This window comes from Aeromonas sp. 603757, from assembly GCF_049171255.1.
In the GTDB taxonomy this organism is placed as follows: domain Bacteria; phylum Pseudomonadota; class Gammaproteobacteria; order Enterobacterales; family Aeromonadaceae; genus Aeromonas; species Aeromonas veronii_A.
In genome coordinates this window covers 111,690-164,290 of sequence record NZ_JAAKOE010000009.1, presented here as the reverse complement: position 1 = coordinate 164,290, position 52,601 = coordinate 111,690, and the positions used below count along the sequence as shown (strand labels likewise).

Here is a 52,601-nt window from a genome sequence, read left to right as displayed (position 1 = left end):
TCAGAAGTGAAACGCGGTAGCGCCGATGGTAGTGTGGCATTCGCCATGCGAGAGTAGGACACTGCCAGGCACCCAATACAAGAAACCCTGCTCAATGAGCGGGGTTTTTTATTGCCTGAAAATCAGCAAATCGTCTGATTATTGACCTTTTATTACCTCTTCTTTTGCTGTTTAGTCTGTTTTCACTCCTCAATTTTCTCCGCAACTGCCATCGCCGCTGGCGGTGGTTGTCGCTATAATGGCCGCCCTCAAGCAAGGTGGTGGTATGAAAGCAGAATATTTACAGCGATTCGGGGGCATTGCCCGTCTTTATGGTCAGAACGCCCTGCGTTCCTTTAGCCAGGCCAAGGTCTGTGTGGTGGGGATCGGCGGTGTGGGCTCTTGGGCGGCCGAGGCGCTGGCCCGTGCCGGTATCAACCAGATCACCCTGATCGACATGGACGATATCTGCATCACCAACATCAATCGCCAGATCCACGCTATGCAGGGTACGGTCGGTCGCCTCAAGACCGAGGTGATGGCCGAGCGTATTCGCGCCATCAACCCGGATTGCGAGGTGATCGAGGTGGATGATTTCGTCACCGCCGATAACCTGGCCGAGCATATCAAGCGGGAGTTTGACTATGTGGTGGACGCCATCGACTCGGTCAAGGCCAAGGTGGCGCTGATTGCCTTCTGCAAGCGCAACAAGATCCCGGTGATCGTCGCGGGTGGTGCCGGCGGGCAGATGGATCCGACCCAAATCACCGTGGCCGATCTGGCCAAGACCATTCAGGATCCGCTCGCTGCGAAGGTTCGCTCCGACCTGCGCCGGTTGCACAACTTCAGCAAGAATCCGGCGCGCAAATTCGGGGTGGAGTGTGTCTTCTCAACCGAGCAGCTGAGTTATCCGGATGGCAATGGCGGTACCTGTCAGGCCAAAGCGGCCAGCGATGGCACCATGAAGATGGATTGCGCCTCCGGTTTTGGCGCCGTGACGCCGGTGACGGCAACCTTCGGGATGGTTGCCGCGTCCCGGGTATTGAAGAAGATTGCCGAGCGGGGCGCCCGCGCCGAGAAAGATAGCGGGAATGAAGAAGCTTGATCGATTGGCGAAGCCTAATCGACCGCTGAACAGAGCGGGTTAGACAGCCTGTTCCCGGATCGCCAGCACGATCGCTCTGAGCCCGTTACCCCGTGACGGGCTCAAGTGCTTCTCCAGCCCCAGTTCGGTGAAATACCCTTCCATATCAAAAACCTGGATCGCCGCAGATGATTGGTGGTTGAGCGCTGCCAGTACGATGACGATAAGGCCCCGCACGATGCGGGCATCGGAATCACAGGCAAAGTGCCAGCAGCCATCCTCGCTTTGTTCTCCCTTCAGCCAGGCCTGGCTTTCACAACCCTTGAGGCGGAATTCTTCCTGCTGCCATTTGCTGGGTAGAACCGGCAACTGCTTGCCGAGCTGGATGATGAGCCGATACTGGTTCTCCCAGCCGTGAGCGGCGGCAAACAGCTGGCGGATGGTGTCGGCGTTGGGCTCAAGGCCAATCTGGGTATAGCTTGTGAGGTCACTCATTCGGTTGTCTGCCTTAGAAGAAGTCACTGAGTTTGTGCAGGGCGGCCAGCAGGGCGTCGACATCATCCCGATTGTTGTAGCAGGCCAATGAGGCGCGCATGGTGCCGCCGATCCCGAGCGATTCCATCAGTGGCATGGCGCAGTGATGGCCGACTCGCAGGGCGATCCCCTGCATATCGAGCAGGGTGGCGGCATCTTGCGGGTGGATGTCGTCGAGCAAGAAAGAGACCGCACCGGCGCGTTGGCTGGGTTCGCCGACCAGACGCAACCCCGGCACCTGTTGCAGGCCCGCGACCAGATAGTCGGTCAGTGCCTGCTCATGTTGGGCGAGCCATTGCCGATCTTGCCCCATCACAAAGTCGATGGCGGCGGCGAGGCCGATAGCGCCAGCGATATGGGGGGTGCCCGCCTCGAATTTGAAGGGCAGGACATTGAAGGTGGTACCGCTGAAACTGACCCGATCGATCATCTCGCCACCTGCTTGCCAAGGCGGCATCCGCTCCAATAGCTCGGTGCGACCCCACAACACACCGATGCCGGTCGGGCCATAGAGCTTGTGACCGGAGAAGGCGTAGAAGTCGCAACCGATGGCCTGCACATCCACCTCGAGATGAGCCACCGCCTGGGCGCCGTCGATCAGTGTCACGGCGCCAACCGCTTTGGCGGCCGCCACCATCCGGGCGACCGGATTGATGGTGCCGAGGGCATTGGAGACGTGGGCCACGCTTACCAGTCGGGTGCGTGGCCCCAGCATGGCGTGATAGGCGGCCATATCGAGATCGCCCCGCTCATCAAGCGGGATAACCCGGATGACTGCGCCGGTGCGCTGGGCGACCAGCTGCCACGGGACGATATTGGCGTGATGCTCCAGCGTGCTGAGGATGATTTCGTCCCCCGCCTTGAGCTCGCTCATCCCCCAGCTATGGGCTACCAGATTGATCGCTTCTGTGGTACCACGGGTCCAGATAACTTCGTGGCTGCGGGGCGCATTGATAAAGCGGGCGACCGTCTTGCGGGCATCTTCGAAGGCGCGGGTTGCGCGACCACTCAGGGCGTGGGCGGCGCGGTGCACGTTGGCGTTGTCGACCCCATAGTAGTGAGCGATGGCATCCAGTACCGCTTGCGGTTTCTGGGTGGTGGCGGCGTTGTCCAGATAGACCAGAGGGTGGCCGTTTACCTCCTGCGCCAAGGCCGGAAACTGGCTGCGCAGTTGGTTGTGCTGTTGCTGATTCATGCTCCTCTCACTATCTGGAAAAAGTCATCATTTCGAAGGTCGGCCATGATCCTGAAAATAGCGCCCGAACACAAGGCGCGATAAGCCGGAATGGCGGTTGCCTGCCGTGCAGCAGGTACGGCTCATCGGGTGATTTCTGGTACAATGCCGCCCCTCATCATAAGCCAAGAGATCCGGCCCATGAAGCTCAACCCCAATCAGAACGAAGCGGTCAAGTATGTTTCCGGCCCTTGCCTGGTGCTGGCGGGTGCCGGATCGGGCAAGACCCGCGTCATCACCAACAAGATTGCCTATCTGGTGCAGCAGTGCGGCTACAGCTCCCGCAACATCGCTGCGGTCACCTTTACCAACAAGGCGGCGCGGGAGATGAAGGAGCGGGTCGGCCAGACCCTGGGTCGCAAGGAGGCGCGGGGGCTGATGGTCTCCACCTTCCATACCCTGGGTCTCGATATCATTCGTCGTGAGCACAAGAGCCTGAATCTCAAGGCGAACTTCTCCCTGTTCGATGACACCGACCAGCTGGCGCTGCTGAAAGAATTGACTGAAGACGAGCTCGACAACGACAAGGACAAGCTCTCGGCCCTTATCAGCCAAATCTCCAACTGGAAGAACGATCTTATCCTGCCCGCCCGCGCCATGCGCATCGCCCGCGGGCCGGAAGAGGTGCTGATGGCCCAGCTCTATGAGCGCTATCACCGCCAGATGGTGGCCTATAACGCGCTGGATTTTGACGACCTTATCGTGATGCCCACCCTGCTGCTCAAGAGCAATCAGGAGGTGCGTGAGCGCTGGCAGAACAAGATCCGCTATCTGCTGGTCGATGAGTACCAAGACACCAACACCAGCCAATACGAGCTGGTGAAGCAGATCGTCGGCGAGCGGGCCCGTTTTACCGTGGTGGGGGACGATGACCAGTCCATCTACTCCTGGCGCGGTGCCAAGCCGCAGAACCTGGTGCTGCTGAGCGAAGATTTCCCCAGCCTCAAGCTGATCAAGCTGGAGCAGAACTACCGCTCCAAGCGGCGGATCCTCAAGTGCGCCAACATCCTGATCGCCAACAACCCGCACGTCTATGACAAGGCGCTCTTCTCCGAGTTGGATGAAGGGGTGAAGCTCAAGGTACTGTTCGCCAAGAACGAGGAGCACGAAGCGGAGCGGATCGCCGCCGAGATGATGGGTCACAAGTTTATGAACCGCACCCGGTTCAAGGATTACGCCATCCTCTATCGGGGCAACCATCAGTCGCGCATCTTCGAGAAGGCGCTGATGACCAACCGGATTCCTTACCGTATCTCCGGCGGCACCTCGTTTTTCTCCCGCACCGAGATCAAGGACATCATGGCCTACCTCAAGCTGCTGGTGAATCCGGATGAGGACACCGCCTTCCTGCGGGTGGTCAACCTGCCGCGCCGCGAGATTGGCCCCACCACCCTCGAAAAACTGGGTCAGTATGCCAATCAGCGTGGCAAGAGCCTGTTTGCCGCCAGCTTCGAGCTGGGGCTGGAGCAACACCTCTCCGGTCGTGGCCTTGCGGCCCTGCAGGCATTTACCAACTGGCTGGTTCGCCTTGGCGATCAGGCGCTGCGTGGCAATCCGGTGGAGGCGGTGCGGGATATGATCAAGGAGATCCACTACGAAGAGTGGCTCTACGAGACCTCCCCCAGCCCGAAAGCGGCCGAGATGCGGATGCAGAACGTTTCTACTCTCTATCGCTGGATCACCGAGATGCTGGAAGGGGATGAGCTTGAGGAGTCGATGACGCTGGCACAGGTGGTCACTCGCCTCACCCTGCGCGATATGATGGAGCGCAACGAGGGGGAGGATGATGCCGATCAGGTGCAGTTGATGACCCTGCACGCCTCCAAGGGGTTGGAGTTCCCCTATGTCTACATGGTGGGGATGGAGGAGGGCTTGCTCCCCCACCAGACCAGCATCGATGAGGACAATGTGGAGGAGGAGCGGCGTCTCGCCTACGTGGGCATCACCCGGGCCCAGACCGAGCTGACCTTTACCCTCTGCAAGGAGCGGCGCCAGTTTGGCGAGTCGGTACGGCCAGAGCCGAGCCGCTTCCTGCTGGAGCTGCCGCAGGATGACCTTGAATGGGAAAACCAGAAGAAGGTGACTGCCGAGGAGCGCCAGCAGAAGGGGCAGATGGCGGTGGCCAATCTGCGCGCCATGTTCAAGAAAGATTAGGAGGTTGCGTTGCCGGGGGATAGCAGTGGAATGATGTCTGCTCCCGGCATGGGGGGAGATATATAGCGTCCTTGCCCCATCCGGCAGCCGATATCTATCAGCTTCTGTAACTGCTGCTGGTTCTCAATGCCTTCAACCACAAGGGTGTAATCGAGATCCTGACAGATATCCCGCATGGCGCGGATCAGCGCCAGATCTTTGGGGGACTGCAGCATCCGCTGGGTAAAGCTGTCATCCACCTTGATGTAATCTACCGGGAAATGGAACAGGGCGTTGAGGGAGGAGAAGCCGGTACCAAAGTCGTCCAGGCTGATCTGAATGCCCTTGGCACGCAGTTCATGCAGGGAGGCCAGCGCATCGGAATCCTGCCGCGACAGCTCCCGCTCGTTGAATTCAAAGATCAGATAGCCTGGTGCTATCCCCTCCTCATCGATAATGTCCACCAACCGCATGATGTGATCATGGTTGACCAGATGTTTGCCGGAGAGGTTGATGGCGACCTTGAACTTGCTCTGGCCCGAGATCGGAAGCCACACTTTCAGTTGCTGGCAGGTGTGGCGCAGGATCTGATAATCCAGCTCCAGAATCAGGCCACATTGCTCCGCCAGCGGAATAAAGTCGAATGCATCCTTCAGAATTCCCTCTTCGGTCAGCCAGCGCGCCATCACCTCCAGACCGGTCAGGCGGCTATCCTGTAGCCGGATCACCGGTTGGTAGTAGGGGACGATACGCCCTTCCCGCAGGGCCCGAGCCAGCATCTCTTCCGGCGAATTCCAGTTCTGGTTGATGCAATCATCCGAGTAGCTGACGATGCGGCTGCGGCCATTGCGTTTGGCCTGGTACATGGCCAGATCGGCCTGGTGGAGTAACTGGCTGATATCCGATGTCTGTTCGGACACACTCGATACCCCCAGGCTGACGGTAATACTCAGCTCATTGCCAAGCAGCCGGAACGGATAGGAGAGGCGGCTGATGATACGGTTGAGCACCGGGCTGATGTCATCTTCATGTTTGCTGCTATCGAGATAGATGACGAACTCGTCGCCCCCCAATCTGGCCACCATATCGTTTTGCCGGATGCAGGTCTGGAGGCGGCGGCTTACCTCCTTGAGCAGCTGATCACCAGCACTGTGGCCCAGGGTGTCATTGATCTGCTTGAAGTGATCCACATCGATGAAGATCACCGCAAACCCCGGTGACTTGTAGCGGTTGTAGTGGGTCATGGCTTGATTGAGGTGGTTCATCAACAGTGCCCGGTTCGGTAGCTGGGTCAGCGGGTCGTGAAGCGCATCGAATTGCAGCCGCCGTTCCAGCTCCTGATGCTGCTTGAGCTGCTTTTGCAGCCTGAGGTTGGTCTGACGCAGCTGTTGCAGCCGCTGGTTGATGGAGTCTTCACTATTGATGTCGTTAAGCTGCTGGCGGATCCGCTTCAGCTCCAACAGCAGGGTGAGCTGACCACGCAGGAAGTCGAGAAACAGCTTGTCGTCTGTCTCCAGCGGTTGCGCGGTGCTGATGATGAAGTGGGCGAAGTACTGTTGTTGCAGCCGTAGCGGCATGCTGTGCCAGTAGGTTGCCTCCCTGTTGACCTCGATATTGCTGGTGCTGTGGCACAAACCGCTGATGAATTCGTCGCTTTGACGAGGATGTGCGGGATAAATCTTCTCAAGCGTATGGCTGTGGAGCCTGACCAGCAGCATATCCTCAATGGCGAGCATCTGGCGCAGCACCGCCTCCAGCTGGGAGAAGAGCGCCTGACCGGGCAGGGTGTTGGCCAGTCGCATGATGCGGCTGATGCTCTCGATTTTCTTTTTCCAGTTCGGGTCTTTGCGGATCAGCGGAGAAGGCAGCTCGGTGAGATGGGAGCCCGCTTGGGTTTCGGTCAGCCGTTTGGATAGACACTCCAGCAGCAGGCGTAATGTGGGCAGGTCGGATGGTTCGCCGCGAGCCAGCAGCCACTGCACCTGACCATGTTCGATAGGAAAGACGCACCACCCTTCGGCCTCATCGAGCTGGGTGAGCTGATCGGTGATGCGGGACTGCTCCCGCCCCAGTTGTTGCTTGAAGGTATCGCTGATTTTGTAGGCGTAGAGCCAGTTCAGACCACTGTCGGAGAGGCCCAGCATGCCGAAATGCTGCAACGGGCAGAGCTGGTTTATCTGCTTTATCAGATCATCATAATCGCTGCTCTGCGCTGTAGGGGGAGCCGGAAAATCCATAATGGCAGAGACCAACGCCAGCAGAGGAGTTGAGTAGTGGGATTCGGTGGAATGGGGCGACATGAGCAACTCCCGACTATGCCTACCCTACAAGAGTAGTCGGAAGCCGATAGATTGAAAGGGCCGCAATTGCGGCCCTTTCAAATACTTAGAGGTTGTCAGTCATGTAGTGAATGGCGTTTTCAATCTCTTCGTCGCTGCAGCTCGCACAAGTGCCGCGTGGAGGCATCATGCCGGACTTGCCGGTGAAGCCTTCGATGGCATGTTTCTTGAGAGTATCAATGCCCTGAGCGATGCGAGGATCCCAGGCGGCCTTGTCACCCCGTTTGGGGGCACCGGCGGCGCCGGTGTCGTGACAGGCAAAGCAGGCGCCCTTGTATACCGTTTCGCCATCGCGGGGACCGGAAGAGGCGGCCGCCGTCGGTGCAGCACTCGCGCCGGCAATACCTTCCAGATCCTTGGCGGTATAGACCTGACCGATTGGTTTGATCCGCTCGGCAATGGCCTCCGGTGACATCTCATCGGCAGCAAGCACTGCCCCAGACAAGCTGGCGGCCGTCATCCCGACAGCCAGCAAATAGCTCAGTTTTTTCAACACGCTCATATACTCCCAGCAGTCTTTTATTATCCATGTAAACGACGGGATTATAACCGAATAGTTACAGCCATTTAAACGCTTGTGTGTGAAGTGTTAAACACTCTGCGTACAAAGTTTTGGCCGATATCACGGCAATTCGGGCGGTGGAGATAAAAAGAAACCCGGCATTCGCCGGGTTTCGGTTAACCAAGGGGTGAAACGGCCTATTTATCCCAGCTCAGGATCACCTTGCCGGAGTGGCCGGAGCGCATCGCATCGAACCCCTGCTGGAATTCGTCGATGTGGAATCTGTGGGTGATGATGGGGGAGAGATCCAGCCCGGACTGGATCAGGCTGGCCATTTTGTACCAGGTCTCGAACATCTCGCGGCCATAGATCCCTTTGATAAACAGCCCCTTGAAGATCACCTTGTTCCAGTCGATGGCCATGGTGGAGGGGGGAATGCCGAGCATGGCGATCTTGCCGCCATGGTTCATCTTGTCGAGCATCTCCTGGAAGGCGCTCGGGACGCCGGACATCTCCAGCCCCACATCGAACCCTTCGGTCATGCCCAGCTCGCTCATCACGTCGGCCAGCTTCTCCTTGGCCACGTTGACCGCGCGGGTGGCGCCCATCTTGCGGGCCAGCTCCAGCCGGTATTCGTTGACGTCGGTGATCACCACGTGGCGCGCACCCACATGGCGGCAGACGGCGGCGGCCATGATGCCGATGGGGCCCGCCCCGGTGATGAGCACATCCTCACCCACCAGATCGAAGGAGAGGGCGGTGTGCACCGCATTGCCAAACGGGTCGAAGATGGCGGCCAGCTCGTCCGGGATGTTGTCCGGCAGCTTGAAGGCGTTGAATGCGGGGATCACCAGATATTCGGCGAAGGCCCCCGGCCGGTTGACGCCCACACCTGTGGTGTTGCGACAGAGGTGGGTGCGGCCAGCGCGGCAGTTGCGGCAGTGGCCACAGGTGATGTGGCCTTCACCGGAGACGCGATCGCCGATGGCGAAGCCGCGCACCTCCTGACCGATGGCGACCACTTCGCCGACATATTCGTGGCCGACCACCATGGGTACCGGAATGGTCTTCTGGGACCACTCGTCCCAGTTGTAGATATGGATATCGGTGCCGCAGATGGCGGTTTTGCGGATCTTGATCAGCAGGTCGTTGTGGCCGAGCTCGGGGGCCGGCACATCCGTCATCCAGATGCCGACCTCTTTGTGCAGTTTGGAGAGTGCTTTCATGGCTGTTCCTTCAATATGAATGCAGAAAAAAGGGGCTGCAGCCCCTTGATTCAAATCAGATAACGCCGAGTTCACGGCCGATGCGGATAAAGGCGTCGATCGCCTTGTCCAGTTGTTCGCGGGTATGGGCGGCAGACATCTGGGTGCGAATGCGTGCCTGACCCTTAGGTACGACCGGGAAGGAGAAACCCACCACATAGATGCCAGCTGCCAGCATGCGGCTTGCCATTTCGGAGGCCAGTTTGGCATCCCCCAGCATCACCGGAATGATGGCGTGGTCGGCGCCTGCCAGAGTGAAGCCAGCGGCGCTCATCCGCTCGCGGAAGTAACGGCTGTTCTCTTTCAGACGTGCGCGCAGGTCGTGACCTTCCGCCAGCATGTCGATCACCTTGATAGTTGCGGCAACGATGGAGGGGGCCAGCGAGTTGGAGAAGAGGTAAGGGCGGGAGCGCTGACGCAGCCAGTCGATCACCTCTTTCTTACCGGAGGTATAGCCGCCGGATGCGCCGCCGAGCGCCTTGCCCAGGGTGCCGGTGATGATGTCGACCCGATCCATCACGCCGCAATATTCGTGGGTGCCACGACCATTCTCGCCGATAAAGCCAACGGCGTGGGAGTCATCCACCATCACCAGCGCATCGTATTTGTCCGCCAGATCGCAGATGGATTTGAGGTCGGCGATGACCCCATCCATGGAGAAGACGCCGTCGGTGGCGATCAGCTTGAAGCGGGCGCCATCGGCGTCAGCCTGCTTGAGCTGGGCTTCCAGCTCGGCCATGTCGTTGTTGGCGTAGCGATAACGCTTGGCCTTGCACAGCCGCACGCCGTCGATGATGGAGGCGTGGTTGAGGGCATCGGAGATGATGGCATCTTCGGCGCCGAACAGGGTCTCGAACAGACCGCCATTGGCATCGAAACAGGAGGAGTAGAGGATGGTGTCTTCGGTGCAGAGGAAGGCAGACATCTTCTGCTCCAGCGCTTTATGCTGGTCCTGGGTGCCACAGATGAAGCGCACCGAGGCCATGCCGAAGCCGTGGCTGTCGAGTCCCTGATGGGCGGCAGCGATCAGATCCGGGTGGTTGGCCAGCCCCAGATAGTTGTTGGCACAGAAGTTCAGTACCTGCTCACCGCCGACGGCGATGCTGGCCTGCTGGGCGGAGGTGATGATGCGCTCCTGCTTGTACAACCCTTCAGCTTGCACCTGGTTCAGTTGCTCGGTCAGGTGACGATAGAATCCGTTAGACATCCTCGATCCTTAGTGGCTATTTCAGCTGCGTATCAACAGAGGGCGACATTTTACTGCAATCTGTTGCGGTAAATTCAAATGATTGTGCTGATATTCAACAAATGTGAAACAGATCTCACCCAGCTGGTTGGGCCAGCAGGCGGTAGTGCTGCTCCAGCTGCTGGATCTGTCCGGCCACCTGGGGTTGCACATAGGGGCGCAGCAGGAACAGCACCTTCAACACGCCCTGATAGAGCAACGGTTTGGTGATGCGGGTGTTGGGGGCCTGGGCAATCTGGAACGGGATCCAGCAGGTCACCACCATCTTGATGGTCTGGCCCAGATCCGGCAGGTCTTCATCGCTGACATCGATAATGCCGCCTTCGCGCAGGCTTCTGAGCAGCGCGACCACGGAAGAACGCATCTGCTCCTGGGCCTTGAGGTACTTCTGTTGCAGCGGTTCGTCACGGCTCAGGATGTCCGGCAGGTTGGCGTAGAAGAAGCGGAACTGCCACATCAGATAGAAGATGGCATCGAGATAGCCCATCAGATCCTGCAGGATGATTTCACGGTTGCGGGTCGGCACGAAGCTCTCGCTCAGGTGACGAGCATACTGGTCGAAGATGGAGTGGATGATGTCTTCTTTATTGCGGAAGTGGTAGTAGAGGTTGCCCGGGCTGATACCCATGTGCGCCGCAATATGGTTGGTGGTGATGTTGCGTTCACCCTGATCGTTGAACAGCTCGGTCGCGCTGTGAATGATCCTGTCTCTGGTTTTCATCACTCATTCCTCCAACAGGTTCCGCTCGGGGCAGTTTTGAACAAGGTCGAATCCCCGGACGGCCCGTGATAAACTTTTCGGCAATTTCAAATTGGCTCACTATACACAGCTTTAACAAGCAGTCACATGTAGCCATCAACGTACGAGAGGCAAACTCCATGATCGTAGTAACTGGCGGTGCTGGCTTTATCGGCAGCAATCTGGTCAAGCAGCTGAACGCTCAAGGACGGACCGATATCGTGGTCATTGATGACCTGACCGACGGCACCAAGTTCGTCAACCTGGTCGATCTGACCATCGCTGACTACATGGACAAGGACGAGTTTCAGGCGCGCATCGTCTCCGGCGACGAGTTTGAAGAGTGGGACAACGGTATCGAGGTGATCTTCCACGAAGGCGCCTGCTCTGCCACCACCGAGTGGAACGGCAAGTTCATCATGGAGGTCAACTACGAGTACTCCAAGGATCTGTTCCACTACTGCATCGAGCGTGAAATCCCGTTCATTTACGCCTCTTCTGCCGCGACCTACGGTGGCCGCAACGACAACTTCATCGAAGATCCCAAGTTCGAACAGCCGCTCAACGTCTACGGCTACTCCAAGCAGCTGTTTGACCAGTACGTGCGCCGCTGGATGCCGGAGATCAACTCTCAGGTTGTTGGCCTCAAGTACTTCAACGTCTACGGCCCGCGCGAGCAGCACAAAGGCTCCATGGCTTCCGTTGCCTTCCACCTCAATACCCAGGTGAAGAAGGGCGAGAATCCCAAGCTGTTCGAAGGTTGCGATGGCTTCCCGAACGGTGGTCAGATGCGTGACTTCATCTATATCGACGACGTCTGCAAGGTAAACCTCTGGTTCTGGCAGCACCCGCAGCACTCCGGCATCTTCAACTGCGGTACCGGCCGTGCCGAGCCATTCCAGAACGTGGCCGAAGCGGTGATCAAGCATCATCAGAAGGGTTCTATCGAATACATCCCCTTCCCGGATCACCTCAAGGGTCGCTACCAGAGCTTCACCCAGGCTGACATGACCAAGCTGCGCAGCGTGGGTTATGACGCCGAGTTCAAAACCGTTGCCGAAGGGGTAGCGGATTACATGGCCTGGCTCAACCGCTAACGGGTGAGCACAACGCGGCAGTTTGAGCGCAAAACCGGAAGTGGGCACTCGCCTGCTTCCGGTTTCTGGTCTCTGTGGCTGCTTGCCGTTCCTCTCTTCTCTACCGGGTAACCGCGCGATGAATATATTGATGGCACTCTCCCAGCTCGAGGTAACGGGAGCTGAGGTCTATGCCACTACGGTCGGTAACGAACTGACCCGGCGTGGTCACAACGTCTTTTATGTGTCGGATACGCTGACCAAGCCAACCCTTGGTCCCGTCTTCAAGCTTCGATTCAACAAGCGCAGTATCCTGCGCCGTTTCTGGCACGTCTTTTACCTCATCTATCTCATCAAGAAGCATCATATTCAGTTGGTGCATGCTCACTCCCGCGCCTCCGGCTGGAGCAGCTATGTGGCTTGCAAGCTGACTGGCACCCCGATGATCACCACGGTTCATGGTCGCCAGCCGGTGCACGCATCCCGCAAAGCCTTCCATGCCCTTGGGCTTAGGGCGGTTGCCGTTTGTGAGGATATTGCCCATCAGATTGTCGACAATCTGGGGGTCGATCCTGCGATCGTACAGGTGCTGCGCAACGGTATCGAAACCGACAAATTCCAGCCTGTGCCTGCGCCGGACAACCCAAAGCCGGTGATTGCCATCATTGGCCGTTTGAGCGGCCCCAAAGGTGAGCTTTGTTACCGTCTGCTCGATGAAGTGCTCGATCTGGATGCCTGCAAGGTGCGGATTGTCAGCGGTACCAAGGTACCGGAGCGTTTTGCCCGTTTCGAAGGACGCGCCGAGTTTGTTGGCTATGTCGATGATGTACCCGCTCTGCTGGCGAGTTGCGATCTGGTGATCGGCGCCGGTCGGGTAGCGATGGAAGCACTGCTCTGTGGTCGGCCCGCCTTTGCCATTGGTGAAGCCAGGGCCATTGGTCTGGTGACCGAACAGAATCTGGATGATGCTCTGGCGAGTAATTTTGGTGATATCGGCCCCAAGGATCTGGCTATCGATTTTGCTGCCCTGAAGGGAGAAATCGAGACCGCCTTGGCCAGCAAGACGGTGCCGGAAGCCATTCGCCAACGCATTCAGGATGAGTATGGCTTGCAGGGGGTAGTATCTGGCCTCGAAACCATCTATCAGGATGCCGTAGTCGAAACCCTGCGCCGCGAGATGCCCGTCATCATGTACCACCGCTTTATCGAACAGGATAGCGAGAAAGGGGTGCACGGTACCTGGATGCCGATCACCATGTTCGAGAAGCATCTGCGCCTGATGAAGTGGCTCGGCTACGAAACCCTGACGTTCCGCGATCTGGCGGACAAAGGCTTTATCCACCGTCTGCAATACGGCAAGAAGTACCTGATGATCACTGCCGATGACGGCTATCAGGACAATCTGACCCGCATGCTGCCACTGCTGGAAAAATATGGTTACAAAGCCGTGGTGTACGTGGTCACCGGTGAAGGCTATAACCGTTGGGATGTGGAGCATCCGACCAATCCGGACACCAAGGTCTCATTGATGAGTGGTGAGCAGGTCAAGGCGCTGGCCGCCAGCGGTCATGTGGAAATTGGTGGTCATACCCTGACTCACCCCCGCTTGAGCAAGCTCACACCCGAACAACAAGCCCATGAAATTCAGGAGAATAAACGCCAACTGGAGGCCCTGCTTGGCCATCCGCTGCTCTCGTTTGCCTACCCTTACGGAGACATGAACGAGAGTGCCAAGGAGCAGGCTATCGCCGCCGGGTATCGTTTTGCCGTCGCTACCAATAGCGGCCCCAAAGCAATGCACCAGGACCCTTTCCAGATCCGCCGGATTGCCATCTTCCCCCGTACCGATGTATTCGGGCTGTGGCGAAAAATTCGTGGGAATTATGTGTTCAGGAAATAACTTGTGAATTTAGATAAAAATTGCCTACGACTAAATATTATTGTGCAATTTGCAGCTTTTTTATTTGGCGCAATAGTTTTAACGGTCCCCAGTGGCTATGGATATGGGCCCAGCATTTTAGTTTTGGCAAGTGTTTTTGTCTTTTGGCGTAAAAAATATTATTTGGTAATGAGTTCAGAGGTGAAAATATTATCATATATATTCATCTCTTTTTTTGTCATCCAAGCAGTGTCAATCTGGATTGATGGTGGCGCACTCAAAGAGTTAGATCGACCAAGTCGTTTGTTAATGGCTGCAATGACCTTACCTTTATTAAGTGTGTTCCCCATTAACATAAACGTTCTTATTGCTGGCCTCTCTATAGGAGCAGTGAGCTCAGGTCTAATCGCAATATATGAAAAGTTTTATCTTGGAATGCCTCGAGCTTTTGATGAAAGCATGCCAATTCAGTCAGGAAACATCAGCATGACATTGGCATTGTTATGTCTGTGTGCTTTTTTCTGGTTCCGCCATTTAGGGAAGAAAAACATTGCTGCCTTTATGCTTCTTTCATTTTTAATGGGGGGGATAGGCAGTTTTCTCTCCGGGACCAGAGGTGGCTGGGTTTTACTTCCAATCGTCTTGTTTACAATAGTTTTTTATTTTAGAAAACAGCTATCCCTCAAAGATGGTCTCTATGCAAGCACTGTATGTGCCTTGTTGCTTTTCTTGGCTATGCTTCCGCAAAGTGGCGTAATGGATAGGATATATAATGCAAAAGCGGATGTTGTTCATTATTTTGATGGTGTGAATCCGGATACATCTCTAGGCATTCGATTGCAGTTGTGGGAAAGTGCATATAACTCTTTTTTGGAAAAACCAATTTTTGGTTGGGGAAATAACGGAATTCGCTTATCACAATTAAACCAATATAATAATGGTTCTATATCCGAGTTCATTTATAATTTTAACTCACATGCACATAATCAATTTTTAGATGAATTGGCTAAACGCGGCATTATAGGCTTCTTGATGTTAGCTCTGCTGTACTTTTATCCACTTTGGGTTGCGAGTAAAAATAGAGATAACTTATTGGTCAGTAGTATGTTGGCGGTTTCATCATTAACTCTTGTTGATTATAGCTTGAGTCAAGCATTTATAAGTCATAACTCCGGGATGATATTCTTCATGTTTTTATTTTCGGCTTTAATTACCACAATAAAGGTATCGCCTTTGGAGGGAAGAAAATGATTAAGAAATTGCAATCATGGCGCGATATCATTCGTCGTAAAATAGGGATTGTGCTTTTTGACCGATCTTTGAAATCAGCTTCAAGTAAAGATGGTGCTATAGTCTTTGTTCGTTGGGATGCCAAATTGGGGGATGCCATAGTATCATCTTGGGTCGCTCGTGAAATAAAAAAGAAGTTTCCAGGCAAAAAAGTAGTTGCAATTACAACCCCTGAGATGAGGTCTTTATTTAAAAACCAATTTCTTTTTGATGAAGTTTATTCTATTCCGAAAAGACCAAGTTATGCAGCACTCGCCTCATTGGCTAGAGATATAGGAGATATTGAATATCTTGTTCATCTTACTAATGAAATGAAGATGAAAGATATTTTCTTTATCTCAAAATTATCTGTAAAAAATGTTATTGGTATAGATGACAAAATAAAATGTGTGAATATTAAAATTGGTCATTTAACCAAGAATATTCACTTCTCACAGAAGTTTGCCTTGGCCGTTAATAAAATGGGGGTTGATAACCCCGATACAGATTATATTGTTCCAGAATATCTTGAAGATGAGTCAAGCGTTAAATCTAGCTGGCCTGATAATCCCACAATCTGTTTTAATCCTTACGGTAGTGGCAGCTCACGAACATTTAATGATGAAAAAGTTATCGAGATCCTGAAGGTTATGTTGAGCAAGCCTGGATATAATGTATGTTTGCTCTATCCACCGATAAAGAAAATTGAAACAGAACACAATATCAAGAGAATGCCTGATATCTTAAGGGAAAGAGTTATCACACATGACTCATCCCATTCTTTAGGTGTTCTATTCGCTCAAATAAGAAATAGTATCGGTATCGTGTCTGTAGATACGGCGACAGTACACATTGCCGCAGGGCTGAAAAAACCTATATTTGGAATATATAATGATAATTTTGGTAAAGGTGAAAACCGGGAGTGGTTACCAAATTTTGAGAAAGCCATGGTAATGTATGTTGATGCCAAAAAAGAACAAAATGTAAACTACATTAATATGGAGGAGTTTGAGAATCAATTTAATGATTGGTATGTTCAGTACATAGCACAATAATTTAGATTTCTGCACCATAGCCTGGTGCAGAATAAAAATTAAAGCATCGCCTTTATGTATTTATTTACCCATATATCTAGTCTGTATTGATTTTTTATCTCGTCAGATATGTGATGATAAGGGATCGTTAAAAAGTCAGGTGAGACTTTTAGATCTGTATCTGTTATGCAAAATATATTGTTGGGATGAAAGAACGGAAATGTCTCTGCGGTATTGTTATTTGATATTATTTTTTGTTCATAGGCAAGAGACTCAAAGAATCTAAAAGACAAGCCTTTTTGTGACTGGTATCCTATATCAAGAATACAGTGATAAGCCGATGAGATTGCCAATAGTTCATCACCAGTAATTGGCTTGGTAATTATTTCGATTCTCTTGTCTCTTATTTTTTTGATCTTTCGGTGGTGATCAACATAAATCATGATTTTAATTTTTAAGTCTGGGTTGGCATCCAGAAATGCAGTCATAAAGGCGTAGCGTTCACGATCAAAGCTAAAAATACCAAACACATCACCATCATAGTTTCTGTTTGGTTGGAGTGGGGTTAAATTCTTTTTATAGTAGTTAGTTACTGGTGTAAAGCCATATTTTTTAACATCTTGCGGATCAAAGCTCAAAACTTTATCAAAAAGTGAAATGTTTTTGATATTATTTGGCATTCTGAGAGTACTGTCCCACAGGTGGCAAATCATCCTGTTGGTGCATTTTTTGAGCTGTGTCAGATGTTCTGCCGTGTAAATATCAGGATTAGTGAGGATGGTGATATCAAAGTGGCGGTTTTTTGTAAAACCATTCAAAAACTGGGTGGTCGACAGCCAGCTTCTTTCTTGTTTTAAATTTCTTTTAAACAGAGCCTTTGAAATTAAGTTTGATATTCTCTCTACTGGGTGCAGGTAATCATATCTAGATATTTCTCCATTCTCAATAAATGTAACCACGTGTCCTTGTTGTCGCATCTCTTCAACTATCGGGGTAATGAGCCCTGCGTTATCGATACCTATTAATAGGATATTCATTGGATTAGCTCTCAAAATGACATTTCAATGTTATTTCATTAAATTTAATAAACTAAAGTGACATAAATGATTTTATGGTCTCTGTACTAGAGAATGGGCTGTAAAAATGATCTGGTATATGCATTTTATCAATATCCATACGAGATATTTTTTGCGCTATTTTGGGAATGTCAAAAAGGGAGCAAAGGTTATCTTGCAGTGGCCCAGTAAGAATTTCTGCCGGCCCAGACGGGCAATCCACGCTGATCACCGGGGTATGGCAGATGAGTGCTTCAATAAGCACTGTTGGCAGCCCTTCAGCATCGGATGTCAGGATGAGCGCCTGAGCGGCTTTGATATAGGGGTAGGGGTTCTTCTGAAAGTCGATGATCTTCACCTTGCTGGCAAGGTTCATCTCCTCGATCATGGCTTCAATGTGAGGGCGTCGCTCCCCTTTGCCCATCAGAACGAGTGGCGTAGCAACGCCGCTTAGCTGATATGCCTGCAAGAGACGATCGTGGCGTTTTCGTTCTTCGAAAGTGCCGACATGGATGAAATACTTTTCAAATGGCTTGTTGAAAGGCTCATCGGCCAACGCCTGAATTTTCTCGATATCAAACGGATTGTAGATAACCTGACACGATTTTGGTGTGGCTCTTACATTGTGCAAAATGTCGTCCGCGATGCCACGAGATACGCAGATCAGTTTCTTGCCATTATAGAAGCGCTTGAATTTTTCATATCCTTTGGCATTGTCTTTGGCAAAGCCGGTGACATTTCCGTGGATCCAGTAATAAATATTCAGTGTATCAGGCAGGTGTCTGGTAATTTTGTCACATGAGCATGAGATAATTACGTCAGGCGAGATCTCTTTGACTTTTTTCAAGATCAGAGATGCTTGTATATTTTCAACCGCAACATTGGATATGGCTTTAGTCAGCTTTGTGACAATGCCAAGATTAATCGGGTGAATGTTGTCAGGTAGCGTATGGTCTATTTTTTCCCGCAAGGTAAACAAGGTAACATCGACACCTGCATCTTTTAGCAAGGATGCGGTATTGAGCAGAACCTTTTCCGCACCACCACCATACAAGTCTTCAACAATGAATAAAAACTTTTTAACTGGTGGGGTCATAACTGCTCCGCGGGTCTCATAACTGACTGGTAAATCTACTAAAAATGTGAATCGTAAACGAGCAAAATCAGGTGGCAACTGTTAAAGTCGTTAGCAATTTTTTCAATAGGTGTGGATCAATGATTGGTCTTAGTGGGCGCTACCATAACGCATTATTCGCGGCCTGTATATTTGCCGGGCTGCTGCTCTCCTGGTTGTTTTCTGTTAATCAGCTCCTCACCGGCGACCAGACCCAGATGCTCTACAAGGGTTACCTTGGAGCCTATGAGGGGGTCTGGCTCAGCTATGGCAATGCGGCGAGTGCGGTGGGCAATGTGCCGGGGAGCTTGTCGGCCTGGCTGATTGGTGGGCCGCTGCTACTGTGGGATTCTCCCTATGCCCCCATGGTGTTGCTGCTGGTGATGCGGTTGGTCGGTTTTCTGCTATTTGATGCGGTTATCCGCCAGGTGTTTGTTGACCCCGTATCGAAGGGCAATGCGCGGTTGCTGTTTCTGGTTCTCTGCTGGCTCAACCCCTGGTTCCAATACGAGAGTCTGCTCTACAACCCCTCTTATCTGTTCCTCTTCTCGGCCATGCACTGCTGGTCTGCCTGGCATATGCGCGAGCGTGCCTCCTTCTGGCACACGATAGTGCACCTGCTGGCGATCGGTATGGCCATGCAACTGCACTACTCCTGGCCGCTGCTGGCTGTGATCTCCACCTACCTCTTCTGGCGCCGCATCCTCAAGGTGAGCTGGAGCGGGGTGGTGGTCGCTGCCCTGCTGATCGGTGCATCTCTGATCCCCTACGCCATGGAAGTGATGAGCAACAGCCATATCACCCAGAACGTCGATCCCGAAGCGCGTCAGCGCTATATCGGATGGGGGCTGGTGCATGTCTATCCGGTGCTGAAATCGGTGATCTACTGGCTGCGTTACGGCTCCTGGCTGTTTGCCAGCAAGCTGGTCAACGACACCCAGTTCATCTGGCTGGCGGGTCATGAATATTTGCAGATGACAGCAGTCTGGCTGTGGCGGGTGGTGATCTACGGGGTGGGCTCTGCCACCGTGTTGCTGGCGGCCAAGGCCAACTGGCAACTGTGGCGGGATCTCAAGCCGCGTCTGCTGCGCAGCGACCGTGCATCAGTGGACGGCACGAGCTGGCTCGGCCTCTATGCGCTGGCGGCCGTATTGGCTGTGCTGGTGAGTGCGGCGCTCTCGCCCATCATCTTTAACTATTGGCACCTGATGCTGATATTCCCCTATGCCCTGTTCCCGATCCTGCTGTTGCTGGTTAGCTGGAGCCGCAACCATCCTCAGTGGGTTGGCAAGGGGCTGCTGGCAGCCACCCTGTTCTGCACCGCTGTGAACCTGATTGCGGCGAGCGACAGCACCAAGTTCTCCTATCAGGCGGACTACAAGCAGCAGGTGCAGGAGTATTTGCAGGAGATGAAGCTGCAACCCAAGTAACTGGGTTGTGTGATCAGTCGAAGGGAGGCGTAATGCCTCCCTTTGCTTTTTCCGTAGCTCAATAAGCGGGTTGTGGTTGCCGGTTATCGCTGGTGGCGTAGCCGACCTGCTTTGGTGGCCATTGCACCAGCTGCAAGGACATAGCCGGAATGCAATAATCTACAAGCTTTCAGCTTGTTTGCGGTGTATCTATAACCCATGAATACCACCGATTCCCTCATCCGCTACTGGCAATCCCCGCACCTGCCGGGGGTCGAGCTGTCACACTCCCACCACAGGGCGTTCAGCTACGGCCGCCATGTCCATCTCGACTACCATATCGGGCTGGTGCAGCGGGGTGGCCAGAAGTTTATCCACAAGGGAAATAGCCACCATCTGGTGCGCGGGGTGCTCTCTACCGTTAACCCGGACGAGGTGCACGACGGCCTCAGCCTGTTGCCGGAAGGGTATGAGGTGCGGGTCTTTGCCATCGATCCGCAGCAGCTGGCGCTCTGGCTGCCGGAGCAGCCGGAACCCTTCTTCGACAAGGGATTGCAGAGCCGCCCCGACCTCTATCAGGGCTTTGCCCAGCTGCACGGCTATCTCGACAACCCCAAGGCCGATGGCCTGCTGATCGAGAGCCAGCTGCTCGCCCTGCTGGGGGAGCTGCTGCATCTGGCTCCCGAGGTGCACCAGCTGGCCGATCCCCAGTTGCGATTTCTGCGCGACTACCTGATGGCCGCCCTCGACGAGCCCCACTCGCTGGAAGAGCTGGCGGGGCTGCTCGGGCTCGATCGCTTCGCCTTCCTGCGCCAGTTCAAGAAGCGCAGCGGCATGACCCCCTACGCCTGGCTGAAACGGCTGCGGCTGGAGCAGGGCAAGCGGCTGCTGGCGAGCGGCATGGCGGTGAGCGAGGTGGCGCTGGCGGTCGGCTTCTTCGATCAGAGTCACTTCCACCACGGCTTTCGCCAGGCATTCGGTCTGACACCCGCCGAATTTCGTGCCCAGATGCAATCTTTTACAAGCCGCGCCCCCCGCTGATCCGCCATGCTGGCTCTCCGTCGTTAAAGCGAGAGTTGTTATGCTGACCAGTCTGTTCGTTACCCTCGGCCTGATGCACCTGATTGCACTGGCCAGCCCCGGCCCCGATTTCGCCCTGATCCTGCGTACCAGCCTGCACCGGCCGACCGCCCTTGGCGCGGCGCTGGGCATCTCGCTGGCGATCATGGTACACGCCACCCTTAGCCTGACCGGGATCAGCATGCTGATCGCCAGCCACCCGCTGCTTTTTATGGTGATTAAGTGCTGCGGTGCCCTCTATCTGGGCTGGTTGGGGTGGGGCGCCCTGATGGCGGCTCGGCAGCAGAGCAGCACCGTGATGCAGAGCGCCGCCAACGAGCTGCGCGGCTGGGGCAGGGGCGTGCGCACTGGCCTTGCCACCAACCTGCTTAACCCCAAGGCGCTGGTCTTCTTTATCGGTCTGCTGGCCGCCATGGTGACGCCAGAGGTGGATGGAATGACCCGTAGCCTGCTGGTGGGCGAGCTCTTCATTATTTCCCTCTGCTGGTTCGGGCTGCTGGCGTGGAGCCTCTCCACCGATCGTGCCCAGCGCCTGCTGCTGCGGGTGCAGCGGCCACTCAATCTGGTGACCGGCGTGCTGTTTGCGGTGGTCAGCCTCTCCATTCTGGCGAGCATGGGCGCCGAGCTGATGGTCTGACGAGTCGGCGCATGGGCCTATACTCCAACAAGGTTTACCTGTCAGGAGTACCCGGCCATGCGTCTACTGCCTCTTTGCTGGTTGTTGGGGATGACCCCGGCGCTGGCGGCCCCGGTTCAGCTCAAATTGCTGGAGTGGGGCTATCTGCCAGCGGGTTATGAACAACAGTTTGCCGACTACGCCAAAACCCATGGGGTGGAGGCGACGGTCAGCCGGCTCGAGCCGCTGCTGACTGATTTCGACAGCGTCTACCGCGCCCTGCGCACCCGCAGCGCCGATGTGGTGCTGCCGACCAGCTACTTTTACAAGGCCCATCACCAGCCGCTGTTCAAGCTGCTGCTCCCCATCGATTTCAGCCGCCTGCAGCACTACCCCGAGGTGAAGCCCGCCCTCAAGAACACCGAGTATGACAAGCAGGGGGAGCGCAACTACTCGGTGCCCTTCTCCTACGCCATGTTCAGCCTCGCCTACGACAGCAAGCAGGTGCCGCAAGCGCCCACCAGTTGGCAGGTGCTCGCCAACAGCTCGCCGCCGGGTCAGTTTGCCGAGTTCTGCGACCAGTTCGAGCCGCTGCTCTTTTCGGTGCTGCTCTCGCTGGGCAAGTCGCCCGCCCTGTTTGCCAGCGGCGAGATGCTGGCCGACAAGACCTTGCAGCAAGAGGTGGAGCAGCAGCTCTCGCAGCGGCTGCAAGCCAGTCGCGGCTTCTGGTTCAATCAGGCCAACCGCTGCGAGGATCTGCGCCAGCAGACCTTTGCCACCACCTGGGGGCTGGAGCTGGTGGAGTGCAACAAGCAGAACGAGCAGCAGTGGCGGATCGCCATGGTGCAGGAGGGGGCCATCTATGCCCTCGATGCGATCTCTATCGCCCGTCATGTTGGCGATGATCCCGCACGGCTCAAGGCCGCCTACCTGCTGGTGGATTTTCTGCTGAGTGCGCCGCTGCAACGCCAGATGCTGGTGGGCACGCCCACCATTTCGGCCAGCAATATGGCCTCCCGGCCGCCCCTCAGCCCGCAGGAGCAGGCGGTGCTGCCGGATCGCCCGCTGCCGGAGTTTGACGAGCGGCTGCTGGTGCCCGCGCTGCCCGCCCATATCAAGAATCGCTACAAACGGATGGTGCAGCAGGCGATCGTCGCCAGCGGCAAAGAGGGGCTGGTCAAGCAGTGCCCCTGGGATCTCGATAACTGATGAATGAGCCTGCCGCTTCTCCGGCGGCAGGCAAGTTTGCGCAAGATGGCTGATGATCGGTCATCGCCAGTTCCAGGGTATTCCCCCGTTCAACTCACGCCGCTCGCGGGCTCACATCGTTTGAAAAAACTGAGCGCTTACCGCAGCCCCATTTAGCCGGATTAAACAACCGAACCCTCGCCAGATTGCCGTTCATACCCTGGCTGACCCTGTACAAAAGTGCCTCAATTGTGACAACTTGGATGTGAGCTGAACAATCCTGATCTGTCCCTTGTGGGAAGGTGATGAATAGGTTATTTCTCTGTGACATTGGCGGCATCCGGCACGGGTTCTCCAGCCATGTGGTGCGAAATCCACAGCAAAAACAAACAGTAAAATGCAGGAGCAAATATGAAAAAGGTCGTGATGGTTGCCGTGGCTGCAGCCCTTCTGGGTGGCTGCGCCGTCAAGAATCAGGTATCCCACAGCTTGCAGGCGATCCCGCTGACAGCCTTCCAGCAGAGCGAGAGCAACCCCAATCAGCGCGTTTACAAGGAGCCGGGCGTTGACCTGCGCCAATACAATGAAGTGCTGCTCGATCCGCTGCAGTTTATCCGGCAGGAGAATGGTCAGTGGTATCTGCTGACCGCCAACGAACAGAACCAGATTGGCCGCTACTACCACGACAAGTTCCAGAGCGAGCTGATCAAGCAGGGCGTCAAGATCGCCACCGCCCCCGGCCCGAAAGTGATGCGGATCCAGGCCGCCGTCACCAACTTCGACCTGACCCGCCCCGACCCCAAGCTGCGTGACCTGCTGCCAGCCAAGATCGCCATCAACGTCACCCGCGAAGTGATCGGCAAGGAGCCTTACCTGCTCAAGGTGGGCAGCATGGCCCAGCTGCTCGACTCCCGGAGCGGCAAGCTGCTGGTGCGGGTGATGGATGCCCGCGAGAGTACGGACAGCACCCACAAGGATGAGCCCATCACCGCCGAGGAGATGGAGAAGATGATCGACCAGTGGGCGGCCAGCCGCGCCAAACAGCTGGCGGACAATCTGGGGCGCTGATCGATTGGTGCGTCCAGGCGGGGCGCAGCGGGAGCCTTTTGGGCTGCAATAACGGCAAGATGTTGATAAGGTGGTCATTTTGCAGGCAGGAGAAAATGATATGAAACGCGTGTTGTTACCCATCCTTGTTGCTGGCCTGTTGAGTGCCTGCAGCACCTCGTCACCCACGCCTGAGTGTGCGCCGATGGCGGGTGGCTGGCAGAGTCAGGCGTTGCCCAATGCGGAAGGGGAGGCTGCGCTGGCCAGCGTGCTGGCTCGCATGAACACGGCCGCCAAACTGCAGAGCATCCGCGAGGTGCGCAGCCAGGTGGTCTCCGGGGTTAACTACGACATCGAGTTCCAGCTCGACAACGGAGAGGTGTGGAACACCCGTGTCTATCGGGATCTTGCCGGCAACTACCAGATGACCCGCACGGCTGCACAGGGCGAGCTTCCTCCCTTGCCTTGCGTCAAGGCCAAGTAATTCCTGCTTGTTGAGCCCCTCGTCAGAGGGGCTCATCTGACCAGAAAATTTCTGCTTTTCTCCCCGCATTCTGACAGTCAGGATGACCCTTCCCGTGACTGCATCCTCATGGAAAAGGAACCGCTATGAATCGCCACCCCTGCATCAAACACTGGCGCGAGCTGCAAGAGCAGACGCCGCGCTACTACTCCGGCAGTCAGGAGCCCCTTTCCCGCGGCTGTGCCCTCGGCAAACACTTCGGCTTTAGCCGCATCGGCATTCACCACGAGATTGTCGAGCCCGGCCATCGCACCAGCTGGCCCCATGCCGAAAAGACCGAGGACGAGTTCGTTCATGTGCTGGAAGGGACGCCGGATGTCTGGCTCGATGGCGTGCTCTATCGCCTGCAACCGGGTGACTCGGTGGGCTTCAAGGCCGGTGACGGGCTGGCCCACGCCTTTATCAACAACACCGAAGAGACTGTCCGCCTGCTCTGCATTGGCGATACGGATCGGGAGGACAACCGCATCCACTACGCCGTGCATCCCGAGCGCAATATCACCCTCGGCAAGCTGCACTGGGATGACGTACCCGAGCGTGAGTTGGGTGATCACGACGGCCTGCCCGACAAGCTGCGCGAGCGCAACGGCCCCTTCTAGGGCGGAGCCTTTCTGCGCACCAGCCCAGCACCACCCGATATGAAAAAGCCTGCCGTGTGGCAGGCTTTTGCTATTTCTTGGCCACCTGTGGCGAGCAGCGCTTATTGCAGGTTGAGCCCGCCCAGATAGTCGCGCTTGCCGAGATCGACCCCGGCGCGGCGCAGCAGGGCGTAGGCCATGGTGAGGTGGAAGTAGAAGTTGGGAATGCCGTACTCATGGACGCAGGTATGGCCATCCATCCCCTTGCCACCCGCCCAGTGGGGCACGTAGCGACCGCTGGCATACTGGCTGTAGTCCGCGTCCAGCTTGCCTTGCAGATAGCTGATGGTCTTGCCGATATGGGTGCGCAGATCCGCCATGGTTTTGGGGTCATCGCCCATGGCTGGCAGCTCGCTGTGGCTGGCGGTGGCGACCACGGCGCGGGCCGAATCGCAGCAGATTAGCACCTGCTTGGACAGCGGCAGCATATCGACGATCAAGCGCTCGCCGAAGAAGTTCTCCACGTTGAACTGCTTCGCCGCGGCGTGGGCCTCGGCCTTGGCCAGACAGTGGTCGAGGTTGGTCAGCATCTTGATGAACTGGGCGGTGATATCGCGATTCATGAGCACTCTCCATCTTGTTGAAACAGCGGCCCGCTTGCGCGGCCACAGTGAATGAGATTGGCTAATCGGCCACCAATATACCCCAACCGCTGCCGGGTTCGAGCCCGCCGCGATGAAAAGGGCAGGACAGCGCCACTGCGCGCGACAGCCGTTGGCCAAGGGGGCATGCTCGCTTTTTGAGCCTGCGAGTCCCTTATCGCCCCTTTTTTGATCTGTGACATAAATCACCTTTTTTCAGGGGCGTAGGCTGAATGCCGTTGTCCTGGACAGACGCCTGCGCATCCGCCAGGACACAAGAAAAGGAGAATGAGATGAAGATCTATGACCGTAACCGCAATGTGCTGAACCTGGGGCAGCGCGTGATGATTGCCGCCACTGGCGCAGTCGATTTTCTGAAAGAGGCCCACACCGACAATATGACCCCCTATCAGGCGGAGCATGAGAAGTGCGTGCTGCTGGCAAACTCCGGTGAGCGCTACGCCCCCATCGAGTTGATTAGACTAGGCTGATCCCTTTCCCTGTCACCCTACTCTTTACAATTCACCCGACCGCCGCGCCCCATCTGGCGGCCGGGTTTCTGAGTTCCCCCCTTCATCCCACCAAATGCTGAAAAATTGAACCGGGTCACACCCCGACCGATTTGAGCGATTGTCAGCCAGTGAAGGCTCATGCGAACCTTGATTTCCCGTTAACTCACTAAAAAATAACGACTATGTTCAGGCAAATAATGATGAGTGCCGCCTTGCTATCGGCGGCGCTGCTTTCCGGTTGTGCTTCCGTACCCATGGCCGATGCCACCGCAGATGTGCAGGCCAAGCAGTTTGTGGCGCCCAAGGATGCGGCCAACCTCTATATCTATCGCAACGAGACCTTCGGTGCGGCGGTGAAAATGCCGCTGCTGGTGGATGGTATGGCGGTCGGCGATACCGTGGCCCACACCTACATCCTCAAGCAGGTGACACCGGGCAGCCACACCATCACCTCCAAGTCGGAGAACGATGCCACCCTGACCCTCAGCACCGAGGCGGGTAAAAACTACTACGTCTGGCAAGAGGTCAAGATGGGCCTGCTGATGGCCCGCTCCAAGCTGAGCCAGGTCAGTGAGGAGGAAGGCAAGCAAGGGGTGATGGAGAGCAAGTTGGTTAAGTGACCAGAGGTTTCCACCAAAAACAAGGCGTAGCTCCACCAGTTACGCCTTTGCCCGAAAGTGGGTGTTCCAGATTTCCTGTCCATGTAGGTTCGATTAGCGAAACGTAATCGGACGATCGCGTCAGGAATATCCGCGCCATCACAGCCCGCAAGCAGATCGACGTGAGGCAAGACTATGCTTGGCTTTTCGGTCTCGATGAGGGGAAAGGGATGGCCAACTGGCGGCGGGCATGGTGGCCCGGAGGAACCTGGTTCTTTACCGTCAACCTGCTGGAGCGGCGCAACAACCGGTTGCTGGTGGAGCAGATCGACCTGCTGCGTCAAAGCGTTGCCAAGGTGCAACAGGCTCACCCCTTCGCCATTCACGCATGGGTGGTGTTGCCAGACCATCTCCACTGCATTCTCTCATTGCCGGAAGGGGACACCGATTTCCCCCTGCGGTGGCGGCTGATCAAAAGCCACTTTTCCCGTGCCTTGCCGCTGAACGAGCGGCGCAGCCAGACCCGGTTACGCCACGGGGAGCGGGGCATCTGGCAACGCCATTATTGGGAACACCTGATCCGGGATGAGCAGGATTACCGCCACCATATGGATTACGTCCATATCAACCCGCTCAAGCATGGTCATGTCACGCGGGTGGCCGATTGGCCGTATTCCACCTTCCATCGTTACGTGGCGAGCGGCGTCTATCCGCAGGATTGGTGCGGGTCGGGGGCTGGGGTGTTGGGGGGATTGGAGTAAACCCCTAAAGGGTTGTTCCGTTGTAAGCGTTCGATTACGCGAACGTCTGATTACTCGATCGTCCGATTACGCTTCGCTAATCGAACCTACGGTCCTGCGTCATTTAACAATATGAATATATTGTGGTTTTGTGCTTCTCTGAACGTTGGTGTATCACAAATAGTGATATTTTTTCATTGACGGCTAGGTCACGATTGTCCATGATTCCGGTTACACATTTGACTCACAAATTGTAAGTTAAGGGTGTAAAAAAGGGCCCGAAGGCCCCTGGTTAGATCTGGTAGTACTGCACTTTGATTGCCTCTGGACTGGTACTCCAAGAGTAATCGTTGTAATCGTGCGGGACTGCACTAAGCAGAAGTAAAAACACAAATCCTACAAGCTTTTGCCTTAAAGCGTCTAGGAACCCTGATATGAGCCACCTGATCCACTTTGGAAGGGTGGCTTTATCATTTGTAGCCTTTGGTGTTGAACGACGTGAACGTCGTGGTCTTTTTGGCATGGATAACCTCCATCATTTGCCATGGGATGGACATAGTTTTGCCCGGGAAGGGTTTTGATACTTCGTTTATCACCATGAGTTGCTCCTCATTTGATGTAAAACCACTATATGTGGTGCTCCTGCCGCTTCGTAACACAAGATAATGGTGCAGAGACATAGTTGCAATGTGTGGATAACTGGCGTGCTGTGGATAAATTGTGAGTCCCACTCTGTCTGTGAGTATCCACTCACACTGAGCGGGTTTTCATCCGTCCGCTCCGCTAAATACAAGTCTCCCGATCAAGGATGGAAAATTTAAATAACTTTTTTTGCTTGCGAAAAGGGTGCTTTTTTAATAGCAAACTTAAGTTGAATATACCTTGTCCAATATGGGACAAATATTGTTCTTCCACAGCTTAAACACAGCTGTAGGTTCGAATAGCGAAGCGTATTCGGACGATCGCGTATTTAAAGTTGTCGCGATGGGTCATATAAAAATCAACCCGGCCTAAGCCGGGTTGGTTATTTCAAAAGGCAGGAAAAATCAGAGCGCTTCCAATCTGGCATACGCCGTCACCAGCCACTTGGCGCCGACGTCGTCGAACTGGATCTGCACCCGGCTCTGCTGGCCGACCCCTTCGAAGTTGAGTACCACCCCTTCGCCGAATTTCGGATGGAGCACCCGCTGGCCGAGCTTGATGCCGCTGGCGTCGAAGCTCTGCTGCACCTCGTTCTGGCTAAAGCGGCCGTACTGGGTGGGGCGGCTGACCTGAGTGCGCAGCCGGATCTCTTCCAGACACTCGGCGGGCATCTCGCGGATAAAGCGGCTCGGCTTGTGGAACATCTCGCGGCCGTAGATGCGGCGGCTCTCGGCATAACAGATGTAGAGCTTCTCCATGGCGCGGGTCATGCCGACGTAACAGAGGCGGCGCTCCTCTTCTAGCCGGCCCGACTCTTCGGTGGATTGCTGGCTGGGGAACATCCCTTCTTCGACACCGACCAGCAGCACCAGCGGGAACTCCAACCCCTTGGCGCTGTGCAGGGTCATCAGCTGTACCGCGTCGGCATATTCGTCGGCCTGATTCTCGCCGGATTCCAGCGCCGCGTGGGCGAGGAAGGCGGAGAGATCGCTCATATCCTCCAGCTCGTCCGGGCGCTGGTACTGGCGGCAGGCGGTGACCAGTTCGTCCAGGTTCTCTACCCGCGCCTGGGATTTCTCGCCTTTTTCCGCCAGATACATCGTCTTGAGGCCGGAGTTCTGGATGGCGATATCCGCCTGCTGGTGCAGCGGCAGCATGGAGACCTGCTCCTCCAGCGCGTCGATCAGCTCGACAAAGCCGCGCACCGCGTTGCCGGCGCGACCGGTCAGCACCTTGTCATTGAGCAGGGCCTTGGCCGATTGCCACAGGTTGAGCCCCTGATCGCGGGCGTTGCCGCGCAGGATCTCGAGGGTGCGATCGCCGATGCCGCGGGTCGGGGTGTTGACCACCCGCTCGAAGCTGGCGTCGTCGCCACGGTTGTTGATAAGCCGCAGGTAGGCCATGGCGTCCTTGATCTCTTGCCGCTCAAAGAAGCGCAGGCCGCCGTAGATGCGGTACGGCATGGCGTCCTGCATCAGCGCCTCTTCCAGCACCCGAGACTGGGCGTTGGAGCGATAGAGGATGGCGCAGTCGGCCAACAGGCCACCTTTCTCTTTCCAGTCCTTGAGACGGCCGACCACAAAGCGCGCTTCGTCCACCTCGTTGAAGGCGGCGTAGAGGGAGATGGGCTCGCCCTCGGCCCCTTCGGTCCACAGCTCCTTGCCAAGGCGCTCGGCGTTGTTGGCGATAACGCTGTTGGCGGCTTTGAGGATATTGGCGGTGGAGCGGTAGTTCTGCTCGAGGCGGATGGTCTCGGCCCCCTGATAGTCGGTCAGGAAGCGCTGGATGTTCTCGATCTTGGCGCCGCGCCAGCCGTAGATGGACTGGTCATCGTCGCCGACGATCATCACCTTGCCGCTGTTGCCCGCCAGCATCCGCAGCCAGGCGTACTGGATGCCGTTGGTATCCTGAAACTCGTCCACCAGAATGTTCTGGAAGCGGTCGCGGTAGTGCTCGAGGATGTGCGGCTTGTTGAGCCACAGCTCGTGGGCGCGCAGCAAGAGTTCTGCGAAGTCCACCAGACCGGAGCGATCGCAGGTCTCCTGATAGGTCTTGTAGATCTGCTGATAGGTGCGGGTGACGGGGTCGCCGTAGAGGTCGATGTCGCCGGGGCGCAGCCCCTCATCCTTCTTGCCGTTGATGTAGCCCATCACGGCGCGCGGGGCCCAGTGCTTCTCGTCGAGGTTGAGCACCTTGAGCACCCGGCGAATGAGACGGTACTGGTCGTCGGAGTCGAGGATCTGGAAATCCTGCGGCAAGCCCGCATCCAGATGGTGGGCCCGCAGCAAGCGGTGGGCGATACCGTGGAAGGTGCCGATCCACATGCCGCGTACGCCGTCGCCGATCACTTTTTCGACCCGGCCGCGCATCTCGGCCGCCGCCTTGTTGGTAAAGGTGACCGCGATGATGGAGAAGGGTGAACAGCGTTCCACCTGCATCAGCCAGGCGATACGGTGCACCAGCACCCGGGTCTTGCCCGAACCGGCACCGGCCAGCACCAGCAGGTTGCTACGGGGTGCCGCAACGGCATCTCTTTGCTTGTCGTTGAGCCCGTCGAGCAGGGTTGAAACGTCCATCACCACTCCTGTTTATTTATACAGGCGGGGATTATACGGCCATCCCCCTGCCAGACCAAATCCAAACTCGGGGGAGGGGGCGAGATGGGGGCTTGCAGGGGAGTCGGTGCGGCCATTTTTGGCTGGCGCAAAGAGAACGGGACGGGGAGGTTTCCAGCTGTAGCCAACTCTTGCTCGCGCGGTTTGTGGGGATTTTGCGAGCCGGATCACGGGCTTGCCGGGGGGCTGGATGAATAACAGGGGAAAACGGTTTACAGTAACTTGCTGAACAATAAGAGAAATGTCGTTTGGGTCTTTTGGTTGTTAGCATAAAAAACTGAAAAGTAGCTAAAAAACAACTGCTTATAAGGTTATTTGCTTAGAATTCAAACCGTTAACGCAAACGTTTTTCCCTTATCATTTGCTTGACCCGCATCGGGGCTGACTTAGAGTAAGCCTGCGTGCTAGATAGCCTGCTCTGACAGGCAAGCAAGTTCCCTCACTTAATAACAATCAAGGATACGATCGTGACTAAAGTGCTCAAGCTGGCCACTGTGGCCTCCCTCACTCTCGCTGCTCTCTCTGCTCAGGCTGCTTCCGAGCCAGCCGTCATTTATGACACCGCGGGCAAGTATGACAAATCATTCAACGAAGCCGTGTTCCGTAACGGCGTCGAGCTCTACAACAAGGACAAGGGCGTCAAGGTCAAAGAGTTTGAACCCCAGAACGAAGCCCAGCGCGAGCAGGGTCTGCGTCGTCTGGCCAGCCGTGGCAACGGCCCGATCGTGGCGGTCGGTTTCAACATGGGTTCTGCGGTAGAGAAGGTTGCGACCGAATTCCCGAAAACCCAGTTCACCATCATCGACATGGTGGTCGACAAGCCGAACGTCCAGTCCGTCATCTTCAAGGAGCATGAAGGTTCCTTCCTGGTGGGCGCGCTGGCTGCCATCGCTTCCAAGAGCGGCAAGGTCGGCTTCGTGGGCGGCATGGATATCCCGCTGATCCGCAAATTCCAGTGCGGTTACGAGCAGGGTGCCAAGTTCGTCAACCCGAAGATCGAAGTGTTCCAGAACATGGCGGGCTCTACCCCGGCCGCGTTTGCTGACCCGGCCAAAGGTGCCGAGCTGGCCAAGTCCCAGTTCGCCAAGGGCGCTGACGTGGTTTACGCCGCAGCCGGCGGTACCGGTATCGGTGTCTATCAGGCAGCCAAGGACAGCGGCAAGTTTGCCATCGGGGTGGACTCCAACCAGAACCACCTGCAACCGGGCACCATGCTGACCTCCATGGTCAAGTCTGTGGGTCTGGCCGCATACCAGACCTGGGATGACGCTGCCAAAGGCGAGTGGAAGCCGGGTATCAAGAACCTGGGTCTGGCCGAAGGCGGTGTGGATTGGGCGCTCGACAAGGACAACGAGAAGCTGATCACCCCGGAAATGAAAGCCAAGGTGGATGCCATCAAGGCTGAAATCATCGCTGGCAAGGTCAAGGTTCATGACTACATGAGCGATAACACCTGCAAATACTAATTAGATAGTTGCTACGACTCTCAACGCACCACCGGCCCGCACGGGCCGGTTTTTAGTCTTATTTCATGAAACGCAGGGCTGCATCATGGACCAGACAGATCGCTATGCCATCGAATTAAGAGGTATCGATAAGCGGTTCGGCGAAGTGTACGCCAACAAGCTGATCGACCTTAAGGTTCGCAAAGGCAGTATCCACGGCATTGTCGGCGAAAATGGCGCCGGTAAGTCCACCCTGATGAGCATCATTTATGGTTTCTACCATGCCGACAAAGGCGAGATGCTGATCGACGGGAATCCTTTCAAACCCCATGGTTCACAAGATGCGATTGCCGCAGGGGTGGGCATGGTTCACCAGCACTTCATGCTGGTCAATAACTTCACCGTATTGGAAAACGTCATCCTCGGCGCTGAGAACGGCTGGCACCTTCAGCAGAGCGTGGCGTCAGCCGAAAAGCTGCTTGGCGAACTGGCGCGGGATTATGGCCTCGACGTGCCGTTGCACGAGAAGGTTGAAGATCTGCCGGTTGGCTTGCAACAGCGGGTTGAAATTCTCAAGGCGCTCTATCGCGGTGCCCGCATCCTGATCCTCGACGAGCCGACCGGGGTACTGACCCCGCAAGAGGCGGATCACCTGTTCGAGGTGCTGAAAAAGCTGCGGGATCAGGGGGCGACCATCATCCTCATCACCCACAAGCTGCGGGAGATCCTGGCCATTACCGATCAGGTTTCCATCATGCGCCGTGGCGAGATGGTGGCGCACGTCGCCACCAAGGATACCGACAAGGAGCAGCTGGCCGAACTGATGGTGGGCCGCAAGGTGCGCCTCAAGGTCGACAAGGGGCCAACCCAGCCCGGTGAAGCCAAGCTGAAGATCGAAGGGCTCAGCTATTTCGACGCCAGCAAGGTGGAGCGGGTCAAATCGGTCAGCTTCGAGGTGCGGGCCGGTGAAGTGGTCGGCATCGCCGGGGTCTCCGGCAACGGTCAGTCCGAACTGCTCAGCCTGCTTGGCGGCATTCTCAAACCGAGCAAGGGCTGCTTCACCATCAGCAGCCGCAGCGGCGTGCACAAGGTGAGCGCGGAGCACCCGGCCGATCCCGAACTGGTGCGCAACTACGGCCTCGGCCATGTGCCGGAAGACAGGCACAAGATGGGGCTGATCAACCGCTTCGAGGCGAAAGAGGCCTTTATCCTCGGTTATCACCGCCGTCCGCAATACAACAAGGGGTGGCTGCAGAACAAGGAGGCGATCCAGCAGGATTGTCAGGCCAAGATGGAGAAGTGGGACGTGCGCCCGCCCCATCCCGATCACAAGACCGCCAACTTCTCCGGTGGCAACCAGCAGAAGCTGGTGATCGCCCGTGAAGTTGAGCAGGACCCGGATGTGCTGTTGATCGGCCAGCCGACCCGCGGGGTCGATATCGGCGCCATCGAGTATATCCACCAGCAGATCATCGCCATGCGTGACAAGGGCAAGGCGGTGCTGCTGGTCTCGGTGGAGCTGGACGAGATCATGAGCCTCGCTGACCGGATTCTGGTGATTGCCGATGGTCGCATCGTCGGCGAGCTGGATGGTGCCAAGGCGGATGAGCGCACCATTGGTCTGATGATGGCGAACATAGTGCCGGACGAAGTTGCCAAGGAGGCCCACTGATGAGCCAAGTACGTATTCCTGCCTGGGTCTCCGTAGGCGTCTTGTCTGCGGTCAACATCCTGCTGGCCTTCCTGGTGTCGGCCATTCTGTTCTACTACCTCGACATCAACCCGGTCGATGCCGCCAAGATCATGTGGTACGGCGCGTTTGGCTCTGGTGAAGGGGTCGGCTTCACCCTCTACTACGCAACCGGCTTTATCTTTACCGGTCTGTCGGTGGCGGTCGCCTTCCACGCCGGTCTGTTCAACATCGGTGGCGAAGGTCAGGCCTATATCGGCGGTCTCGGTGTCGGTCTGGTCTGTCTGATGCTCGGCGATGTGCTGCCGTTTGCCCTGCTGTTGCCGCTCTCCATCATTGCCGGTGGTCTGTTTGGTGCGGCCTGGGCCTTTATTCCGGCCTGGCTGCAAGCCAAGCGCGGCAGCCATATCGTGATCACCACCATCATGTTCAACTTCATCGCCGCCTCGCTGATGGCCTATCTGCTGGTGGAGGTGTTCAAGCCGCCCGGCTCGATGGCGACCGAGAGCAAGGTGTTTGCCGAGGCAAGCTGGCTGCCCAAGATGAGCGGGCTGGCGAGCCTGTTCGGGATGGAGATCCCCAACAGCCCCCTTAACATCAGCTTCTTCTGGGCGCTGATCTGTGCGGCGCTGGTGTGGGTCTTTATCTGGCACACCCGCTGGGGCTACGAGATCCGCTCGGTCGGGGCCAGCCAAAGCGCCTCCGCCTACGCCGGTATCTCCTATCCCAAGGTGGTGATCCTGGCGATGGTCATCTCCGGCATGCTGTCGGGCTTCTTTGCCCTCAACGTGCTGCAGGGTGAGCTGCACCAGATCAAGCTCAACTTCGTGGAAGGGTTCGGCTTCACCGGTATCGCGGTGGCGCTGATGGGGCGCAACCATCCGGTCGGCGTCATCATCGCCAGCCTGCTGTTCGGTTTCCTCTATCAAGGGGGCGCCGAGCTCAGCTTCGAGTTCGGTGTCGACCGCAACATCGTGGTGGTGTTGCAGGGTCTGGTGATCCTGTTCTGTGGCGCCCTTGAGCACATGATGCGTCCGCGCATCGAGCAGCTCTATCTGGCGTTTGCCAACCGCTCAGCCGCACAAGCTAAAGGAGTCTGATCATGTTTGAAATTCTGATCCTGATGCTGGATGCGACCATTCGAACTGCGCCGCCGCTTATTCTCGCCGCCATGGCGGGCATGTTTTGCGAGCGCTCCGGGGTGGTCAATATCGCGCTGGAAGGCAAACTGCTGGCGGCAGCGTTCGCCAGTGGCGCGGCGGCGGCGGTCTCCGGTTCTGCCTGGATAGGTCTGGGTGCTGGGGTGGGTGTCTCCATCCTGTTTGCCTTGATGCACGGCTTTGCCACCATCACCCACCGCGGTGATCAGGTGGTGAGCGGTATGGCCATCAACATTCTGGCGGCCGGTCTGACCGTAACCCTGGGCCGTTACTGGTTCGATCAGGGTGGCCAGACCCCGGCGCTCTCCGGTGATGCCCGTTTCGCCCCCATCGATCTGCCCTATGCCAAGGAGTTGTGGGATGTGCCGGTGATCGGCCAGCTCTACAGCGAGCTGTTGAGCGGCCACTCCCTGCTGGAGTACGTGGCCTTCGCCTGCGTACCGCTGGCCTGGTGGGTGATGTTCCGTACCCGCTTCGGTCTGCGTCTGCGGGCGGTGGGTGAGGCGCCCGCTGCGGTCGATACCGCCGGTATCTCTGTGGTGCGGATGCGCTACACCGCGCTCCTCATCGGCGGCCTGCTGGCCGGTATCGGTGGCACCTATCTGGCGGTGGCCCAGACGGCCCAGTTCATCCCCAACATGAGTGCGGGCAAGGGCTTTATGGCGCTGGCTGCGCTGGTGTTCGGCAAGTGGCGCCCCTGGAATGCCATGGCTGCCTGTCTGCTGTTCGGTTTTCTCGATGCGGTCGCCATCCGCCTGCAAGGGGTCAGCATCGGTGGCTTCGCCATTCCGGTGCAGGCCATCGAGGCTCTGCCCTACATCCTGACCGTGTTCCTGTTGGCCGGTTTTATCGGCCGCGCCGTGGCGCCGAAGGCACTTGGTACCCCCTATGTGAAGGAGCGGGAGTAGCGCCCTTTATCGCGATACTCCCACCCACGCAAATAACAGCAGGCCCACTTCGGTGGGCCTGTTTTTTTTATGGGCGGGATAGGGCAGACCAGCCGGGATCTGGATGGTGTGATAGAGGGGGGATGATGGCGTGAAGGGATAAATGGGATGCGCGAGTTGCTACGGGTAGCGGCTGGCGTACAGGCGCTGGCCCCTCCGCCAGCACCATCAAAAACCCCCTCGTATCAGGAGGGGGTTGCAGAGGTTATTGCCGGATTAACCCTGAGGCTCAGGGAGCCAGCACCAGCTTGTAGACGCCAAAGCCGGGGTGTTTGGCATCGGTGGGCGGCAGGGTCTCCACATAGTTCAGCTTGCCGCCGGTTAGGGCTTGCGCTTCGCTGCGTGGCGAGCTGTAGATGCGCAGATCCAGATTGGCGGGCAGGGGGGCCAGCTGCCAGTTGTTGTCTGCCGGGGGCTCGAAACCGGCCGGATTCTTCTCTGCCAGATCCTTGAGGTATTCGGAGAGCACTTCGCGGGTTTCGAACTGATCTTCATGGACGATCACCTTGGCGTTGATGCCCGGGAAGTTGCCACCACCGCTGGCGCGGTAGTTGTTGGTCACCACGTAGAACATCTGGGTCGGGTCGATTGCCTTGCCCTGATAGGTGAGGTTGGTGATGCGGTAGCTGTCGCTCACCTTGTTGCCATCCACATCGTAACGGGCAGGTTTGGTCACATCGACCTGATAGTTCACTCCGTCGATCACGTCGAAGTTGTAGGTGCGGTACTTCTCGTTCACCAGCCACTGGGTAGCGGTGCTGGCGGCATCGATCTTGTTGAACTGGACGGCGCTCTTCTCCAGCCACTCCTGTACGGTCGCGCCATTGATGGCGACCACCTGCAGGGTGTTGGGGTAGACATAGAGGTCGGCCACGTTGCGCAGGGAGATATCGCCAGCCGGTACATAGGTGAAGTCGGTCGGACCGTTGCGACCGCCACGGAATGGCGCGGCGGCGGAGAGGATGGGCCATTTCTCCTTGAGCTGACCATCCTGTTGCAGTTTCTTGGCGTGCCACAGCTGGGCGTCGCTGACGATCTGGATGGAGGGGTCATCCTGCACCAGTGCGAAGAAGCTGTGGATCGGCTTGGTGATCTTGCTGAGGGGCTCGTCCAGCCACTGGTTGGCCTGCTCGTGCTCGGCAATGACCTGATCGACTACCGCCTGATCTTCGGTGCTGCTGGCGCTGCTGTCGATTTTGCGCAGCTGGGACTGGCTGGAGGCCACTTCCCAGCGACCCTCTTTCCAGGTCATGTGCAGGTCGATGATGCCGAGGTGGTTGCCCCAGACGCCCGGCATCACGGTCGGTACGCCCGCCAGAGTGCCTTTCTCGTTGTCCACATCGGTCATGTTGGGGTAATCGCCCGGGAAGGTGCGGTGGGCGTGGCCCAGCAGCAGGGCATCGACCCCCTTCACCTTGGCCAGCGGCAGGGCTGCGTTCTCCATCATGGGTTCTCGCGGGTCACCTATGATGCCGGTGTGAGCCACGACCACGACGATGTCAGCGCCCTTGGCGCGGATTTCGGGTACATAGTGCTCGGCGGTCTCGACCATATCGGCCACCACCACCTTGCCTTCCAGATTGCGCTTGTCCCACTGGGTGATCTGGGGCGGAGTCAGGCCCAGCACCCCGACCTTGATGGTCTGGGTATTGCCGTTGGCATCCTTCACCTGACGATCCAGCACCACATAGGGTTTGAACTTCTGCTTGCTCCAGTCGATGGTGCCCTTGCCATCACGGCTGAAGGCATCGGCCTGGAAGACGTTGGCGTTGATGTAGGGGTAGTTGGCCCCTTTCAGGGTCTCTGAGAGGAAGTCGAGACCGAAGTTGAATTCGTGGTTACCCAGGTTGCCGACATCATAGCTCATGGTGTTGAGCGCCTTGATGGCGGGGTGGGTCTGCTTGCTCAGCCACTGCTGTTTGACCTGCTGGTCGTGGATATAGTCGGCCAGCGGGGTGCCCTGGATCAGGTCGCCGTTGTCGATCAGCAAGTTGTTGGCGTTCTCTTCGCGGGCCTTGCGGATCAGCACAGCGGTGCGGGCGAAGCCCAGCGAGGCATCCGGCTTGTTCTGGTAGTAGTCGTAGCTCAGCAGGTTGGAGTGGATATCAGAGGTTTCGATTAGCCGCAGGGTGAGATCACCGGGGGCCTGAGAGTTGTTGTCATCACAGCCGGACAGCAAAAAGATAACTGCCACCGCGCTCAGTTTGAGGGTGGTTTTCATCGTTGGATTCTCTTGTTATGGGTATGCCAGCGTGGTGCATTCTATCGACAGCAAAAGAATCCTATTGTGAGCAGGCTGGCAATTCGGGCTAATTACCCTCCTGTTAATAGAGTTATGACTCTGATTTTAATCTGTTTTTTCGGGTGGCACCCTCGCTGCTTTTCCGCCGTTAGTCACCCTGTCGTTACCGCAGTGCGGTCGGGGCAAGCTGCGCGGCCTGCCGTTCCTGCGAGGCTGTAATGGTTGGTTACAGATCTCCATTCGACTGATAGATGACCTTTCCCTTAAATTCAGCGGCGATTGATTGCATCTAAAAATTACAAAGCGACAGCAAGGAATAAAAACTCATGAAAATGCACAACAAAGCGCTGCTGGCCATCGCCTGCGCCGCCGCCCTGTCTGCCTGTGACAGCGAAAAAGCTGCCAACAGTATCGCCAAGCGGGTGCCGCTGGCTCTGCCGGAGGCGGGTCTTTACCATGCGAATCTGCTGAGCCGCGACGGCGACAAGGCGACGCCGCGCATGATCAAGGATCTGGATGGTCTGGCGCTGGTCTACCCGAAGGGTGAAACCGTGCAGTACTGGGGTGTCTGGGTGGATCATCAGGTGGGCAAGGTCGAGACCAACAGCCAGTGGCTGGGTCAGGCTGACCAGAAAGCCGACAAAGACGGGATCTACCCGGTGCAGTTGATCCGCAACAGCGAGCGGCTCGGTACCAGCACGGCGCTCAGCTCGGTGACCAACGACCACAACCTCATCACCTTCCAAGATCAGCCGGTCATCGATCTGCAGGGCAAGGAGATCAAGCGCTGGGTTTTTGATTTCACTCGCACCGGCACCAAGTTCTCCGACAATTCCCCCATCTATTCCGGTTTCAGCGGTCATGTGGCGGTGACGGCCCTGACCACCAAAGCGGTGACCACGGCCAGCTGGAGTGCCACGGACAGCGATGGCTTCAGCAGCGACATGGTGGGCAAGGTGGATACCACCAACAACGGCGGCAAGCTGACGGTGGCGATCGAGTTTCCGGCGGCAGGTTGTACGCTGGTGGGCGAGGGGAGTGCCACTGCCGGGTTGAGCAAGCTGACCATGACCGGGTTTGGCAAGTGCAACTTCAAGCAATCCGCTGCCGCCACGCCGATCGAAAACCTCTGGAATGCAGCTCTGGCCCGGGGGATGGATAACAGCGTCGCCTATGTCACCACCTATACCACGGATGCCAAAAAAGAGGCGCTGGTCATCGGCTTCCCCGACACCAATGGCTTGCTGATCACCGCTGACAAGCGATAAGCAGCCCAACGGCAGGGGCGTGCAAACGCGCCTGAAACAACAAGGGAGCCAGTGGCTCCCTTGTTGTTTTCAACGCACGGTTTACAGCAGGAACAGGGTCGCCAGCCCGAGGAAGATAAAGAAGCCACCGGTGTCGGTGATGGCGGTGATCATCACGCTGGCACCGACTGCCGGGTCGCGGCCGAGGCGGGTCATGGTCATGGGGATAATCACCCCCATCAACGCCGCCACCAGCAGGTTGAGCATCATGGCCAGGGTCATCACGGCGCCGAGTGCCGCATCCTGATAGAGCAGATAGGTGGCGATGCCCATGGTGCCGCCCCACACCAGCCCGTTGATGAAGGCGACCCCGAGTTCCCGCAGCAGCAGGAAGGAGAGGTTGCCAGCCTGAATGTGCTGCAGCGCCAGCGCCCGCACTATCATGGTGATGGTCTGGTTACCGGTGTTGCCGCCGATCCCGGCGACGATGGGCATCAGGGCCGCCAGCGCCACCAGTTGGGAGATGGTGTGCTCGAACAGGCCGATCACCCGCGAGGCGACAAAGGCGGTGCAGAGGTTGATGGCGAGCCAGGCCCAGCGGGTCTTGACCGCCTTGGAGACCGGGGCAAACACGTCTTCATCCTCGCTGATACCCCCCATCCGGCGCAGGTCGGTGTCGCTCTCCTCATAGACCAGATCCACCACCTCTTCGACGGTGAGGCGGCCCATCAGCTTGCCCTTGCCATCCACCACGGCGGCGGAGAGCAGGTCATCCCGCTCGAAAGTGCGGGCGGCCGCTTCATCGTTATCCTCCGGATCGAAGGTGACCGGATCCTGCTCCATCACCGCATTCACCCGGGTGTCCGGCTTGTGCAGCAGCACCATGGTGAGCGGCAGCTCCCCCAGCAGGTGGTTGCGCCGGTCGATGACGAACAGCTTGTCGGTGTTGGCGGGGATCTTGCCGCGCAGGCGCAGATAGCGCTGCACGGTGGCGAGCGTCACCTCGGGGCGGATGGTGATGATCTCGAAATCCATCATGGCGCCGACGGTGTGCTTGCCGTAGCGGATCACCTCGCGCACCCGATCCCGGTCGGCGGGGGCCATGTAGGTGAGCAGCCGTCCCATCAGGTTGCGCGGCAGATATTGGCCCAGATAGATCTGATCGTCGATGTCGAGGGTGCGCAGGGCATCGAGCAGCTCTTTGTCGCTCATGCCGCTGATGAGGCTGTCCCACACCGTCTCCGACGCCTCGACCAGAGTCTGGCCGCGCTTCTCTTCACTCACCAGCGCCCACAACACGTGGCGCTCATCCGGCGGCAGCGACTCCAGCGCATCGGCGACGTCGGCGGCGGGCAGGCTGTTGACCAGCCGGGTCAGCTCGCAGGTCTGGTCGCGCTGTTCGGCATCCTGTACTGCCTGCGGATCGAGCAGGCTGTCGGTGAGGGCGTCATCGCGCAGCAGCAGGGTGAGAATGCGGGATCTGTCTTCCGCACGCTGCCGGGCGCTGTTTTTGATGGGAAGAGACATGAAGAGGTTCCTGAGCTGGTGGCCACGGGGCCGAATAGCCATAGGATACCAGACTTAAAACAACAGGTTATGACCGTGATGGGAGAAGAGGGAGGTAAAAGTGAGGCCACCTGCTGGTGGCCTCATGATCGTTTGACGAGGAGCCCTCAGGCGAGGGCTCGCTGAGGCTGTGGTGCCGCGCCAAACCAGGCGAGCCGGTCGGCCAGCGTTACCACAGATCCCACCATGATCAGCGCCGGGCTCTCGACCCCCATCGCCAGCGCGGGCAGCTCATCGAGGGTGCCGCGAATAACCCGTTGGCAGGGTTGGGTGCCGCGCTCGATCAGCGCCACCGGGGTGTTGCTCGCCTTGCCGTGAGCCAGCAACTGCTCGCGGATGGTGGCGCAGGAGGAGAGCCCCATGTAGAACACCAGAGTCTGCCGATCTTTGGCCAGCAGCGGCCAGTCGAGATCCCGGGCGCCACCCTTGCCGTGGGCGGTAACGAAACGGACGCTTTGGGCGTGGTCGCGGTGGGTGAGCGGAATGCCGGCGTAGGCGGCGCAGCCGCTGGCCGCGGTGATGCCGGGCACCACCTGAAAGCCGATGCCTGTGCCAACCAGCGTCTCCAGCTCCTCGCCGCCACGGCCGAAGATAAAGGGGTCGCCCCCCTTCAGTCGCACCACCCGCTGCCCCTTCTTCGCCTCCTCCAGCAACAGCTGGTTGATCCCCTCCTGCGGTACGCAGTGGTTGCCCGCCTGCTTGCCGACGAAGATGCGTTTGGCATCGCGGCGCACCAGCGCCATCACCTCGTCCGAGACCAGCCGGTCATAGACCACCACGTCCGCCTGCTGCATCTGGCGCAGGGCGTGCAGGGTGAGCAGACCCGGATCGCCGGGGCCAGCCCCCACCAGCACCACTTCGCCAGCGGTGTTGCATTCGTCGGCAAACAGGCTGTCGGCCAGTTGATTGGCAGAGGCACTATCACCGCGGGCCAGTGCTTGGCCGAGCCGATCCGCCCCGAGCAGCCGCTCCCAGAAGCGACGCCGCTCCCCCATGCTGGCGAAGCGGGCCTTGACCCGCTCCCGCAGGCTGCCGGCGAAGGCCGCGACGGCGCCCAGATGCTGGGGCAGCAGGGCTTCCAGTTTTTCCCGCAGCAAGCGAGCCAGCACCGGCGCCTTGCCACCGGAGGAGATGGCCACCATCAGCGGTGAGCGGTCGATGATCGATGGCATGATGAAGCTGGAGCGTTTCGGGTCATCCACCACGTTGGCAAAGATCCGCGCCCGGTTGGCGCTCTGGTAAACCAGCGCATTCACCTCGCGCCGATCGGTGGCGGCCACCGCAAGCCACTTGCCCGCCAGTTGCTCCGGCGCAAATTCACCGGCCAGCCACTCGATGCTGCCGTTGGCAGCCAGTTCCGCCAGCTCGGGGTCGAGCTCGGGCGCGACCACAGTGAGGCGAGCACCGGCATCCAGCAGCAGGCGCGCTTTGCGCTCCGCCACCTCGCCGCCGCCGACCAGCAGCACGGGTTTGTTGTCGAGTCGGCAAAAGATGGGCAAGTAGTCCATGGGGCCTCCTGATCAGGCGGTTCGGGTCTGGTTGGCAGTGCTGGTGGTCTCGCTCACCGCGACCGGGCGCTCAGCCTTGGGGGTGGCATACCAGTAGCCGAGGCCCATAAAGAGGGCGCCGGAGACGGTGTTGCCCAGGGTCACCCACAGCAGGTTGTGGCCGATGCCGCTCAGGGTGTAGGCCTCCGAGTGGGCGCCAAACCAGGAGAGGGCGAACAGGGTCATGTTGGCGATGGAGTGTTCGTAGCCGGAGGCGATAAAGGCGAGCAGGCACCACCAGATGGCGATGAAGCGGGCGGCTCCTTCGGTGCGCAGCGCCATCCAGATGGCGAGGCAGACCAACCAGTTGCAGAGGATCCCCTTCATAAACAGGGTCAGGGCCGGAGCCTGGGTCTTGGCCAGCGCCACCTTGTGGGCCAGACTGCCCGCGTCCGGCAGCAGGCTGCCGCCGTAGGAGTAGATCAGAGCCACCACAACGGAGCCAATCAGATTGCCCGCCCAGGTCTGCGGCAGGATACGCAGCAGGTCGGCCATGGTGATCTTGCCCGTCTTCACCCCGAAGGTGAGGAACATGGTGTGGCCGGTGAACAGCTCGGAGCCGGCGATGATGACGAGCGTCAGGGCGATGCCGAAGGTGGCCCCCATCACCAGCGGTCGGATGCTCGGATCCACCAGATTGCCGAGGGTGAAGATGAGGATGATGCCGAGGCCCACATAGGCCCCCGCCATGGCGGAGCTGAGCCAGAAGCCGAGCTTGTCGCTGCGCTCGAAGCGGTTGATGCGGGCCGCGTTGGCGGCGCACTTGTTGATGGTTTCCGTGTACATCTTGTGAGTCCTTGAAAGGGCTGCCCTCTGGCAGCCCGAAAGAGAGTGAATTTGGCTTTAGACGGCGACCCAGACCAGCTGGTCGCGCACTTCAACGGGGTAGCTTTGAACCGACATCGCAGGGTTGTCGAAACAGTGGCCATCGCTCAGGCGAAAGCGCTGCTTCTTGAGCGGGCTGGCGACCCAGAGCTCGCCGTCGTGTTCGCAGATCAGGCCCCGCGACAGCACGTTGGCGGCGAAGAAGGGATCCCGGTTGTCGATGGCGAACACCTCGGCCGCCGCGCTCGGGCGGAACAGGGCGATCTGACGACCCTCAATGAGTGCACAGACGCCGGTTCCCGGCAGGATGTCGTTGAGTTGGCAGGCAAGTTTCATCGTTTAATCTCCACCTCGAGTTGGATGGACTGGCTATCGAGCAGGGCGCAAACGTCCATGCAGCCCGGCAGGATGTCGTTGAGTTGGCAGGCTAATTTCATCATTTGGTCTCCACCTCGATCTGGTAGACGGGGATGCGCTCGGCCGGAGTGGCGGGTCTGTGCTGGTCGCGCTCGCTGACGAACTGCACGTCCGGATCGCGCTTGTCGCTGTTGATGAAGTGGCTGAAGCGCTTGAGCGCCTCCTCTTCGTTGAGGGTGCGCGACCATTCGCACTCGTAGCTGTCGATGAGGGTCTGGATATCGCGCTCCAGCGTCTCGGCCAGTCCCAGCTTGTCGTCGACGATCACCTCGCGCAGGTAGTCGACACCCCCTTCCAGATTGCCGAGCCAGACCGATGTGCGCTGCAGTTTGTCGGCGCTGGTGACGTAGAACATCATAAAGCGGTCGATCAGCTTGATGAGGGTTTCGCGGTCAAGGTCAGAAGCCAGCAGATCGGCGTGGCGCGGTTTCATGCCGCCGTTGCCGCCCACATAGAGGTTCCAGCCCGCATCGGTGGCGATGATGCCGACATCCTTGCCCTGGGCTTCCGCACATTCGCGGGTACAGCCGGAGACGCCGAACTTCATCTTGTGCGGGGTGCGAATCCCCTTGTAGCGGTTCTCGAGGAAGACCCCGAGGCCAACGCTGTCCTGCACGCCGAAGCGGCACCAGGTGCTGCCGACACAGGTCTTGGCCATACGCAGCGCCTTGGCATAGGCCTGACCTGTCTCGAATCCGGCTGCCAGCAGCTTGCGCCAGATGGCGGGCAGGTCATCCTTCTGAGCCCCGAACAGGCCGATGCGCTGGGCGCCGGTGATCTTGGTGTAGAGCTTGTAGTCGCGGGCCACTTCGGCCACCGCCAGCAGCCCTTCCGGGGTCACTTCACCGCCGGCCATGCGCGGGATGACGGAGTAGCTGCCGTCCTTTTGCATGTTGCCGAGGAAGATGTCGTTGGTGTCCTGCAGTGGGATGTTGCGCGGGCTCAGCACATGCTCGTTCCAGCAGGAGGCGAGGATGGAGCCGACGGTCGGTTTGCACACCTCACAGCCATAGCCCTGACCGTGCTTGGCCAGCAGCTCGTCGAAGCTCTTGATCCCCTCCACCTTGACCAGATGGAACAGCTCCTGACGGGAGTGGGGGAAGTGGGCGCAGAGGTGGTTGTTGACCTCGATGCCCTGCTTCACCAGCTCGGCGTTGAGTACCTGACTGATGAGCGGCACACAGCCGCCGCAGCCGGTTCCGGCCTTGGTGTGCTGCTTGATGGCGGCCAGGGTGGTGTGACCCTCGGCCACCGCCTGAGCGATGTCGCCTTTGGAGACGTCAAAGCAGGAGCAGATCTGGGCGCTTTCCGGCAGGGCATCCACCCCCAGCGTCGGTTTGGCTCCGGCGTAGGCGGGCAGGATCAGGGTGTCCGGGTGGCTCGGCAGCGGCAGGGCGTTGAGCATCATCTGCAGCAGGTTGCCGTAATCTTCCACGTCACCCACCAGCACGGCGCCGAGCAATCGGCTGTTGTCTTCGCTCACCACGATCTTCTTGTAGACGCCAGCCTGATCGTCCTGAAACACATAGCTGTGGCTGCCCGGGGTGCGGCCGTGAGCATCGCCGATGGAGCCGACGGAGACGCCGAGCAGTTTCAGCTTGGCGCTCATGTCTGCCCCTTCGAAGCGGCTGTCACCGCCGAGCAGATGGTCGACGGTGATCTGGGCCATCTTGTAGCCCGGCGCTACCAGCCCGAAGAAGCGGCCCTGCCAGGCGGCGCACTCGCCGATGGCATAGATGTCGGGGTCTGAGGTGAGGCAGTGATCGTCGATGACGATGCCGCCGCGCTCGGCGATGGCGAGATCACCGTAACGGCCGAGGGTATCTTGCGGGCGAATGCCGGTGGAGAAGACCACTACGTCTACTTCCAGCTGGCTGCCATCGGCAAAGGCGAGGCGGTGTTTCGCCTGCTCACCGCCATGCATCAGGATCTCGCTGGTGCTCTTGCTGGTGTGCACCTGCACGCCCATGGATTCAATCTTGCGGCGCAGCAGCTGGCCGCCCTGACCGTCGAGCTGCTCGGCCATCAGTACCGGAGCAAACTCCACAACGTGGGTCTCGAGACCCAGCGCCTTGAGGGCACCGGCCGCTTCGAGGCCAAGCAGGCCGCCCCCGATCACCACCCCGCTCTTGCCACTCCTGGCGGCGCTGCGAATGGCTTTCAGATCCTCGATGGTGCGGTAGACGAAGCACTCGTGGTGCTGACTGCCCGCAATGGGCGGCACCCAGGGGTAGGAGCCGGTGGCCAGCACCAGCTTGTCGTACCCGACCACAGTGCCCTTGTTGGAGTGCACTTCGCGGTTGGCCCTGTCGATTTTTTTCACCGCTTCGCCGAGCAGCAGGCGGATGCCGTGCTTGTCGTAGAAGCCGGGTTTGACGAGGGAGAGATCTTCGCTGGTGTGATGGGAGAAGTAGGAGGAGAGATGGACGCGATCGTAGGCGGGACGGGGTTCTGCACCGAAGACGGTGATCTCGTAGCGGCCCGGCTCGGCCCGCTCGATCAACTCTTCGATGAAGCGGTGCCCCACCATGCCGTTGCCCACAACGACCAGTCTGACTTTGCTCATGATTGCCTCTAGTTTGGAGTAATAAAACATCATTCTGGGGCTAGGCTACCCAGTCAGTCGGGGCGGGCAATTGATGCAAATCAAGTGTCTATTTATATATCTCATCAGGGGTAATTCGATAAAATTCAAAGATATACAAAAATAGGTATACCAGTTGATGATTTCTGCGCTGGCTTGGAGTGAGGGATGGTGGAGGGAAAGCCCGGTTTACCCACGGCCGGGGAGTGAAAACTTCTGGCGGAAAATGGCCGGCCTCGCACTGGGCGAGACCGGCATCAGCTGAACAAGGTGGCGCGTCAGGCGATATGGCGGCGGAACATGGCGAGCGCTAGCGACAGGGTGACGCCGGCGATGGCGAGCAGCGGCCAGAGCAGGGGCCAGGCGGCCGACCAGTCAAACCCCTTGAGGAAGACCCCCTTGAGCAGCACGATGAAGTGGGTGAGGGGGTCGATGGCCGCCAGCCACTGGAACACCTGCGGCATGTTCTCCACCGGCGAGATGTAGCCCGAGAGGATCACCGCCGGGACGGTGAAGGAGAAGACCCCGAGAAAGGCCTGCTGCTGGGTCGAGCAGAACGACGAGATGAAGAGCCCGATCCCGGCCAGTGCCAGCCCGTAGCAGACCATGCCCGCCATCAGCAGGCTGAGGCTGCCGGCAAAGGGGAGGTGAAAGACAAAACGGGCGGCCAGCGCGACTATGCACCCTTGCCCCACCGCCACCATGATGCCGGGCACCGCCTTGCCCGCCATGATCCAGCCCGCGGTGAGGGGGGAGACCAGCAGCTGATCGAAGGTGCCCTCTTCCCGCTCCCGCGCGACCGAGAGGGCGGTGACAATCAGGCAGCCAGTGGTGGTGATGATGGCCACCAGCGCTGGCAGGATATGCCAGTGGAACTCGACGTTGGGGTTGTAGAGGTTGCGTACCGCCAGCTCGGGTTGCCCCTTGCCCTCACTTTGCCAGCGGGCGATCACCTGACTGATGTAGCCAGCCGCCACCTGACCACCGTTGGAGCGGCGTCCGTCGATGATCAGCTGTACCTTGGCCTGTTCGCCCCGTGCCAGCCGGCGCGAAAAATCGCCCGGAATAATCAGCCCGAGCAGTGCCTGTTGCCCGGTGATGGCCTCGGTCATGCCCGCCTCGCCTTGTACCGGGATGATGGTGGTAAAGGCGGGCATATGGGTGAGGCGCTCCAGCAGCTCGCGGCTCTGGGCACCGCCATCCTGGTTGTAGATGGCCAGCGTGTTGCCGGTCACCTCCAGAGTGGCGGCGAACGGGAAGAGGGCGGTCTGCAGCAGCACCGGCATGATGAGCAGAAAGCGCCCCTGAGTATTGCCCATCAGGGCCTGCAGCTCTTTTCGGATCAGCCACCAGAGTCGGATCAGCATGGGTTACTCCAGAGTGCGCCGCGTCTTGCGGGCGGTCAGGGCCAGCCAGAAACCGGCCAGCAGCAGCAGACAGAAACCGTTGACCAGCAGGATCGAAAAAACGCTGCCCGCCTGATAGAGGGTCTGCAAGGAGCTCGCGAAGTAGCGGGCCGGAATGAGGTGGGTGATGGCCCGAAGCCAAGGCGGCATGCTGGCGATCTCGAAGACGAAGCCCGACAGCATCACGGCGGGCAGAAAGGCGGCGATCAGCGCTGCCTGTGCGGCGTTGAACTGGCTGCGCATCACGGTGGAGAGAAACAGCCCGAGCCCGAGGGCGCTGCCGAGAAAGACGCTGGTGACCAGAAAGAGCAGCAGCAGGGAGCCGCGCCACGGCACGCCCATCACCGCCACCGAGAAGAGCAGGCAGAGCAGCATGGCGATGATGCCGAGGCCATAGTAGGGCAACAGCTTGGAGAGCAGCAGCTCCCCCTTGGTGACCGGGGTGGCGAGCAGCGCCTCCATGGTGCCGCGCTCCCACTCCCGCGCCACCACCAGCGAGGTGAGCAGGGCGCCGATGATGGTCATCACCACCGCAATGGAGCCCGGCACCAGAAAGTTGCGGCTCACCAGCGCCGGATTGAACCAGGCGCGGCTCTCTATCGACACCGGCATGGCGACCCCCTCGCCAGCGAGCCACCCCTGCCAAATCCCCTGCACATAGTTGGTGACAAAGTTGGCGGTGTTGGGCTCGGAGCCATCGGTCAGCAGCAGCGCCTGCGGCGTGCCATTGCCCTGACCAGCCATGGCGCGGGAGAAGCCGTCATCGATCACCAGCAGGCCGCGGATCTCGCCACGGGCCAGACTGGCGAGCAGGGACTCCTTGCTCAGGCCGCTGTGGATCTCCAGCGCGGTTGAGCCGCGCAGGGCCTGCTCCAGCCGCACCGCCGGGGCGCCGCTGTCGGTACGCCAGATGCCGAGGCGCAGGTGGTCCACATCCAGATTGATGGCGTAACCCATCACCACCAGCAGCACCACCGGCATGATGAAGGCGATGAGGATGCTGCTCGGGTCACGGACGATTTGCAGCGTCTCCTTGCGGCAGAGGGCCAGCAGTCGCCGACGGTTGATGCTCATGCGTCCTCCTCGCTGGCCCGCTCGACCAGGGTGATAAAGGCCTCTTCCATTGTTGGCAAAGAACAGGTCGGCAAGGAGCCGGTTGGCAGAGAAGTCGCCGCCTCTTTGGCAGCCAGCCCCTTGAGATCGTCCGGGGTGCCGAGGGCCAGCAGCTTGCCGCGATAGATGAGGGCGATGCGGTCGCAATACTCCGCCTCATCCATAAAGTGGGTGGTGACCAGCACGGTCACCCCGTGGTCGGCCAGCGCATTGATGTGAGACCAGAACTCGCGCCGGGTCACCGGATCGACCCCCGAGGTGGGTTCATCGAGAAAGAGCAGGGGCGGCTCGTGCAGCAGGGCGCAGGCCAGCGATAAGCGCTGGCGCAGACCGAGCGGCAGGGATTCCGCCTTCTGATCGAGCCAGGGGATGAGGGCAAAAGCGGTCACCATGGCGTCGATCCGCGTCTGCTGGTGGCGGCCGAACAGGCCGTAGATACCAGCGAAAAAGGAGAGGTTCTGGGCCACGGTGAGCTGCTTGTAGAGGGAGAACTTCTGTGCCATGTAGCCGAGGCGCTGGCGTGCCGCCGAGGGGCTGTGGGCCAGATCGATGCCGGTCACCAGCGCCTGCCCCTGGCTCGGGCGCAGCAGGCCGCACTCCATCTTGAAGGTGGTGGACTTGCCCGCCCCGTTGGGGCCGAGCAGGCCGAAGATCTCGCCGCGGCGCACCGCAAAGCTGACATCATCGGTGGCGGCAAAATCGCCGAAGCGCTTGGTGAGGTGGCGCGCCTCGATCACCGCCTCGGGGGAGACCCCTTGTGGCAGTTCGGCTTCCCGCATCCCGGCCGCCAGACTCGACTCCCCGCCGGGGCCGCCGCCGAGCAGGTCGATAAAGGCATCTTCCAGCCGGGGCTGGGCCGGTTGAAAGGCGCCGTTAGCCAGCTGCAGCTCCGCCAGCGGCGGGTGCGTCATGCCCGGATGCAGCAACAGGCGCACCCGCTCCCCCGCCACCGCGCCATCCATCACCGCGGGGTGAGCCAGTGCCCGGCGCAGCAGGGCACGTCGCTCGCGGCCATCCAGCTGCCCCGCCTCCAGCAGCCAGCAGCGGCTGGCCATGGCTCCCATCAGGTCGGCTGGCGTGCCGCTGGTGCGCACCTTGCCATCTGCCATCAGCAGCACGTGGTCGCACAGCTCCGCCTCGTCGAGATAGGCGGTACTCCAGAGCACCGTCATTCCCCCCTTGGCCAGCTCGCGCACCATCTGCCAGAGGGCGCGGCGGGAGATGGGATCGACCCCGACCCCGGGTTCGTCGAGCAGCAGCACATCCGGGGTGCCGAGCAGGGCGCAGGCCAGCCCGAGTTTCTGCTTCATTCCGCCAGAGAGCTTGCCCGCCGGTCGTGCGGTGAAGCGGGCAAGATCGGTGAAGGCGAGCAGCCGCGCGAAGGTGGGCGTGCGTTCGGGCTTCAGTACGCCGCGCAGGTCCGCGTAGAGGGTGAGGTTCTCCAGCACGCTGAGATCCTCGTAGAGGCCAAACTGCTGGGGCATGTAGCCGAGGCGCTGACGTAGCAGATCCCCCTCGCTCACCGGATCCAGCCCCAGCACCCGGATGGTGCCCGCTTCCGGGATCAGCAGACCGGCCAGCAGGCGCAGCAAAGTGCTCTTGCCGGCGCCGTCGGGGCCGACCAGCCCGGTGATGCCGCCAGCCGGAATGGTGGCCGAGATGGCGTTGAGGGCGACCCGCTCACCAAAGCGTTTGGTGAGCCCCTCAAGGGAGATGGCGCAGCTCATGGCGCCAGCCTGACGGTGACCGGCATTCCTTGGCGCAGGGCCGGGTCGGGATCCTGCACCACGATGCGCAGCCGGTAGACGAGGTGAGTGCGCAAGTCAGGCGTCTCCACCGATTTCGGGGTGAACTCGGCGGTCGGCGAGACAAAGCCCACCACCCCGTGATAGGGCTGATCAGGCCGCGAGTCGGTGGTGAGGGTCACTTTGGCGCCGCTCGGGAAGTGGCCGAGCCAGGGTTCCTCCACATAGGCGCGCACCCAGACTGGCGCGGTCAGGGAGAGGTTGAAGGCGGTCGCTCCGCTCTGCACCATGCTGCCGTTCTCGATGGCGCGACTGATGATGATGCCATCGCTGGGGGCGGTCAGGTTGGCATCAGCCAGCGCCAGTTCGGCACTGGCGAGCGCCGCTTTGGCCCCTTCCAGCTGGGCATCGGACTGGGCGATTTCCTCCGGGCGGTAGCCGGTTTCGAGCTGGGCGAGCTGTTCGCGTGCCGAGCGTACCTGCGCCTGAGTCTGATCCCGCTGGGAGCGGGCGGTATCGAGCTGACCGCGGGAGATGGCGCCGGTGGCGGCCAATGCGCTCTGGCGGCGCCACTGCTGGTCGGCTTCCAGTGCAGCGGCTTCGGCGGCGGCCAGTGCGGCCCGGGCGCGGTCGGTCTCTTCGCTGCGATAGCCTTTGTGGATCAAGGTGTTGGCGGCAGTGATCGCGGCCAGATTGGCGCGGGCGCTGTCGCGGCTGTGGGTGAGGGGAACCGGATCGAGGCGGGCCAGCAGTTGACCGGCTTTTACCCTATCCCCCTCATCGACCAGTATCTGATCGACGCGGCCGCCGACCCGAAAGGCCAGATTGACGTCGCGAATATCGACATTGCCGTAGAGGATGGAGCCGTCAGCCGGGCGCCCCTGCCACCAGAGGTAGCCACCGATAACGGTTAGCAGCAGGGCTGCGATGGCAATGCGTTGCTTCATAACGCTTCTCCTTGAGGATGGCGCTGTAACCAGAGGTAACCACTGGGAACCGCCAGCAGCAGAGCTACCATCGCGATGCGTTGTTTCATGCCGCTTCTCCTTCCTTCATGTCGGTGGGGCGCAGGCCGCGTAGGGCCCATACCAGCCGCTGTCTGGCGGCCTCGGGGCTGTCTATCTGGCTGAGAAAGGGGCCGGCCTGTTCGGGCAGCCAGCCGAGCTGACGACCGCTGCCTGCGATCACCAGCGGCAGGCCGACCGACCCCATGATGAAGATCATCAGCTGGAGCGGGTGACCCGCGACCAGCGACCCTTCCGCCTGTGCCATCCGCACCTGCTCGATCAGCAGCAGGGGATGACGGCGCGGCAGGCTGAGCAGAAAGCGCTGGGCCGCCCCTTCACCTGCGAGCGCATCGCCAAACAGGTGATTGATGAAGCCGCGCTGGCGCGCCACCAGCCCGATCAGCGCCTCCATGGTCGCCTCGAACATGGCGATGGCAGAGGGGTAGGAGCCTTTGGCTGCCACCGATTTGAGCTCGTCATAGAGGGGGGCGTACCAGAGCTCGACCAGCTCGTCTATAAAGGCGTCGCGGTTGCCGAAGTGGTAGACGAAAGAGCCAAGGTTCACCTCGGCCGCCGCCGCCAGCTCGCGCACCGTGAGGCCGCGCAGCCCCTTCTCGGTGGCGATGGCGAGGCCGGTATCGAGCAGTTTCTGCCGGGTTGGATTCATCTTTCAGGTTCCTGCTGCACAGATTTTGATCTGATTTATACGTATGTATAAATCAGCCACCGAGAATAGGAAAGATCTTTTTTTGAGCAGATTTCAGCGGGGATGAAAAAACGGCGGGCGTTGGCAAGGAGAGGTTTTAAAACGTCTTTTGATTGAATGGGTTGCCGCAGATAAGGGCTAGAATCCGGGCGACGGGGGCGGGATGAAATGGGTGCAGGGAAATAAAAACGCCTCCACAAGGGAGGCGTTTTTTATCGTGATGGCTGGGCGTGCTTACAGAATAAAGCGGCTCAGATCCTCGTCTTCAATCAGCTGGCCGAG

The 52,601-nt window shown here is 58.5% G+C and carries 45 protein-coding genes (1 of these 45 only partly in view); 22 read left to right on the top strand and 23 right to left on the bottom strand.

Translation table 11 applies throughout. The annotated features are described in order from the left end of the window. Positions 1 to 265 precede the first annotated feature (265 nt). On the top strand, positions 266 to 1,084 hold the full coding sequence (tcdA, locus tag G5332_RS11090) for a tRNA cyclic N6-threonylcarbamoyladenosine(37) synthase TcdA (protein WP_268011228.1): 819 nt from the start codon (positions 266 to 268) through the stop codon (positions 1,082 to 1,084). Positions 1,085 to 1,123: 39 nt separating this feature from the next. Here the strand turns inward: tcdA and G5332_RS11085 are convergent, their stop codons facing one another. Together G5332_RS11085 and G5332_RS11080 are read right to left on the bottom strand one after the other, a co-directional pair. Beyond that, positions 1,124 to 1,558, bottom strand: coding sequence for a SufE family protein (locus tag G5332_RS11085; protein WP_421249920.1), 435 nt, complete (start codon positions 1,556 to 1,558; stop codon positions 1,124 to 1,126). Between the two features lie 13 nt (positions 1,559 to 1,571). Beyond that, positions 1,572 to 2,792 (bottom strand): SufS family cysteine desulfurase, encoded by a 1,221-nt coding sequence (locus G5332_RS11080; protein WP_421311254.1) that lies wholly within the window; start codon positions 2,790 to 2,792, stop codon positions 1,572 to 1,574. Positions 2,793 to 2,972: 180 nt separating this feature from the next. Between G5332_RS11080 and rep the strand changes: the two genes are divergently transcribed. After that, a complete protein-coding gene (rep, locus tag G5332_RS11075) occupies positions 2,973 to 4,985 on the top strand; it encodes a DNA helicase Rep (protein WP_421249922.1) in 2,013 nt (670 codons plus the stop codon). Here the strand turns inward: rep and G5332_RS11070 are convergent. From G5332_RS11070 to G5332_RS11050, 5 genes are all read right to left on the bottom strand, one after another. Then, entirely contained in the window at positions 4,982 to 7,264 is a 2,283-nt protein-coding gene (locus G5332_RS11070) for a putative bifunctional diguanylate cyclase/phosphodiesterase (protein ID WP_216979758.1), read from the bottom strand. The two genes, rep and G5332_RS11070, sit on opposite strands and share 4 nt — an antisense overlap. An 85-nt stretch (positions 7,265 to 7,349) precedes the next feature. Continuing rightward, the gene (locus G5332_RS11065) at positions 7,350 to 7,805 is read right to left on the bottom strand and encodes a c-type cytochrome (RefSeq protein WP_227341639.1); all 456 of its coding nucleotides are present in this window, start codon (positions 7,803 to 7,805) and stop codon (positions 7,350 to 7,352) included. A gap of 197 nt (positions 7,806 to 8,002) precedes the next feature. Beyond that, positions 8,003 to 9,031, bottom strand: a complete 1,029-nt coding sequence (tdh, locus tag G5332_RS11060; RefSeq protein WP_201902637.1) for an L-threonine 3-dehydrogenase — start codon at positions 9,029 to 9,031, stop codon at positions 8,003 to 8,005. Between the two features lie 55 nt (positions 9,032 to 9,086). Next, the gene (locus G5332_RS11055; protein WP_216979756.1) at positions 9,087 to 10,277 is read right to left on the bottom strand and encodes a glycine C-acetyltransferase; all 1,191 of its coding nucleotides are present in this window, start codon (positions 10,275 to 10,277) and stop codon (positions 9,087 to 9,089) included. A gap of 115 nt (positions 10,278 to 10,392) precedes the next feature. Then, positions 10,393 to 11,037, bottom strand: coding sequence for a TetR/AcrR family transcriptional regulator (locus tag G5332_RS11050; protein WP_421249923.1), 645 nt, complete (start codon positions 11,035 to 11,037; stop codon positions 10,393 to 10,395). Between the two features lie 158 nt (positions 11,038 to 11,195). Between G5332_RS11050 and rfaD the strand changes: the two genes are divergently transcribed. The 4 genes from rfaD (at position 11,196) to G5332_RS11030 (ending at position 16,334) form a co-directional block, all read left to right on the top strand. Continuing rightward, positions 11,196 to 12,152 carry an ADP-glyceromanno-heptose 6-epimerase gene (gene rfaD, locus G5332_RS11045; protein ID WP_164535774.1) on the top strand — a complete coding sequence of 319 codons (957 nt, stop codon included), beginning with the start codon at positions 11,196 to 11,198 and terminating at the stop codon, positions 12,150 to 12,152. 118 nt (positions 12,153 to 12,270) lie between these two features. Continuing rightward, positions 12,271 to 14,031, top strand: a complete 1,761-nt coding sequence (locus G5332_RS11040; RefSeq protein ID WP_421249924.1) for a polysaccharide deacetylase family protein — start codon at positions 12,271 to 12,273, stop codon at positions 14,029 to 14,031. Positions 14,032 to 14,034: 3 nt separating this feature from the next. Beyond that, entirely contained in the window at positions 14,035 to 15,261 is a 1,227-nt protein-coding gene (locus G5332_RS11035; RefSeq protein WP_421249925.1) for an O-antigen ligase family protein, read from the top strand. Continuing rightward, positions 15,258 to 16,334 carry a glycosyltransferase family 9 protein gene (locus G5332_RS11030; RefSeq protein WP_421249926.1) on the top strand — a complete coding sequence of 359 codons (1,077 nt, stop codon included), beginning with the start codon at positions 15,258 to 15,260 and terminating at the stop codon, positions 16,332 to 16,334. The genes G5332_RS11035 and G5332_RS11030 overlap by 4 nt, the downstream gene beginning before the upstream one ends. Before the next feature lie 38 nt (positions 16,335 to 16,372). On the opposite strand, the gene G5332_RS11025 is transcribed toward G5332_RS11030, so the two are convergent. Beyond that, complete coding sequence (locus tag G5332_RS11025; protein ID WP_216952610.1) at positions 16,373 to 17,350, bottom strand: hypothetical protein; 978 nt, start codon at positions 17,348 to 17,350, stop codon at positions 16,373 to 16,375. Between the two features lie 52 nt (positions 17,351 to 17,402). Next, positions 17,403 to 18,464: a glycosyltransferase gene (locus tag G5332_RS11020; RefSeq protein WP_421249928.1), complete on the bottom strand. Its 1,062-nt coding sequence runs from the start codon at positions 18,462 to 18,464 to the stop codon at positions 17,403 to 17,405. Between the two features lie 236 nt (positions 18,465 to 18,700). On the opposite strand from G5332_RS11020, the gene G5332_RS11015 reads away from it, so the two are divergent. The 7 genes from G5332_RS11015 to G5332_RS10985 all read left to right on the top strand — a co-directional run bounded on the left by G5332_RS11015 (position 18,701) and on the right by G5332_RS10985 (position 24,944). After that, complete coding sequence (locus G5332_RS11015) at positions 18,701 to 19,912, top strand: 3-deoxy-D-manno-octulosonic acid transferase (protein WP_421249944.1); 1,212 nt, start codon at positions 18,701 to 18,703, stop codon at positions 19,910 to 19,912. A 198-nt stretch (positions 19,913 to 20,110) separates the two neighbouring features. Continuing rightward, positions 20,111 to 20,932: a helix-turn-helix transcriptional regulator gene (locus G5332_RS11010; protein ID WP_005357044.1), complete on the top strand. Its 822-nt coding sequence runs from the start codon at positions 20,111 to 20,113 to the stop codon at positions 20,930 to 20,932. Between the two features lie 40 nt (positions 20,933 to 20,972). After that, on the top strand, positions 20,973 to 21,608 hold the full coding sequence (locus tag G5332_RS11005; protein WP_076495599.1) for a LysE family translocator: 636 nt from the start codon (positions 20,973 to 20,975) through the stop codon (positions 21,606 to 21,608). Positions 21,609 to 21,665: 57 nt separating this feature from the next. Continuing rightward, complete coding sequence (locus tag G5332_RS11000) at positions 21,666 to 22,796, top strand: ABC transporter substrate-binding protein (protein WP_279490016.1); 1,131 nt, start codon at positions 21,666 to 21,668, stop codon at positions 22,794 to 22,796. 390 nt (positions 22,797 to 23,186) lie between these two features. After that, positions 23,187 to 23,843, top strand: coding sequence for a DUF3313 domain-containing protein (locus G5332_RS10995; RefSeq protein WP_139748100.1), 657 nt, complete (start codon positions 23,187 to 23,189; stop codon positions 23,841 to 23,843). Positions 23,844 to 23,943: 100 nt separating this feature from the next. Continuing rightward, positions 23,944 to 24,306: a cystatin domain-containing protein gene (locus G5332_RS10990; protein ID WP_279490017.1), complete on the top strand. Its 363-nt coding sequence runs from the start codon at positions 23,944 to 23,946 to the stop codon at positions 24,304 to 24,306. A gap of 125 nt (positions 24,307 to 24,431) precedes the next feature. Further along, on the top strand, positions 24,432 to 24,944 hold the full coding sequence (locus tag G5332_RS10985; protein WP_107683288.1) for a cupin domain-containing protein: 513 nt from the start codon (positions 24,432 to 24,434) through the stop codon (positions 24,942 to 24,944). Positions 24,945 to 25,045: 101 nt separating this feature from the next. Here the strand turns inward: G5332_RS10985 and G5332_RS10980 are convergent, their stop codons facing one another. Continuing rightward, positions 25,046 to 25,546 (bottom strand): DUF1993 domain-containing protein, encoded by a 501-nt coding sequence (locus tag G5332_RS10980; RefSeq protein WP_421249929.1) that lies wholly within the window; start codon positions 25,544 to 25,546, stop codon positions 25,046 to 25,048. Between the two features lie 311 nt (positions 25,547 to 25,857). Between G5332_RS10980 and ydfZ the strand changes: the two genes are divergently transcribed. The 4 genes from ydfZ to G5332_RS10960 all read left to right on the top strand — a co-directional run bounded on the left by ydfZ (position 25,858) and on the right by G5332_RS10960 (position 27,996). Continuing rightward, entirely contained in the window at positions 25,858 to 26,055 is a 198-nt protein-coding gene (ydfZ, locus tag G5332_RS10975) for a putative selenium delivery protein YdfZ (RefSeq protein WP_005342516.1), read from the top strand. A 203-nt stretch (positions 26,056 to 26,258) separates the two neighbouring features. Beyond that, complete coding sequence (locus G5332_RS10970; RefSeq protein ID WP_421311253.1) at positions 26,259 to 26,696, top strand: DUF2846 domain-containing protein; 438 nt, start codon at positions 26,259 to 26,261, stop codon at positions 26,694 to 26,696. Positions 26,697 to 26,905: 209 nt separating this feature from the next. Next, entirely contained in the window at positions 26,906 to 27,436 is a 531-nt protein-coding gene (locus tag G5332_RS10965) for an REP-associated tyrosine transposase (RefSeq protein ID WP_421311252.1), read from the top strand. 413 nt (positions 27,437 to 27,849) lie between these two features. Continuing rightward, complete coding sequence (locus G5332_RS10960) at positions 27,850 to 27,996, top strand: hypothetical protein (RefSeq protein WP_158653277.1); 147 nt, start codon at positions 27,850 to 27,852, stop codon at positions 27,994 to 27,996. Between the two features lie 465 nt (positions 27,997 to 28,461). Here the strand turns inward: G5332_RS10960 and uvrD are convergent, their stop codons facing one another. Next, positions 28,462 to 30,633: a DNA helicase II gene (gene uvrD, locus G5332_RS10955; RefSeq protein WP_421311251.1), complete on the bottom strand. Its 2,172-nt coding sequence runs from the start codon at positions 30,631 to 30,633 to the stop codon at positions 28,462 to 28,464. Positions 30,634 to 31,139: 506 nt separating this feature from the next. Here uvrD and G5332_RS10950 point away from each other — a divergent pair. From G5332_RS10950 to G5332_RS10935, 4 genes are all read left to right on the top strand, one after another. Beyond that, positions 31,140 to 32,138, top strand: coding sequence for a BMP family lipoprotein (locus G5332_RS10950; protein WP_005340803.1), 999 nt, complete (start codon positions 31,140 to 31,142; stop codon positions 32,136 to 32,138). A gap of 85 nt (positions 32,139 to 32,223) precedes the next feature. Beyond that, positions 32,224 to 33,789, top strand: a complete 1,566-nt coding sequence (locus G5332_RS10945) for an ABC transporter ATP-binding protein (RefSeq protein ID WP_204380462.1) — start codon at positions 32,224 to 32,226, stop codon at positions 33,787 to 33,789. Further along, entirely contained in the window at positions 33,789 to 34,907 is a 1,119-nt protein-coding gene (locus G5332_RS10940; RefSeq protein WP_421249933.1) for an ABC transporter permease, read from the top strand. Before G5332_RS10945 ends, G5332_RS10940 begins: the two co-directional genes overlap by 1 nt. 2 nt (positions 34,908 to 34,909) lie before the next feature. Further along, the gene (locus G5332_RS10935) at positions 34,910 to 35,875 is read left to right on the top strand and encodes an ABC transporter permease (RefSeq protein WP_021230728.1); all 966 of its coding nucleotides are present in this window, start codon (positions 34,910 to 34,912) and stop codon (positions 35,873 to 35,875) included. A gap of 268 nt (positions 35,876 to 36,143) precedes the next feature. Here G5332_RS10935 and G5332_RS10930 read toward each other — a convergent pair whose 3' ends face one another. Beyond that, the gene (locus tag G5332_RS10930; RefSeq protein WP_160880614.1) at positions 36,144 to 38,135 is read right to left on the bottom strand and encodes a bifunctional 2',3'-cyclic-nucleotide 2'-phosphodiesterase/3'-nucleotidase; all 1,992 of its coding nucleotides are present in this window, start codon (positions 38,133 to 38,135) and stop codon (positions 36,144 to 36,146) included. A gap of 347 nt (positions 38,136 to 38,482) precedes the next feature. On the opposite strand from G5332_RS10930, the gene G5332_RS10925 reads away from it, so the two are divergent. Further along, positions 38,483 to 39,424, top strand: a complete 942-nt coding sequence (locus G5332_RS10925) for a hypothetical protein (RefSeq protein WP_421311250.1) — start codon at positions 38,483 to 38,485, stop codon at positions 39,422 to 39,424. An 81-nt stretch (positions 39,425 to 39,505) separates the two neighbouring features. On the opposite strand, the gene mgtE is transcribed toward G5332_RS10925, so the two are convergent. From mgtE to hslU, 11 genes are all read right to left on the bottom strand, one after another. Then, positions 39,506 to 40,930 (bottom strand): magnesium transporter, encoded by a 1,425-nt coding sequence (gene mgtE, locus G5332_RS10920; protein ID WP_421311249.1) that lies wholly within the window; start codon positions 40,928 to 40,930, stop codon positions 39,506 to 39,508. A 146-nt stretch (positions 40,931 to 41,076) separates the two neighbouring features. Next, positions 41,077 to 42,477, bottom strand: coding sequence for a siroheme synthase CysG (cysG, locus tag G5332_RS10915; RefSeq protein ID WP_421311248.1), 1,401 nt, complete (start codon positions 42,475 to 42,477; stop codon positions 41,077 to 41,079). 12 nt (positions 42,478 to 42,489) lie between these two features. Continuing rightward, complete coding sequence (gene nirC, locus G5332_RS10910) at positions 42,490 to 43,302, bottom strand: nitrite transporter NirC (protein ID WP_421259354.1); 813 nt, start codon at positions 43,300 to 43,302, stop codon at positions 42,490 to 42,492. Positions 43,303 to 43,359: 57 nt separating this feature from the next. Then, positions 43,360 to 43,677, bottom strand: a complete 318-nt coding sequence (gene nirD, locus G5332_RS10905; RefSeq protein WP_266134980.1) for a nitrite reductase small subunit NirD — start codon at positions 43,675 to 43,677, stop codon at positions 43,360 to 43,362. 100 nt (positions 43,678 to 43,777) lie between these two features. Beyond that, positions 43,778 to 46,324: a nitrite reductase large subunit NirB gene (nirB, locus tag G5332_RS10900; protein ID WP_274160892.1), complete on the bottom strand. Its 2,547-nt coding sequence runs from the start codon at positions 46,322 to 46,324 to the stop codon at positions 43,778 to 43,780. 296 nt (positions 46,325 to 46,620) lie between these two features. Further along, a complete protein-coding gene (locus G5332_RS10895; RefSeq protein ID WP_216949949.1) occupies positions 46,621 to 47,709 on the bottom strand; it encodes an ABC transporter permease in 1,089 nt (362 codons plus the stop codon). Positions 47,710 to 47,712: 3 nt separating this feature from the next. Beyond that, positions 47,713 to 48,822 carry an ABC transporter permease gene (locus G5332_RS10890; RefSeq protein WP_263085128.1) on the bottom strand — a complete coding sequence of 370 codons (1,110 nt, stop codon included), beginning with the start codon at positions 48,820 to 48,822 and terminating at the stop codon, positions 47,713 to 47,715. Then, on the bottom strand, positions 48,819 to 50,588 hold the full coding sequence (locus G5332_RS10885) for an ATP-binding cassette domain-containing protein (protein ID WP_421249936.1): 1,770 nt from the start codon (positions 50,586 to 50,588) through the stop codon (positions 48,819 to 48,821). The genes G5332_RS10890 and G5332_RS10885 overlap by 4 nt, the downstream gene beginning before the upstream one ends. Beyond that, positions 50,585 to 51,553: a secretion protein HlyD gene (gene hlyD, locus G5332_RS10880; protein ID WP_421249937.1), complete on the bottom strand. Its 969-nt coding sequence runs from the start codon at positions 51,551 to 51,553 to the stop codon at positions 50,585 to 50,587. Before hlyD ends, G5332_RS10885 begins: the two co-directional genes overlap by 4 nt. Before the next feature lie 85 nt (positions 51,554 to 51,638). Then, entirely contained in the window at positions 51,639 to 52,280 is a 642-nt protein-coding gene (locus tag G5332_RS10875; RefSeq protein WP_421249938.1) for a TetR/AcrR family transcriptional regulator, read from the bottom strand. A 273-nt stretch (positions 52,281 to 52,553) separates the two neighbouring features. Next, positions 52,554 to 52,601, bottom strand: partial view of an HslU--HslV peptidase ATPase subunit gene (hslU, locus tag G5332_RS10870; RefSeq protein WP_149151899.1) — the 3' end only. 1,281 nt of this gene lie beyond the right edge of the window; 48 of the gene's 1,329 nt are visible here — the last part of the coding sequence; its start codon lies beyond the right edge, outside the window — the gene reads right to left on this strand; it ends in the stop codon at positions 52,554 to 52,556.

Excerpts from the sequence above, each read along its gene's own strand:
- tcdA (WP_268011228.1), top strand. The coding sequence starts at position 266 with ATGAAAGCAGAATATTTACAGCGATTCGGGGGCATTGCCCGTCTTTAT.
- G5332_RS11085 (WP_421249920.1), bottom strand. The coding sequence starts at position 1,558 with ATGAGTGACCTCACAAGCTATACCCAGATTGGCCTTGAGCCCAACGCC.
- G5332_RS11080 (WP_421311254.1), bottom strand. The coding sequence starts at position 2,792 with ATGAATCAGCAACAGCACAACCAACTGCGCAGCCAGTTTCCGGCCTTG.
- rep (WP_421249922.1), top strand. The coding sequence starts at position 2,973 with ATGAAGCTCAACCCCAATCAGAACGAAGCGGTCAAGTATGTTTCCGGC.
- G5332_RS11070 (WP_216979758.1), bottom strand. The coding sequence starts at position 7,264 with ATGTCGCCCCATTCCACCGAATCCCACTACTCAACTCCTCTGCTGGCG.
- G5332_RS11065 (WP_227341639.1), bottom strand. The coding sequence starts at position 7,805 with ATGAGCGTGTTGAAAAAACTGAGCTATTTGCTGGCTGTCGGGATGACG.
- tdh (WP_201902637.1), bottom strand. The coding sequence starts at position 9,031 with ATGAAAGCACTCTCCAAACTGCACAAAGAGGTCGGCATCTGGATGACG.
- G5332_RS11055 (WP_216979756.1), bottom strand. The coding sequence starts at position 10,277 with ATGTCTAACGGATTCTATCGTCACCTGACCGAGCAACTGAACCAGGTG.
- G5332_RS11050 (WP_421249923.1), bottom strand. The coding sequence starts at position 11,037 with ATGAAAACCAGAGACAGGATCATTCACAGCGCGACCGAGCTGTTCAAC.
- rfaD (WP_164535774.1), top strand. The coding sequence starts at position 11,196 with ATGATCGTAGTAACTGGCGGTGCTGGCTTTATCGGCAGCAATCTGGTC.
- G5332_RS11040 (WP_421249924.1), top strand. The coding sequence starts at position 12,271 with ATGAATATATTGATGGCACTCTCCCAGCTCGAGGTAACGGGAGCTGAG.
- G5332_RS11030 (WP_421249926.1), top strand. The coding sequence starts at position 15,258 with ATGATTAAGAAATTGCAATCATGGCGCGATATCATTCGTCGTAAAATA.
- G5332_RS11025 (WP_216952610.1), bottom strand. The coding sequence starts at position 17,350 with ATGAATATCCTATTAATAGGTATCGATAACGCAGGGCTCATTACCCCG.
- G5332_RS11020 (WP_421249928.1), bottom strand. The coding sequence starts at position 18,464 with ATGACCCCACCAGTTAAAAAGTTTTTATTCATTGTTGAAGACTTGTAT.
- G5332_RS11015 (WP_421249944.1), top strand. The coding sequence starts at position 18,701 with ATGCTCTACAAGGGTTACCTTGGAGCCTATGAGGGGGTCTGGCTCAGC.
- G5332_RS11010 (WP_005357044.1), top strand. The coding sequence starts at position 20,111 with ATGAATACCACCGATTCCCTCATCCGCTACTGGCAATCCCCGCACCTG.
- G5332_RS11005 (WP_076495599.1), top strand. The coding sequence starts at position 20,973 with ATGCTGACCAGTCTGTTCGTTACCCTCGGCCTGATGCACCTGATTGCA.
- G5332_RS11000 (WP_279490016.1), top strand. The coding sequence starts at position 21,666 with ATGCGTCTACTGCCTCTTTGCTGGTTGTTGGGGATGACCCCGGCGCTG.
- G5332_RS10995 (WP_139748100.1), top strand. The coding sequence starts at position 23,187 with ATGAAAAAGGTCGTGATGGTTGCCGTGGCTGCAGCCCTTCTGGGTGGC.
- G5332_RS10990 (WP_279490017.1), top strand. The coding sequence starts at position 23,944 with ATGAAACGCGTGTTGTTACCCATCCTTGTTGCTGGCCTGTTGAGTGCC.
- G5332_RS10985 (WP_107683288.1), top strand. The coding sequence starts at position 24,432 with ATGAATCGCCACCCCTGCATCAAACACTGGCGCGAGCTGCAAGAGCAG.
- G5332_RS10980 (WP_421249929.1), bottom strand. The coding sequence starts at position 25,546 with ATGAATCGCGATATCACCGCCCAGTTCATCAAGATGCTGACCAACCTC.
- ydfZ (WP_005342516.1), top strand. The coding sequence starts at position 25,858 with ATGAAGATCTATGACCGTAACCGCAATGTGCTGAACCTGGGGCAGCGC.
- G5332_RS10970 (WP_421311253.1), top strand. The coding sequence starts at position 26,259 with ATGTTCAGGCAAATAATGATGAGTGCCGCCTTGCTATCGGCGGCGCTG.
- G5332_RS10965 (WP_421311252.1), top strand. The coding sequence starts at position 26,906 with ATGGCCAACTGGCGGCGGGCATGGTGGCCCGGAGGAACCTGGTTCTTT.
- G5332_RS10960 (WP_158653277.1), top strand. The coding sequence starts at position 27,850 with ATGAGCCACCTGATCCACTTTGGAAGGGTGGCTTTATCATTTGTAGCC.
- uvrD (WP_421311251.1), bottom strand. The coding sequence starts at position 30,633 with ATGGACGTTTCAACCCTGCTCGACGGGCTCAACGACAAGCAAAGAGAT.
- G5332_RS10945 (WP_204380462.1), top strand. The coding sequence starts at position 32,224 with ATGGACCAGACAGATCGCTATGCCATCGAATTAAGAGGTATCGATAAG.
- G5332_RS10940 (WP_421249933.1), top strand. The coding sequence starts at position 33,789 with ATGAGCCAAGTACGTATTCCTGCCTGGGTCTCCGTAGGCGTCTTGTCT.
- G5332_RS10935 (WP_021230728.1), top strand. The coding sequence starts at position 34,910 with ATGTTTGAAATTCTGATCCTGATGCTGGATGCGACCATTCGAACTGCG.
- G5332_RS10930 (WP_160880614.1), bottom strand. The coding sequence starts at position 38,135 with ATGAAAACCACCCTCAAACTGAGCGCGGTGGCAGTTATCTTTTTGCTG.
- G5332_RS10925 (WP_421311250.1), top strand. The coding sequence starts at position 38,483 with ATGAAAATGCACAACAAAGCGCTGCTGGCCATCGCCTGCGCCGCCGCC.
- mgtE (WP_421311249.1), bottom strand. The coding sequence starts at position 40,930 with ATGTCTCTTCCCATCAAAAACAGCGCCCGGCAGCGTGCGGAAGACAGA.
- cysG (WP_421311248.1), bottom strand. The coding sequence starts at position 42,477 with ATGGACTACTTGCCCATCTTTTGCCGACTCGACAACAAACCCGTGCTG.
- nirC (WP_421259354.1), bottom strand. The coding sequence starts at position 43,302 with ATGTACACGGAAACCATCAACAAGTGCGCCGCCAACGCGGCCCGCATC.
- nirD (WP_266134980.1), bottom strand. The coding sequence starts at position 43,677 with ATGAAACTTGCCTGCCAACTCAACGACATCCTGCCGGGAACCGGCGTC.
- nirB (WP_274160892.1), bottom strand. The coding sequence starts at position 46,324 with ATGAGCAAAGTCAGACTGGTCGTTGTGGGCAACGGCATGGTGGGGCAC.
- G5332_RS10895 (WP_216949949.1), bottom strand. The coding sequence starts at position 47,709 with ATGCTGATCCGACTCTGGTGGCTGATCCGAAAAGAGCTGCAGGCCCTG.
- G5332_RS10890 (WP_263085128.1), bottom strand. The coding sequence starts at position 48,822 with ATGAGCATCAACCGTCGGCGACTGCTGGCCCTCTGCCGCAAGGAGACG.
- G5332_RS10885 (WP_421249936.1), bottom strand. The coding sequence starts at position 50,588 with ATGAGCTGCGCCATCTCCCTTGAGGGGCTCACCAAACGCTTTGGTGAG.
- hlyD (WP_421249937.1), bottom strand. The coding sequence starts at position 51,553 with ATGAAGCAACGCATTGCCATCGCAGCCCTGCTGCTAACCGTTATCGGT.
- G5332_RS10875 (WP_421249938.1), bottom strand. The coding sequence starts at position 52,280 with ATGAATCCAACCCGGCAGAAACTGCTCGATACCGGCCTCGCCATCGCC.